Annotated in this window: 36 protein-coding genes and 4 pseudogenes (1 of these 40 only partly in view); 23 read left to right on the plus strand and 17 right to left on the minus strand. The window is 71.9% G+C overall.

What is annotated here, in order from left to right:
* From D0Z67_RS28820 to D0Z67_RS28840, 5 genes are all read right to left on the minus strand, one after another.
* Positions 1 to 212, minus strand: partial view of an anti-sigma factor gene (locus D0Z67_RS28820; RefSeq protein WP_031179551.1) — the 5' portion only. The gene continues 532 nt to the left of window position 1, outside the view; 212 of the gene's 744 nt are visible here — the first part of the coding sequence; it begins with the start codon at positions 210 to 212; the stop codon falls past the left edge of the window.
* Positions 209 to 793, minus strand: a complete 585-nt coding sequence (locus D0Z67_RS28825) for a sigma-70 family RNA polymerase sigma factor (RefSeq protein WP_031179552.1) — start codon at positions 791 to 793, stop codon at positions 209 to 211. The genes D0Z67_RS28820 and D0Z67_RS28825 overlap by 4 nt, the downstream gene beginning before the upstream one ends.
* A gap of 130 nt (positions 794 to 923) precedes the next feature.
* On the minus strand, positions 924 to 1,274 hold the full coding sequence (locus tag D0Z67_RS28830; protein WP_031179553.1) for a hypothetical protein: 351 nt from the start codon (positions 1,272 to 1,274) through the stop codon (positions 924 to 926).
* Positions 1,267 to 1,893 carry an Asp23/Gls24 family envelope stress response protein gene (locus D0Z67_RS28835; RefSeq protein WP_031179554.1) on the minus strand — a complete coding sequence of 209 codons (627 nt, stop codon included), beginning with the start codon at positions 1,891 to 1,893 and terminating at the stop codon, positions 1,267 to 1,269. The genes D0Z67_RS28830 and D0Z67_RS28835 overlap by 8 nt, the downstream gene beginning before the upstream one ends.
* The gene (locus tag D0Z67_RS28840; protein WP_031179555.1) at positions 1,890 to 2,501 is read right to left on the minus strand and encodes an RNA polymerase sigma factor; all 612 of its coding nucleotides are present in this window, start codon (positions 2,499 to 2,501) and stop codon (positions 1,890 to 1,892) included. The genes D0Z67_RS28835 and D0Z67_RS28840 overlap by 4 nt, the downstream gene beginning before the upstream one ends.
* A gap of 263 nt (positions 2,502 to 2,764) precedes the next feature.
* On the opposite strand from D0Z67_RS28840, the gene D0Z67_RS28845 reads away from it, so the two are divergent.
* The 5 genes from D0Z67_RS28845 (at position 2,765) to D0Z67_RS28865 (ending at position 5,964) form a co-directional block, all read left to right on the plus strand.
* On the plus strand, positions 2,765 to 3,268 hold the full coding sequence (locus D0Z67_RS28845; RefSeq protein WP_031179556.1) for an Asp23/Gls24 family envelope stress response protein: 504 nt from the start codon (positions 2,765 to 2,767) through the stop codon (positions 3,266 to 3,268).
* A 99-nt stretch (positions 3,269 to 3,367) separates the two neighbouring features.
* Positions 3,368 to 3,553, plus strand: coding sequence for a hypothetical protein (locus D0Z67_RS28850; RefSeq protein ID WP_031179557.1), 186 nt, complete (start codon positions 3,368 to 3,370; stop codon positions 3,551 to 3,553).
* Complete coding sequence (locus D0Z67_RS28855) at positions 3,550 to 4,506, plus strand: DUF6286 domain-containing Asp23/Gls24 family envelope stress response protein (RefSeq protein WP_031179558.1); 957 nt, start codon at positions 3,550 to 3,552, stop codon at positions 4,504 to 4,506. Before D0Z67_RS28850 ends, D0Z67_RS28855 begins: the two co-directional genes overlap by 4 nt.
* Positions 4,506 to 5,078, plus strand: a complete 573-nt coding sequence (locus D0Z67_RS28860) for a hypothetical protein (protein WP_031179559.1) — start codon at positions 4,506 to 4,508, stop codon at positions 5,076 to 5,078. The genes D0Z67_RS28855 and D0Z67_RS28860 overlap by 1 nt, the downstream gene beginning before the upstream one ends.
* Positions 5,068 to 5,964, plus strand: a complete 897-nt coding sequence (locus D0Z67_RS28865; RefSeq protein ID WP_031179560.1) for a YihY/virulence factor BrkB family protein — start codon at positions 5,068 to 5,070, stop codon at positions 5,962 to 5,964. The genes D0Z67_RS28860 and D0Z67_RS28865 overlap by 11 nt, the downstream gene beginning before the upstream one ends.
* 36 nt (positions 5,965 to 6,000) lie before the next feature.
* On the opposite strand, the pseudogene D0Z67_RS28870 reads toward D0Z67_RS28865, so the two are convergent.
* A pseudogene (locus D0Z67_RS28870) lies at positions 6,001 to 6,279 on the minus strand (cation:proton antiporter domain-containing protein); the annotation flags it as partial.
* A 306-nt stretch (positions 6,280 to 6,585) separates the two neighbouring features.
* Here D0Z67_RS28870 and D0Z67_RS28875 point away from each other — a divergent pair.
* Positions 6,586 to 6,894 (plus strand): hypothetical protein, encoded by a 309-nt coding sequence (locus tag D0Z67_RS28875; RefSeq protein ID WP_030813481.1) that lies wholly within the window; start codon positions 6,586 to 6,588, stop codon positions 6,892 to 6,894.
* A 19-nt stretch (positions 6,895 to 6,913) separates the two neighbouring features.
* Here D0Z67_RS28875 and D0Z67_RS28880 read toward each other — a convergent pair whose 3' ends face one another.
* Complete coding sequence (locus D0Z67_RS28880; protein WP_031179561.1) at positions 6,914 to 9,298, minus strand: RICIN domain-containing protein; 2,385 nt, start codon at positions 9,296 to 9,298, stop codon at positions 6,914 to 6,916.
* A 77-nt stretch (positions 9,299 to 9,375) separates the two neighbouring features.
* Positions 9,376 to 11,961, minus strand: a complete 2,586-nt coding sequence (locus D0Z67_RS28885; RefSeq protein ID WP_051887490.1) for a glycoside hydrolase family 2 — start codon at positions 11,959 to 11,961, stop codon at positions 9,376 to 9,378.
* Between the two features lie 214 nt (positions 11,962 to 12,175).
* Between D0Z67_RS28885 and D0Z67_RS28890 the strand changes: the two genes are divergently transcribed.
* The 5 genes from D0Z67_RS28890 to D0Z67_RS28910 all read left to right on the plus strand — a co-directional run bounded on the left by D0Z67_RS28890 (position 12,176) and on the right by D0Z67_RS28910 (position 18,070).
* The gene (locus D0Z67_RS28890) at positions 12,176 to 13,213 is read left to right on the plus strand and encodes a LacI family DNA-binding transcriptional regulator (RefSeq protein WP_031179563.1); all 1,038 of its coding nucleotides are present in this window, start codon (positions 12,176 to 12,178) and stop codon (positions 13,211 to 13,213) included.
* 158 nt (positions 13,214 to 13,371) lie between these two features.
* The gene (locus D0Z67_RS28895; protein ID WP_031179564.1) at positions 13,372 to 14,457 is read left to right on the plus strand and encodes an ABC transporter substrate-binding protein; all 1,086 of its coding nucleotides are present in this window, start codon (positions 13,372 to 13,374) and stop codon (positions 14,455 to 14,457) included.
* Between the two features lie 67 nt (positions 14,458 to 14,524).
* On the plus strand, positions 14,525 to 16,090 hold the full coding sequence (locus D0Z67_RS28900) for a sugar ABC transporter ATP-binding protein (protein WP_037774341.1): 1,566 nt from the start codon (positions 14,525 to 14,527) through the stop codon (positions 16,088 to 16,090).
* Positions 16,083 to 17,048 (plus strand): ABC transporter permease, encoded by a 966-nt coding sequence (locus D0Z67_RS28905; protein WP_031179566.1) that lies wholly within the window; start codon positions 16,083 to 16,085, stop codon positions 17,046 to 17,048. Before D0Z67_RS28900 ends, D0Z67_RS28905 begins: the two co-directional genes overlap by 8 nt.
* A complete protein-coding gene (locus D0Z67_RS28910; RefSeq protein WP_031179567.1) occupies positions 17,048 to 18,070 on the plus strand; it encodes an ABC transporter permease in 1,023 nt (340 codons plus the stop codon). The genes D0Z67_RS28905 and D0Z67_RS28910 overlap by 1 nt, the downstream gene beginning before the upstream one ends.
* 16 nt (positions 18,071 to 18,086) lie before the next feature.
* On the opposite strand, the gene D0Z67_RS28915 is transcribed toward D0Z67_RS28910, so the two are convergent.
* A complete protein-coding gene (locus D0Z67_RS28915) occupies positions 18,087 to 19,931 on the minus strand; it encodes a glycoside hydrolase family 76 protein (protein WP_031179568.1) in 1,845 nt (614 codons plus the stop codon).
* 300 nt (positions 19,932 to 20,231) lie between these two features.
* Between D0Z67_RS28915 and D0Z67_RS28920 the strand changes: the two genes are divergently transcribed.
* Positions 20,232 to 23,513 carry a TIM-barrel domain-containing protein gene (locus D0Z67_RS28920; protein ID WP_234312613.1) on the plus strand — a complete coding sequence of 1,094 codons (3,282 nt, stop codon included), beginning with the start codon at positions 20,232 to 20,234 and terminating at the stop codon, positions 23,511 to 23,513.
* Positions 23,514 to 23,602: 89 nt separating this feature from the next.
* Positions 23,603 to 23,881, plus strand: a complete 279-nt coding sequence (locus D0Z67_RS28925; RefSeq protein ID WP_031179570.1) for a glutaredoxin domain-containing protein — start codon at positions 23,603 to 23,605, stop codon at positions 23,879 to 23,881.
* Here the strand turns inward: D0Z67_RS28925 and D0Z67_RS28930 are convergent.
* From D0Z67_RS28930 to D0Z67_RS28945, 4 genes are all read right to left on the minus strand, one after another.
* Complete coding sequence (locus D0Z67_RS28930; protein ID WP_031179571.1) at positions 23,865 to 24,890, minus strand: LacI family DNA-binding transcriptional regulator; 1,026 nt, start codon at positions 24,888 to 24,890, stop codon at positions 23,865 to 23,867. The two genes, D0Z67_RS28925 and D0Z67_RS28930, sit on opposite strands and share 17 nt — an antisense overlap.
* Before the next feature lie 57 nt (positions 24,891 to 24,947).
* Positions 24,948 to 25,784, minus strand: coding sequence for an ATP-binding cassette domain-containing protein (locus D0Z67_RS28935; protein WP_031179572.1), 837 nt, complete (start codon positions 25,782 to 25,784; stop codon positions 24,948 to 24,950).
* Positions 25,781 to 26,776 carry an ABC transporter permease gene (locus D0Z67_RS28940; protein ID WP_031179573.1) on the minus strand — a complete coding sequence of 332 codons (996 nt, stop codon included), beginning with the start codon at positions 26,774 to 26,776 and terminating at the stop codon, positions 25,781 to 25,783. Before D0Z67_RS28940 ends, D0Z67_RS28935 begins: the two co-directional genes overlap by 4 nt.
* A 117-nt stretch (positions 26,777 to 26,893) precedes the next feature.
* On the minus strand, positions 26,894 to 27,916 hold the full coding sequence (locus D0Z67_RS28945; RefSeq protein WP_031179574.1) for a sugar ABC transporter substrate-binding protein: 1,023 nt from the start codon (positions 27,914 to 27,916) through the stop codon (positions 26,894 to 26,896).
* Between the two features lie 405 nt (positions 27,917 to 28,321).
* On the opposite strand from D0Z67_RS28945, the gene D0Z67_RS28950 reads away from it, so the two are divergent.
* The gene (locus tag D0Z67_RS28950) at positions 28,322 to 30,871 is read left to right on the plus strand and encodes a GH32 C-terminal domain-containing protein (RefSeq protein WP_031179575.1); all 2,550 of its coding nucleotides are present in this window, start codon (positions 28,322 to 28,324) and stop codon (positions 30,869 to 30,871) included.
* Positions 30,872 to 30,967: 96 nt separating this feature from the next.
* On the opposite strand, the gene D0Z67_RS28955 is transcribed toward D0Z67_RS28950, so the two are convergent.
* The gene (locus tag D0Z67_RS28955; protein WP_382851243.1) at positions 30,968 to 31,525 is read right to left on the minus strand and encodes a DinB family protein; all 558 of its coding nucleotides are present in this window, start codon (positions 31,523 to 31,525) and stop codon (positions 30,968 to 30,970) included.
* Positions 31,526 to 31,733: 208 nt separating this feature from the next.
* Between D0Z67_RS28955 and D0Z67_RS28960 the strand changes: the two genes are divergently transcribed.
* Complete coding sequence (locus tag D0Z67_RS28960; RefSeq protein WP_037774409.1) at positions 31,734 to 32,612, plus strand: oxygenase MpaB family protein; 879 nt, start codon at positions 31,734 to 31,736, stop codon at positions 32,610 to 32,612.
* A gap of 96 nt (positions 32,613 to 32,708) precedes the next feature.
* On the opposite strand, the gene D0Z67_RS28965 is transcribed toward D0Z67_RS28960, so the two are convergent.
* The 3 genes and pseudogenes from D0Z67_RS28965 to D0Z67_RS28975 form a co-directional block, all read right to left on the minus strand.
* On the minus strand, positions 32,709 to 33,680 hold the full coding sequence (locus D0Z67_RS28965; RefSeq protein WP_031179578.1) for an SDR family NAD(P)-dependent oxidoreductase: 972 nt from the start codon (positions 33,678 to 33,680) through the stop codon (positions 32,709 to 32,711).
* Positions 33,681 to 33,768: 88 nt separating this feature from the next.
* Entirely contained in the window at positions 33,769 to 35,286 is a 1,518-nt protein-coding gene (locus D0Z67_RS28970; protein ID WP_031179579.1) for a catalase, read from the minus strand.
* A gap of 149 nt (positions 35,287 to 35,435) precedes the next feature.
* Positions 35,436 to 35,975, minus strand: a pseudogene (locus D0Z67_RS28975) (MFS transporter); the annotation flags it as partial.
* Here D0Z67_RS28975 and D0Z67_RS28980 point away from each other — a divergent pair.
* The 8 genes and pseudogenes from D0Z67_RS28980 to D0Z67_RS29020 form a co-directional block, all read left to right on the plus strand.
* Positions 35,908 to 36,129, plus strand: a pseudogene (locus D0Z67_RS28980) (hypothetical protein); the annotation flags it as partial. The pseudogenes D0Z67_RS28975 and D0Z67_RS28980 sit on opposite strands and share 68 nt — an antisense overlap.
* A pseudogene (locus D0Z67_RS30340) lies at positions 36,126 to 36,278 on the plus strand (ArsR family transcriptional regulator); the annotation flags it as partial. The pseudogenes D0Z67_RS28980 and D0Z67_RS30340, both read left to right, overlap by 4 nt.
* Positions 36,279 to 38,474: 2,196 nt before the next feature.
* Complete coding sequence (locus D0Z67_RS29825) at positions 38,475 to 38,666, plus strand: hypothetical protein (protein WP_158713913.1); 192 nt, start codon at positions 38,475 to 38,477, stop codon at positions 38,664 to 38,666.
* Between the two features lie 2,215 nt (positions 38,667 to 40,881).
* Positions 40,882 to 41,550, plus strand: a complete 669-nt coding sequence (locus D0Z67_RS29005) for a JmjC domain-containing protein (protein WP_165507364.1) — start codon at positions 40,882 to 40,884, stop codon at positions 41,548 to 41,550.
* Positions 41,526 to 42,062 carry a hypothetical protein gene (locus D0Z67_RS29010; RefSeq protein ID WP_131589727.1) on the plus strand — a complete coding sequence of 179 codons (537 nt, stop codon included), beginning with the start codon at positions 41,526 to 41,528 and terminating at the stop codon, positions 42,060 to 42,062. The genes D0Z67_RS29005 and D0Z67_RS29010 overlap by 25 nt, the downstream gene beginning before the upstream one ends.
* A 1,015-nt stretch (positions 42,063 to 43,077) precedes the next feature.
* Positions 43,078 to 44,241, plus strand: a complete 1,164-nt coding sequence (locus D0Z67_RS29830; protein WP_165507365.1) for a JmjC domain-containing protein — start codon at positions 43,078 to 43,080, stop codon at positions 44,239 to 44,241.
* Positions 44,242 to 44,295: 54 nt separating this feature from the next.
* Positions 44,296 to 44,595 (plus strand): hypothetical protein, encoded by a 300-nt coding sequence (locus tag D0Z67_RS30350; RefSeq protein WP_244942376.1) that lies wholly within the window; start codon positions 44,296 to 44,298, stop codon positions 44,593 to 44,595.
* Positions 44,499 to 44,864 carry an MFS transporter gene (locus D0Z67_RS29020; RefSeq protein WP_244942382.1) on the plus strand — a complete coding sequence of 122 codons (366 nt, stop codon included), beginning with the start codon at positions 44,499 to 44,501 and terminating at the stop codon, positions 44,862 to 44,864. The genes D0Z67_RS30350 and D0Z67_RS29020 overlap by 97 nt, the downstream gene beginning before the upstream one ends.
* Positions 44,865 to 44,955 lie beyond the last annotated feature (91 nt).

Genomic DNA, 44,955 nt, shown 5'->3' on the forward strand with positions numbered 1-44,955 from the left:
CCGACGCGGTGCAGCACCTCCTCCCGCATCGCCGGGCGCACCGGCACGGACGCGGCCAGCGCCAGCCGGGCCGCGGCCGCCTCGAACTCCGCCACCTCGCGGGCGCAGGACGGGCAGCCGGAGAGGTGACGCTCGAAGTCGGCACGCTCGTCGTCGGGCAGCGCGTGCAGCGCGTAGGCACCCGTCAGCGTGTGCGGATCGGTCATGGTCACGCGGTCACCCCCAGGCAGTCGCGCAGCCGGATGAGGCCGTCGCGCAGTCGAGTCTTGACGGTGCCGAGCGGCAGGGCGAGCGCCTCCGCGACTTCCCGGTAGGTCAGCCCCCGGTAGTAGGCGAGCGTCACCGACTGCCGCTGGAGGTCGGTCAGCGTGCGCAGACAGCGCCGCACCTGCTCCTGCTCCAGCCGGGACTCCACCTGTTCGGTCACCTCGTCGTACTCCGGCGTACGGTCCAGCAGCGCCGCCTTGGTGTCACGGGCGGCGGCCGCCTCCACCGAGCGGACGCGGTCCACCGCGCGCCGGTGCGCGAGCGTCAGAATCCAGTTGATCGCGGTACCCCGGTCGGCCCGGTAGCGCGGAGCGGTGCGCCAGACCTCCACCAGGACGTCCTGGGCCACCTCCTCCGACTGGGCGACGTCGCGCAGCACCGCCCGGACGACCCCGAGCACCGGACCGGCCACGGTGTCGTAGACCGAGGCGAACGCCTCCTGATCACCGAGGGCCACCTCGTGCAGCAACTGCTGCAAGTCCGGTTCCGCTGCCGGGTTCCTGCCGATGTAGACGGCTTCCTTCACAACTGTCCTCTCCAACGTTGCGCCGGGACGGGGCTCCCGCATGGTGTCGTGGGAGCCGTCCCCGCGTAATCCGGGGCCACGGCGGCCGCGGATTGGTCACCCGGACGAACAACGACGCCAGCTACCGGTATCAGACCAGCCCGGTGACGGTCACGGTGACCTTCGGCGCCTCCTGACCGGGCAGCAGCCCGGCCAGCCGTACCTGCACGGCCCGCACGACGTCACGGGCCACGTCCAGCGTGCGGACCTGCCCGCGCGCCACGACATGGATCTCCACCCGCCACGGCCCGGCCTCGTCCGGGCGGCTCAGCCGCACCCCGGAGGGCACCGCCCGGCCGCCGTTCGCCGCGCCCGCGCCGCGCGGCAGCGCCGAGCGCAGCCGCCCGCCGAGGCCCGGCCGCAGGAACGCCACCCCCGGCACCGACCCGACGGCCGAGGCGATCTCCTCGGTGAGCGTGGTGCGCAGCGCGCGGTCAGTCATCGCCCGGCCCTTCCTCGAATCCGGCCGGATCGTCCACCAGGTCGACGATCCGGATGTCCACCGACGCGGGCCGCAGCCCCAGCCGCAGCCGGGCCGCACCGGCCACCCGGTGCCGCACCTCCTCGGCCACCTCCTCCAGCGGCACGCCCAGCGGGGCGTGCACCTCCAGGCGTACCGTCACCTCGCCCCGGCCCGCGTCCGGCGGGGTGACCCGGCAGGAACCCGCGCGGACCCCGGCGACCGTCTCGGCGGCGGCCCGCAGGGTGCGCGCGGCGACCGCCTCCATCACCCACAGATCCTCGTCGTCGTCCCCGAGCGGCACCGGGCGGCCGGGCCGCAGCTCCATCCGGACCACGTCCATCACGCGCCGGGTCAGCGCCGAGGGGTCGTAGCCGGCCTCCGCCGGATCGGTCTCCTCGCGCAGCTCCCGTACGGTCGACTCCAGCAGCGTCAGTTCCCGTACCGCGTCCTTGCAGTACGGGCAGGTGGCCCGGTGCGGGTCGGGGTCGGCCTGCTCCCAGCCGTCCCAGACCCCGGACAGCAGCCGCCCGCAGGCGAGGCGCTCGTCGTCGCCGTCGGGCCCGGTGTACCGGTCGGGCGGGTCGGTGTGCGTGGTCATCGCCAGGCCCCCAGTGCTCGTGTCAGACAGCGTCGTGCGCGGAAGACGCGGGCGCGCACCGCCTCCTGGCTGATGCCGACCGTATCCGCGATGAACTCGTAGGAATGTCCGTCCAGTTCGCGCAGCACCCAGCAGGCCCGCTGCTCCGCCGAAAGGTCGTCCAGCGCCCGGCGCATCCCGCGCACCGCGTCCCGCGCCTCGGTGACCCGCTCGGGGGAGTCGTGCTCCGGTGCCGCGAACTCCCCGGCCGCCTCCAGCGACGTCACCGGCCGGCGGGCCCTCAGGACGTTCAGGCAGCGGTTGGTGACGATGCGGTACATCCAGGTGCCGAAGGACGACTGGCGCCGGAACTCCGGCAGCCGGCGCCAGGCGCTGATGAAGGCGTCCTGCACCGCGTCCTCCGCCTCGGCGCTGTCGCCCAGCAGCCGGGTGGCGAGGCCGACCAGCGCCGGGGCGTGCTCGCGCACCAGCACGGCGAACGCCTCCTCGTCGCCCTCGGCCGCGCGCACGGACAGCAGGCCGTCGTCCGGGGGCGCCGGTCGTGGCGGACTGTCGTCGGGCGCGCGTTCCGCTTCCGGATACGCGAACTGTCTGCGGACCCCCGGCACCGGGCGGCTCCTCTCCGTCGTCCTGCCCCCTTCGACACCTCGGAGGGGGCTGTGTGACGCGGAATCCGCCGCGTCCCATTCCTGCCGTGCCCCCCATCGGCTACTTCAGGCGCGAAAACCCAGGTGGATGCAGGTCGCGGGGCGCGTCAGCCGGGGCCGGAGAGGCTTCAGCGGAGAAAATCCGGGAATCCGCGTCACATTCGTGGACCGGCCGGGTCCAACGGAACGACAACAGCAGTACGGCCCATCGAGAGGACCTGGTCATGAGCGTCCAGAACGCGTCCGACACCGGTATCGCCCCCACGGCCCCCACCACCAAGCAGCCCCCGGCCACCACGGCCCTCGCGGGCGGCACCAGCGGAGCCGGTGAGCCCGCCGCCACGCGCGGCCGGACCTCCATCGCCGATGTCGTCGTCGTCAAGGTCGCCGGAGTGGCCGCGCGCGAGATCCCCGGGGTGCACGCCATGGGCGGTGGCCTCTCCCGCACCATCGGCGCCGTCCGCGACCGCGTCCCCGGCGGCCGCTCCAACGTCGGCCGGGGCGTCAAGGTCGAGGTGGGCGAGCGGCAGACCGCCATCGACCTCGACCTCGTCGTGGAGTACGGCGTCCCGATCGCCGACCTCGCCCGCGACGTCCGGGAGAACGTCATCGACGCGGTCGAGCGGATCACCGGCCTGGAGGTCGTCGAGGTCAACGTCACCATCAACGACGTCCACCTGCCCGACGACGAGGACAGCGCCCCGGAGACCACCTCCCGCGTCGCCTGACACCGGGGGGCGGCCCGCCGCGTGCGGGAGCCGTGCGGCGGGGCCGTGCGGCGGAGCAGGAAAAAGCAGGAAAGACGCAGGGAAGAAGGGGACGGAGAGATGGACAGAGCGCTGGTAGGGCTCATCGCCGGCATCGCGCTGGCGTTCGCCGGCTGGTTCGGCGGTTTCGGTGCGTTCCTGCTCGTGGCCGCGCTCGGCGCGGTGGGCTACGCGGTCGGGTACTGGTTCGACCGGGGCGGGCGTCCCGAGGACCTGCGGCACGCCTTCGATCGGGGCCGCCGATGACCACCCCCGAACGGCGCGGCACCACCACGGTCTCCGACCGTGCCGTCCGCCGGATCGCGGGCCGCGCTGTCATCGAGGCGCTGCCCGACGGCGCCGCGCGGGCGACCGGCTCCTCGGCCGCCGTGCGCGGCGGCCGGGCCGAGGTCGCCGTCGACGTCGCCCTGCCCTACCCGGCGCCGCTCACCCCCACCGTGCGCCGCGTCCAGGACCATGTCACCGCCCGCACCGGCGAGCTGACCGGCCTGGACGTCCGCACGGCCCGCGTCGGCGTCACCGCGCTCACCCCGGCCCGCACACCGGAACCGGAGGGGGCCACGGAAACCACCCCCGCGCCCTCCCGCACCCGCGTCCCGCGCCGCTGGTGGTCCCAGCGCCGGCTGCCCCTCGGCGTGCTCACCCTGCTCGCCACCCTGACCTGCGGCGCCCTCGCCACCGACCTGATCCTGGTGCACACCGGCCACCGCCCGGCCGCCCTCTGGCGCACCGGCGCCCTGCACTGGCTCTATGTGCACGGCCCCGGCGAACCCCCGGTCACCGCCGCCGCCCTCGGCTGCGCCCTGCTCGGCGTCTGGCTGATCGTCCTCTCCGTCACCCCCGGCCGGCGCGGCCTGCTCACCGCCCACTCCCCGGCGCCGGCCACCCGGGTCGCCGTCGACCGTGGGGCCGTCGCCGCGCTTCTGCGGGACACGGCCGCCGGGACCGAGGGCGTCGACACCGTGGCCGTACGGGTCCGGCGCCGCCGCGCCACCGTCCGCGCCGCCCTCGCCTTCGGGGACCGCGCCGCCGCCCGGGACCAGATCACCGACGCCGCGCGCCGCGCCCTCGCCGAGTGCGGACTGCGCCGCCCGCTGCGGCTGCGGGTCGCCGTACGCCCCCTGCCGGTGTGGACCCCGCCCCCGGCCGAGACCGCACCGGTGCCCCTCGGGGCCGTGGCACCCGCCGGAGGGAGCTGATGCGCACCGCACTCAACCGCTGCGTCCTCGCCGCCACCGGGCTCGCCCTGCTGGCCGCCGGCACCTGGCTGGCCACCGCCGACCCCGCCCTCGGCACCCGGATGCCCGCCTGGTGGCCGGAACTCCCCGGCGACGTCACCTTCCTGAGCCCCGCCCGCGTCCTCGACCTGCGCAGCCGGGCCTGGTGGACGCCCACCGTGCTGGCCGCCTCCGTCGCCGCCACCGCGCTCGGTGCCCTGTGGTGCGCCCGCCAGTTCCACGGCGGCGGACGCTCCCTGATCGCCCTCCCCGCACCCGGCTCCACCGTGCGCGCCCGCGCCCTGGAAGAGGCGGTCGCCCGGGACGCGGCCGCCCTGGACGGCGTCGCCCGCTGCCGCGCCCGCGTCCTCCCCCGACGCGGCCGGATCACCGTACGATTGCACCTCTGGCTCCAGCCCGACACCACCCCCGACGCCGTGCTGCCCGGCGTCACCCGGCTCCTCGGCCGGGCCGAATCGGCCGCCGCCCCCTGTCCCGTCCACGGCCGGGTGCGTCTGAGCGCCCGACCCCACCAGGTACCGCATGTCCGCTGAACCACACGTCCCCGCCGCCACCCGGCCGCCCACGCCCCGTCCCGCCGACTGGGGCCCGGCGCTGCGCCGCACGCCGCTGTCCATGTGGCGCGACGACGTCTCCGACGACGCCGCCGCCCTCACCTACTACTCCATCCTCACCGTGCTGCCCGCCCTCCTGGTCACCGTCATCGCCTTCGCGCTGATCAGCCCCGGCACGGCGGAACGGTTCATCACCCAGGTCACCGCCTACGCCCCGGCCGAGTCCGGCGGCGAACTCCACGACGTACTGGCCCGCATGCTGCGCCCCGGCGCCGCGATCTGGCCGCTGCTGGTCGCCGGGACGGCCAGCGCGATCTGGTCCGCCTCCAGCTATCTCGCGGTCTTCCGCCGCTCTCTGCACCGCATGCACCGCGTCGAGGACCACCGCTCGCCGCTGCGCAAGGCCCACCGGATCGTGCTCACCGCGCTGGGACTGCTCGGCCTGCTGGTGGTCAGCGCCCTGGTGCTGCTGCTCACCGGGCCGGTCGCCGAGGCCGCCGGACGCTTCTTCGGCCTGGATGCCACCGTCGCCTGGGTGTGGCGCCTGCTGCGGTGGCCCCTGCTGCTGGGCCTCGCGGTCGTGCTGATCGTGGTCGTCTTCCGCACCGGCCCGGCGCAGGCCAAGCGGCGAGGTCACAGCCTGCCCGGCGGGGTGCTCGCCGCCACCCTGTGGATCATGGTCTCGGGCGGCTTCGCGCTCTACACCTCGGTGCTCGGCGGCTACAGCAGGCTCTACGGATCGCTCGCGGGCTCGGTCGTCTTCCTGATCTGGCTCTGGCTGTCCAACCTCGCGCTGCTCACCGGCGCGCAGTTCACCGCCGAGCTGACCGGGAAGCCGGCCGAACCGCGCCCGCCGGCCCGCTGAGCGGGGGCGGGCCGGGTCCAGGAGCTGGGCCGCGATCCCGCTGAGCACCAGGCCCGTGGCGATCAGCTGGAGGTCGTCCAGCTTGAACTCCAGGCCCGGGTAGAACAGCAGCAGCACCAGCCCCAGCGCGGAGAGCATCTCGAAGTCGTGCGGGTCCGAGACCAGCACCAGACCGGTGGTGTGCGGGCCGAGCAGCAGACCGGCCAGCATGAACAGCGGGATCGTCGGCACCCCGAAACGGGCGCCCAGCCGGGCGAGGAAGGCGGCGGCCAGGAAGGCGCCGCCCATGGCGAGCAGCGTGTCGGCATGTCCCACGGGCCACCTTCGCCTTCGTATGAGGACGCGCGAAGGGCCATGGCACCGGAGAAGCGGGTCCGGGCGGCCCCGTGCCGTCGGCGGTCTCGGTCCGGATCGCGGGGGCCCTGACACCCTCGCATGCGCCGCCCCCGCGCCACCATCGGTGCTGACCCCCGTACCGGGAGGGGTCCGACACCCACGCACGGCCGGGCGCCCGGTACGGCGAACGCACCGCGACGAATTGCCGACCTCCGCCGGCCGTGTTTCGTTGGGTGCTGAGCCGTCCCCGCCCCGGTGGCGGCGCCCTGGCCGGCTGGAGGAACCGTGGCCGAGAAGTTCGTGCAGATCATCGCCTTCGAGACCGACCGCATCGACGAGATGCGCACTCTGGCGATGGACATCGACCGGCGCTTCGGGGGCATGCAGCACGGCCCCACCTACCAGGCCGTCCTCAAGGACAAGAGCAAGGACGACCGCTACTACGAGGTGCTGGAGTTCGCCTCCCTGGAGGCGGCCGGACGCAGCCGCCACGACCCCGAGGCCCGTGCCTTCGCCGAGCGCATGGCGGCCCTGTGCACCAGCCCGCCCAGCTTCATCGAGTGCGACCTGCTGGAGTCGTCCCGGCCGAGCTGACCGGGACGACCCGGATCGGTCAGCCGATCCGCCACAGGTGATCGTCGGTGCCGTTGTCCGCGAACTGCACGACCTGCGCGCTGTTCGCCGTGGACATCCGGTCCACGCCGAGCACCTTGCCGCTGTGCTTGTTCTGGAGCCGGAACCAGCCGTCACCGCTGTCCAGACGGCGCCAGAGATGGTCGTCCGTGCCGTTGTCCTCGTACTGGACGACCAGCGCGCTGTCGGCCGTCGACATGCCGTCCACGCCCAGCACCTTGCCGCTGTGACCGTTGCGGACCAGGAACCAGCCGTCCCCCCGGTCGAGCAGCTGCCAGGCGTGGTCGCCGGTCGGCGTGTCGTCGTACTGCACCACCCGGGCGCTGTTGGCCGTGGACATGTTGTCCACGGCGAGCACCTTGCCGCTGTTCCTGTTCCGTATCCGCCGGAACGGCGGCTCCGGAATCCACGGGCGGCCGTCCGGCGCGGCGGTCGGGAAGCTGCTGATCCGCAGCCGCGCCGCCCCCATCGGGACCAGCGTCACCGTCTCGACGGGGGCGGTGGACCGGGCCGGGCTCGGCTGGAGCGGGGCGACCACGTGCTCGTCGTCCGCGACCCACTCGGGGATACGACGGGCCCGCGCCGTCAGCCGTACGGGCGTGCCCTCCAGGGTGAACGGGTTGGCCGGGACCGCGCCCCCCGCCCGGACGAACTCCGGCACCGCGCCCGGCACCAGCCCGTAGTTCCACGGGGTGGTGGCGTGCACTTCGTACTCGGGAAAGGTGTCGTCGCCCGCGTACCGGACGTACTGCTCACCGATCTTGAGCGCGTACGTCAGGGGGCCGTGCGCCACGCTGACCGCGTTCCTGCCGCCCGTCCAGGTGCGGATCGTCGTGCGCTGGGGGAGCCTCAGGGCGACGACGTCGCCGTTCGCCCAGGTGCGGTCCATGGTGACGAAGGCGGGGCCCGGACGCGCGGCCACCGCCTGGCCGTTCACCGTGAGGACCGGGTCCGCGCACCAGCCCGGCACCCGCAGGCGCAGCGGGAAGCGGACCGGGCGGGGCGTGGAGAGTGTGAGCCGGACCGTCTCGCCGAAGGGGTAGTCGGTCTCCTCGGTGACGGTGACCTTCGTGCCCCCGGCCACGGTGGCCGTCACCCGGCAGGGCGCGTAGAGGGCGGCCGCCAGACCCTGGTCCGGGGTGGCGAGCCACAGCTCCTCGGTGAAGTTGGGCCAGCCCATGCCGTAGTTGTGCGGACAGCACCGGTACTGGTCGACGCCGGGCTGGAACGACTGCATGGCGAAGCCGTTCTGGAACTGCCCCTGCGTCTTCACCGCGTCGTCCAGGTCGACGCTGTTCGCGCTGGTGATGTAGTGCACCGCCCTGCCCTGCGGGTCGAGCGCGGCGGGGAGCATGTTGAACGCCAGCTCCTCGCAGCGGTCCGCCCACACCGGGTCCCCGGTGACCCGGGTGAGCAACTCGTGGCTGGCCATGAACTCGACGATCCCGCACGTCTCGAACCCCTGCCGGGGATCACCGAACCCGGGCCGCAGATTCTCGTCCCCGGCGAACCCGCCACCGGGGAACTGCCCGTAGGTACCGAGCACTTGGTCGTACGTCCGGTACGTGGCACCCGTGTCCGAGGCCGACCCGGAACGCCGGGCGTACTGGGCCGGTTCCCGGAAGCCCTGGGCGATGTTGACGTTGTGCGGGGTGGGCAGCGGGCCGGTCCAGTCGGCGCCCCAGGTGTGCATCTTGTCGGCGAGGTCCAGCAGGAAGGCGTCGCCGGTACGGTCGTGCAGCCACAGCGCGACATCGAGACCGTCGCCCCAGCGGGTGGCGATCCAGCTGTGGTCGAAGGCACCCTTGCCCTGGGCGTTCATGAAGGTCAGGAAGCGGGTCAGGAACGGGATGATCCGCTGGTCGCCCGCGTACTCCTGCCAGGTGCGCAGCGCCATCAGCAGTGGCAGGAACGGCCAGAAGTCGGGGCCGCCGTCCAGCGAGGTGCGCAAGGAGCGTGGGCCGAAGAACCCGTCGGACTGCTGGGTGGCCAGCACCGCGTCGATCCAGCGGCGGGCTCTGGCCAGCGCGTCGGTGTCCCCGGTGGCGATGGCGAGCGGGACGAAACCTCTCAGCCAGTACGGCAGTTCCTCCCAGCCGGGCTTCTCGGGGTGCACCCAGCCGGAGGTGTCGAAGTCCAGGAAGTGCGAGCGCTGGTCGTAGCGCCCGCACAACCCGTCGAGCTGAAGCCTGAGTTGGCCGGCCAGCCAGCCGCGTGCGGTGATGCTGCCCGGCGTGAGCCGGGTGAAGGCGGCCGGGGCGAGCGAACGGGCGGCCGGGGCGGCGTAGGCCAGGGGGCCGGAGAGGGCGGCCGCACCCAGCGCCAGCGCGCCGCCGGCCAGGAAATGACGTCGGTCGAGGGACATGCGGGCGCTCCTGGGGGTGAGTCCGGCATGGGGACACGCGGCCCGCTCCCGGCGGGGGAGCGGGCCGCGCGGTGATTTCAGGAGGTGCAGGTGAGCGTGCCGTTCTCGGCGCCCTTGATCAGCGCCTCGTGCGCGGCGTGCAGCCGCTTGGTGTCGGCCTTGAGGACCTTGCGGTCGTAGGTGAGCAGGCCGTTCAACTCGCCCTCGACGTCCGTGATCTGGGTGTACACGGCGCCGTTGCTGCCCTTGCAGGCGGCGAGCTGCTCGACCTCCTTCAGGCGGTCGAGGTAGACGTCGGTGTAAGTCTCCGGGGTCACGCCGACATACGTCATCTGGACCGGGAAGGCGTGTCCGGGGACGCCCAGACCGAGACCGCCGTACTCGCCGCTGACCAGGGCCCTGCGGCCGTCGGCCTGCGGTACCTGGGGGCTCGGGTAGCCGTGGGCGTCGGCGATGTCGCCGTTGCCGCCGTCCACCGCGCCGCAGCAGTTCAGGCCGCTCATGTTGTTGACCAGCCGGGTCGGGTCGAGGGACTTGGCGTAGTCCGCGATCCGCGCCTGGTCGTACTGGCCCCAGCCCTCGTTGAAGGTGACCCACATGACCACCGAGGGGTGGCTGTCGTGCTGGAGGATCATCTGCTTCAGCTCGTGCTCGTACTCGGTACGGGCCGCCGCCGAGGGGTTGACCGTGTTCATCGCCGGCATGTCCTGCCAGACCATGAGGCCCAGCTTGTCCGCCCAGTAGTACCAGCGGTCCGGCTCCACCTTGATGTGCTTGCGCACCGAGTTGTAGCCGAGCTGCTTGTGCACCTTCAGGTCGTAGGCGAGCGCGTCGTCGGTCGGCGCGGTGTGCAGGCCGTCGGGCCAGAAGCCCTGGTCGAGCGTGGCCATCAGGAACTCCGGCTTGCCGTTCAGCAGGACGCGCTGCCTGCCGTCGACCGTCTTGACCTCGACCGAGCGCATACCGAAGTAACTGCCCACCCGGTCCGTGTCGTTGCCCCGGCCGACGGTGACCTTGAGCTGGTACAGGTGCGGGTCGTCCGGGGTCCACAGGTGCGGGCGGGGGACCGGCACCGAGAACGCCTTGCCGCCGGTGCCGCTCGCCCGGCCGACCTCACGCCTGCCGTCGTAGGCGACGGCCGTGACCGGCACGCCGTCCCGCACCCCGCGCACGTTCACCGAGACCGAGCGGTTCGCGAGGTCCGGGGTGGTCTTCACGTCCTCGGCGCGGTCCCGGCCGACCGGCTCCATCCACACCGTCTGCCAGATGCCGGAGCTGGGCGTGTACCAGATGCCGCTGGGGTCGAGGCGCTGCTTGCCCATCGGCGGGTTCTCGCCGTTCGCCGAGTCGGTCGGGTCGTAGACGCCGACGATCAGCTCCTGGAGGCCGCCGTTCTTCCTGAGCGCGTCGGTGACGTCCAGGCTGAACCGGTCGTAACCGCCCTTGTGTTCACCGACCTTCTTGCCGTTGACGTACACCACGGCCTGCCAGTCCACGGCGTCGAAGTTGAGCTGGAGCCGCCGCGTGCCGTGCACCTGCCAGTCGGCGGGCACGGTGAAGGTCCGCTTGTACCACATGCGGTCCTCGTGCCGTTCGATCCCGGAGAGCTGGGACTCGACGGGGTAGGGCACCAGGATCTTCTCGCCCAGCTTCTTCTTGCCGGTGGGCGGCTGCTCGCCGGCCTTGGCGCCCGCGAACTCCCAGGTGCCGTTGAGGTTCTTCCACTTGTCGCGGGTCAACTGCGGACGCGGGTACTCCGGATGGGCGTTGGCGGGGCTCACCTTGTCGGCCCAGGGGGTGCGGAGCTGGTACGTGGAGTGGTTGCTGCCCGTGCTCCAGAAGTCGGAGACCGCCACGCCGTCGGTGCCGGTCAGGCCGCCCTTGCCGTCGTAGCGCAGGTCCGCGTAGCCGCCGTGGCCGCCGACCACCGGCTCCTTCAGCGGGACGATCAGCCGGCTCGGGTCGGACGGGTCGAGCTTGGCGGTGCCGCGCGGCCAGGCGGAGCCGCCGACATCGATGTCGAGATGGTCGTCGAACCCGGCCGGGGGAGCCTTGAGCTGCTGGGCGAAGTCCAGCACCAGGGTCTTGCCGTCCGGCTGGATCGCCGAGTCCAGCGGGCCGTTGTAGGTGAACCCGTCCGGCAGGCTGAACGCCGACTGCGGGATCGCCTCCTTGGCACCGCCGGGCGGCGTCCAGCGCACATGCAGGTTGGAGCCGCCGTAGTGCTCGAAGTACTCCACCTTGATGTCGTAGGCGTGACCCGCCTCAAGGGTGACGGGCGCCGAGTTCTGCTCACGGTCCCAGTCGTCCACCCAGTGGTCGATGACCTCCTTGCCGTCGACCCACAGCCTGAAGCCGTTGTCGCCGGTGATCGAGAAGGTGTGCGCGCCGGACTTCTCCGGGGTGAGCCGGCCGGTCCAGCGCACGCTCACGTCGTCCTGCTGCCCGGTGCGGGCCTGCAGACGGGGTTCGAGGTCGGGGAAGTCCAGCGAGGGGTCGAAGGCGGTCGCCTTCAGCGTGGCGAAGTCGAAGGCTCCGGACGCCGACTGGGTGTAGTACTCACCCTTGAGACCGTGGGCCTCGGCCGGGCCGTCGGCCTTCGGTGCGGCCGGTGACGCCGGGGACGCCTGGGAGGCGGCGGCGCCCGAGACCACGAGCGTCAGGGCGGTGAACGCGGAGGCCAGCCAGCGGTGCGGGCGGGACCTGCGGAGAGGGGATGGTGGCACGAGTACCTCCGGGGGGAACGGAGTTGCGGGTGCGTGCTCTGCCCGTGCTCCAGCACATCTTGTATAACGTTGGAAACAAGGGCAGTTGGCATGAGAACACGCCTCCTGCGCTCTGTCCAGGTGTCTGACACGAGGCGTGGGAGGACTGAGGATGCGCGTGAGTCTGAAGGACGTGGCCGAACGTGCGGGGGTCTCCGTGAAGACCGTCTCGAACGTGGTCAACGACTATCCGCACGTCACCCCGGCCATGCGGGCCCGTGTCCAGTCGGCCATCGACGAGCTGGGCTACCGGCCGAATCTGACCGCTCGTCACCTTCGCAAGGGCCGCACCGGGATCATCGGTCTGGCCGTACCGGAACTCGGCAACTCCTATTTCGCGGAGCTGGCCGGCGCCGTCATCGACGCCGCCGCCCAGCACGAGTACACCGTGCTGCTCGACCACACACAGGGCCAGCGCGAACAGGAGATCCTGGTCTGCCAGGGCTTCCGCGCCCGGGTCATGGACGGCCTGATCCTCAGCCCGCTGGAGCTGGAGACCGAGGACCTCGCCGCCCGCCGCGACGACGCCCCCCTGGTCCTGCTCGGCGAGCGGCGCTACGACCTGCCCTACGACCACATCGTGATCGACAACATCGCCGCCGCCCGCGCCGCCGTACGCCATCTGCTCGCCCTCGGCCGGCGCCGGATCGCCTTCCTCGGCGCCCGCCGGGACCACTCGCACCAGCCCGCTCACCTGCGGTTCATCGGCTGGCAGGCCGAACTCGCCGCCTCCGGCGTGGCGGTGGACGACCGATTGGTCGCCACCACCAGCGGCTGGGGCCACGAGGACGGCGCCCGCGCCATGGCCGAACTGCTGGACTCCGGCGAGCGCCCCGACGGGGTCTTCGCCTACAACGACCTGGTCGCGCTGGGCGCGATGCGGGTGATGTTCGAGCGGGGCCTGAGGGTGCCCGAGGACATCGCGGTGGTGGGCTTCGACGACGTCACCGAGTCCCGGTACGCCGCCGTCACCCTGACCACCGTCTCGCCCGACAAGGAGGCCATCGCCCGGCTCGCCGTCGAGTCCGTCGTCGGCCGGCTCAAGGGCGACCAGAACCATGAGGCTCCCCGGGCCGCCCGGCTGCTCCAGCCCGGCTTCACCCTGGTGGAGCGCGAGAGCACCCTCGGACGGCGCCCGCACTCGTTCTGACCAGCGCAAATCCCGTAATACAAAGCCCATTTGGGGCTGGTATCGGTTCGGTGTCGCCCGGCACAAGGTGTTTACACGGCACTTCCAACGATGTAAAAAGCATCCTGATCTGGTCACGGCCGGACGGCCTTCCGCAGTCCCGAAGTGGGGTAATCCGTATGAAGCCGCACTCCCGCACCACCACCAGAAACATCCTCGCCATGGGGCTCGTCGCCGGGCTGGCGCTCGTCACCGGCTGCACCAAGTCCGAGAGCGACAACTCCGCGCCCACGCGGTCCTCCAGCGCGGGCGACGACGCGGGCAAGCAGGTCGCCGAGAGCGGCGGCGGCAAGACCTGCGCGATCGGCGACTACGGCGCCGACAAGCTCGACCTGAAGAACGCCGTGGTCGGCTTCTCCCAGTCGGAGAAGGAGGCCAACCCGTTCCGCATCGCGGAGACGGCCTCCATCAAGGCCGAGGCGTCCAAGCGCGGCATCAAGCTGCTCACCGCCAACGCGCAGTCGCAGTTCTCCAAGCAGATCAGCGATGTGCAGGACCTCATCGCCAAGGGCGCCAAGCTCCTCGTCATCGCCCCGCTGAACTCCGACGGCTGGGAGCCGGTGCTCCGGTCCGCCCAGGCCAAGAAGATCCCGATCATCACCATCGACCGGCAGATCAACGCGGCCCCCTGCAAGGACTACGTCAGCTTCATCGGCTCCGACTTCGTCGCCCAGGGGCGCCGCGCGGCCGACCAGCTGATCGCGGCCACCGGCGGCAAGGGCGAGATCGCCATCCTGCTCGGCGCGGCCGGCAACAACGTCACCACCGAGCGGACCAAGGGCTTCGAGGAGCGCGTCAAGGCCAAGGCCCCCGGACTCAAGATCGTCTTCAAGCAGACCGGCGAGTTCACCCGCGAGAAGGGCCAGTCGGTCACCGAGCAGCTCATCCAGTCCAAGCCCGGCATCAAGGCGATCTACGCCGAGAACGACGAGATGGGCCTCGGCGCGGTCAACGCCCTCAAGGGCGCCGGCAAGAAGCCCGGCGCCGTGAAGATCGTGACCATCGACGGCACCCGCAACGCCGTGCAGGGCATCGCGGACGGCTGGATCAGCGCCGTCATCGAGTCCAACCCGCGCTTCGGGCCGCTGGCCTTCGCCACCCTGGACTCCTTCACCCAGGGCAAGCCGGTCGGCGAGGACATCGTCATCCAGGACAGCCAGTACACCGAGGCGAACGCCAAGGCCGACCTCGACAAGGCTTTCTGAGCGCCCACTTCGACCGGGCGCCGAGAGCCCTCCCCGGTTCTCGGCGCCCCGAGCAGGCACGTCGCCCATGACCCCATGGAGAGCAGCCGTGACCGCACCACCCGACGAAGTCCTCGCCGTCACCGGCCTGACCAAGCGCTTCCCCGGTGTACTGGCCCTGGACGACGTGACGTTCACCCTGCGGGCGGGCCAGACCCACGCCCTGGTCGGTGAGAACGGCGCGGGCAAGTCCACCCTGATCAAGGTACTCACCGGGGTGTACCGCCCCGACGAGGGCGAACTGCGCCACCAGGGCGAGGCGGTGGCCTTCCCGACCCCGCTCGCCGCGCAGCACGCCGGGATCTCCACGATCTACCAGGAGGTCAACCTCATCCCCCTGATGAGCGTGGCCCGCAACCTCTTCCTCGGCCGCGAGCCCCGCACCCGCCTCGGTCTGATCGACTTCGCCCGTATGCACCGCGAGGCGCAGGAGACCATGGCCGAGTACGGCGTCCATGTCGACGTACGCCGTCCCTTGCGCGAACTCGGCGTCGGCGCCCAGCAGATGGTCGCCCTCGCCCGTGCCGTCTCGGTCGACGCCCGCGTGGTCGTCATGGACGAGCCCACCTCCTCGCTCGAACCCCGCGAGGTGGAGACCCTGTTCGGCGTCATCCGACGGCTGCGCGAACAGGGCATCGCCGTGCTGTACGTCAGCCACCGCATGGACGAGCTGTACGCCATCTGCGACACGGTCACCGTGCTCCGCGACGGACGCCTGGTGCACACCGGCCCGCTCGCCGAGACCGGACGCCTCCAGCTGGTCTCCCTGATGCTGGGCCGCGAGACCAGCGAGGTCCGCGCCGAGGGCGTCACCAAGTTCACCGGCGGCCACGACGCGGGGTCCCAACCCGTTCTGAGCGCCCGTCACTTGGACCGGCGTCACCAGCTGCACGACGTCTCGCTCGACATCCGCCCCGGTGAGGTCGTCGGCCTCGGCGGGCTGCTCGGCTCCGGGCGTACCGAGACCGCCAAGGCCATCGCCGGCGCCCTTCCGGTCGGCGGGGGAGAGGTCACCGTGGACGGGCGCCCGGTGCGCACCGGGTCGGCGGCCGCCGCGATCCGGGCCGGGATCAGCCTGCTGCCCGAGGACCGCAAGTCCGAGGGGATCGTGCCGGGCCTCTCCGTACGGGAGAACATCGCGCTGGCCGCGCTGCCCCGCATGTCCCGCTTCGGGCTCGTCTCCGAGGCCAAGGTCGACGCCGTGGTCGACACCTTCATGAAGCGGCTGCGGATCAAGGCCGCGAGCCCGCACCAGAAGGTCGGCGAACTCTCCGGCGGCAACCAGCAGAAGGTGCTGCTGGCCCGCTGGCTGGCCATGCACCCCAAGGTGCTGCTGCTCGACGAGCCGACGCGCGGCATCGACATCGGCGCCAAGGCCGAGGTGCAGAAACTGATCGACGAACTCGCCGAGAACGGCCTCGGCGTGCTGCTGATCTCCTCCGACGTGGAGGAACTCATCGAAGGGTCCGACCGGGTGGTGGTGCTCCGGGACGGCTCGGTCGTCGGCGAGCTGACCGGGGACGAGGTCGGCGCCGACCAGCTCCTGCGGGCCATCGCCGAGGCCGCCGAGGAGGAGGCGCCCCGCCATGACTGAACTCGCCCTGGACAAAAGGACGCTGCCCGACCGGTCCACGGTCGTCGGCTGGCTCCAGAACTACGGCGTCTACCTCGGCCTCGCCGTCCTGCTGCTGTTCAACGTGTTCTTCACTGACCACTTCGTCTCCGGCGAGAACTTCCGCACCCAGGCCGTCCAGGTCTCCCCGGTGCTGATCGTCGCCCTCGGCATGGCGCTGGCCATCGGCACCGAGGGCATCGACCTCTCCGTGGGCGCCGTGATGGCCCTGGCCACCTCCATCACCTCCCTCTACCTCGGCTACGGACCCTGGCTCGCCCTGGTGGCCGCGCTGGTCGGCGGCGCCGTCATCGGCCTGGCGGGCGGCTCGCTCATCGCGTTCGTCGGGGTCCAGCCCATCGTCGCCACCCTCGCGCTCATGGTCGGCGGCCGGGGCATCGCCCTGGTGCTGCTGCCCCAGCTCAAGGACGTACGCGACCCCGCCATGGCCACCCTCGGCTCCGGCAGCGTGGCGGGCGTCCCCTACCTCGCGCTGATCGCGGCCACCCTCGCCCTGATCGTCGGCTTCGTGGTCCGCCGGACCACCTTCGGCCGCCGCCTCCTCGCCATCGGCGACAGCCGCCCCGCCGCCCAGCTCGCCGGGCTGCCCGTGCACCGGGTCCTGATCACGGTCTACGTCTGCTCGGGCGTGCTCGCCGCCGTCGCCGGGTTCCTCGCCACGGCCCGGCTCCAGGCCAGCGACCCCAGCTCGCTGGGCAACCTGATGGAACTGTCCGCCATCACCGCCGTCGTCGTCGGCGGCACCCCGCTCACCGGCGGACGCGTACGCATCGGCGGCACGGTGGCCGGCGCCGTCCTCATCCAGCTCCTGACGGCCACCCTCATCAAACACGACCTGCCCTCGTCCTGGACCCAGATCGCCCAGGCCGTGGTGATCGTGCTCGCGGTGTACGCGGCACGGGAGAGGGGGAAGCGGTGATGCCCAGCACCAAGGAACACCCCGCGGCCGCCGGACGGACCGCGCCCGCCCCCGGCGACCCCGCCCGGCGCGGGGACCGGGTGGCAGCGCTCGCCCAGCGGCACGGCGCCCTGGCCGCGCTCGTCGTCCTCGCCGCCGTGGCCTCGCTGTCCTTCGACTCCTTCGCCACCGGCGACAACCTCGGCAACATCGCCATCTCCTCGTCGTTCCTCGCCACCGTCGCCCTCGGCATGACCTTCGTCATCGTCAGCGGCGGCATCGACCTCTCCGTCGGCTCCGTCTTCGTCCTCGGCGGCGTCCTCGCCGCCTGGGGCTCCCAGTACGGCACGGTCGTCGCGCTGCTGCTGCCGCTGGTGGTGTGCGCGGCGATCGGGCTGGTCAACGGGCTGCTGGTGGCCCGTACCGGGCTCGCACCGTTCATCGTCACCCTCGCCTCGATGCTGGCGGCGCGCGGGCTCATGCTCGCCATCACCGACGAGGGCGCCGACACCTTCCTCGTCAACCCCGACTCGGTCTTCGCCTCGCTCGGCCAGGGCAAGCTGCTCGGCATCGGAACTCCCGTGTGGATCACGGCGGTTCTGTTCGTCGGCGGTGCCGTGCTGCTGCGGAGCACCCGGTTCGGGCAGCGGGTGTACGCCGTCGGGGGCAACGAACAGGCGGCGGCGCTGATGGGCGCCCCGGTCGCCCGCACCAAGGTCAGCGTGTACACCCTGTCCGGGCTGCTGGCCGGCCTCGCCGGGGCGCTGAACGCGGCCTACCTCGCCTCCGGTGTCACCATCCTCGGCTACGGCATGGAGCTGGACGCCATCGCCGCCGTCGTCATCGGCGGCACCCTCCTCACCGGCGGCCTCGGCTACGTCAGCGGCTCCCTCGTCGGCGTGCTGCTGCTGAAGGTCATCCAGAACGTCATCAACCAGATCGGCTCCCTCGACTCCGCCTACCAACAGGTGGTCAGCGGGGCGTTCCTCGTCCTGGTCGTCGTCGCCCAGACCTGGCTGGCCAGGCGGCGCCGGGTCGGCTGAACGCCCCGCCGCCCGCTCACCCGGCCGAGGTCAGCGCCGCCAGCGCGCTCGCCTGGGTCCGCCAGTCCACCTGGTTCGGACTCCCGCCGGCCCAGCGCTCGCCGAGCCGGTTCAGCGGGTCCCGGTCCTTGGCCCACACCGAGTCGGCCTGCCGCACCAGATACGCGCGGTAGGCCGACGAACCGGTGGCGGACGCCAGATCGGCCAGCTGACGGACGAACACGCCCTTGAACTGCTTCTGGTTGTCGTCACAGCTCGCGCCGCCCACGTCGCACGACTCGGTCAGCACCCCGTCCCGGGTCAGCGCGGACGAGGACAGCGCCGCGTCCGCCAGCCGCTTCGCGGCGTCCAGATAGCGGGTGTTCCCGGTCGAGCGCCACAGTTCGGTGAAGCCGCCGATCGCCAGTCCCTGGTTGTAACTCCACACCGTCTGACCGTTGTTGGCACACCCCGAGGTCAGCCCGTCGTTCACCAGCCCCGAGCCGTTGATCAGCCCGCTGCCCAGGTACCAGTCCCCGGCCGTCACCGCCCGCGCACCCCACACCGTGTCCCCGCTGAGCCGCTGGTGCAGCGCCGAGGTCAGCCACAGGTACAGGCCGCTGGTCACCGCGTTCTTGTACGTGCGCTCCCGGTTCCACCACACCCCGCCCCCGCAGCTGCCCGTGTCCCAGAACCCGCGCACATAGTCGGTGATGGTCACCGCCTCGTCCAGATACCGCCGCTCGTGCGTGAGGTCGTACGCCGCCACCCACGCGACCCCCCACCACGCCGCGTCGTCCACCGCCCGGCTGATGAAATGCCCCTCCACCGGGTCCGAACTGCGCCCGCCCGCCGGGAACACCCCCTGGTTCTGCTCGAAGGTACGTGCCACCGCCCAGTCGTAGTCGTGCGTCCCGGTGGCCCGCGCGAAGTCGACGACCGAGGTCAGCGCCACCGCCGAGTTCCACCAACTGCTGCGCCACCAGCCCTCGTCGGTCCGGTACGACGCCATCAGCGCGTCCGCCGCGCCCCGCGCCCTCGTCGGCGCCGGACGCGCCCAAGCGGTGCAACTCCCGTCCTGGTGCGCGGACTCACGGCCGCAGGCGCGCACGGCACCGCCGTACAGCAGCCCGCGCGGGTCCCGGGTGGCGAACATCGCCGTACGCGTCGAGGACGACCCCGACGGCACGCTGGTCCGGCCGAGCGAGGAGCCCTCCGGCCAGCTCGCGCCCTCGTCCCAGGAGCGGTCCAGCCAGACCTCGTCGCCCGCGCCGCCGTTCTCCACCACGCCCCAGGCCAGGCCGTTCGCCTGGTCCATGTGCAGGCTGACGGTGCGCCCGTACAGGGTGGTCGCCGGCACCGGGCGCTCGTCGCGGGCCGCCGTGGCCGGGTCGGCGCCGTCGCAGGAGGTGCCGTCGCACACCCGGGGGCGGAACCAGTCCGTGCAGGTCACCCCGACCGCGTCCGCGCAGGCCCGGACCCAGCCGCGCCGGTGGCCCACCGGATCGGTGACGTTGTACATCAGCGTCCGGGTGCCGGTCCACGAGGCGGGGATGCTCGCCTTCCCCAACAGCCCGTCCCAGCTCGCGCCCCGGTCCCAGGAGCGGTCCAGCCACACCGCGTCGCCCTGCTTGCCCTGGTCGACGCTGGCCCAGGCCATGCTGTCCGGCTCGGAGACATGCAGCCTGAGGAGACGGCCGTTGACGGTACGGTCCGGCACCGGGAACGACTCCTGGCGCGCCTTGGAGGGATCGAGGGTGTCGCAGGAGAGCGCGCACACGGCCGACGCGGCAGGGGCGGGGGAGGGGAGCGCGAGCACTCCGCCGAGCGCGAGAGCGAGGGCCAGCAGCGCGCCGAGGAAGCGGGGTCTGTGAACCGGCATGGCAAGTCCTCCAACGTTGAACAGGCCCGGTCAGTTGCACGACAGCACCGTGGGGAAGGGCTGTACAGCATCAAAAACAGCCACAGGCGGAACCGGACGGAACATCTGTCGCGCGCGCTTCACGCCAACTACCCTGACAACGCTGTCCGTTCCGGATCTGGACACCGGAAAGCGGAGCGTGGTCTCATGCCGGGGAGCCATTTTTACAACGTTGTACCGCTGTATCGCACCTGTGCTGCACCCGTCGTCTCCGCATGTCCGTCGCGCTCGCGAGAGCGCCACCGCCCCCTGGAGCGTGCCGTGCGACCACCCTTCCCCCGTACCCTCCGCCCGCCGCGCGGACCGGTCATCGCCCTCGTCCTGGCCTGCGCGGGCGTCGCGCTCGCACCCGTCGGCGCCGACGCCGCCACCCCGGCCGCCAAGGCCCGCTCGGCCACCGTGACCGTGCCCGGCGCCCGGTTCCAGGTGCTGTCCCCGACCCTGATCCGTACCGAGTACGCCGGGGACGACAGATTCGAGGACAGCGCCACCTTCAACGCCATCGGCCGGGGCGGCTTCACCCCGCCCGCCTACACCTCCGCCGTCAAGGACGGCGTCCTCACCGTCACCACCAGCGCCCTGACCCTGCGCTACAAGGTGGGCTCCGGACCCTTCACCGCCGACAACCTGACCGTGCGCCTGAAGGCCGGGCAGAAACAGGTGCAGGCGAGCCCCTGGCAGCGCCCCGACTGCGCGGTGGGCACCCTCTGCGAGGCCGAGGGCCAGCTCCACGACGGCCCCGGCGTCGCCGTCGACCACGCCGGCTACACCGGCAAGGGCTTCCTCGCGGGCTTCGATGTCACGAACAACTCCCTGACCACGGAAGTGCGTTCACCCGAAGCCGGCACCTACGACTACGCCGTCCGCTACGCCAACGCGGTGGGCTCGGACGGCCGCCGCGAGACCCGTACGCTCAGCCTCAGCGTGGACGGCGGCGCGACCCGGACCCTCAGCCTCCCGGCCACCGCCGACTGGAACACCTGGGGCGTGGCCCGGCTGCCCCTGACCCTCGGCGCCGGCCCCCACACCGTACGGCTCCAGCGCGGCGCCACCGACTCCGGCAACGTCAACATCGACAGCGCGGCCCTGCTGAAGCCCGGCGCCGACTACCCGGCGCGGGACCGCACCGCCGTCCCCGCCTGCGCGTTCGGCACGAGCTGCGAGGCCGAGGACGGTCTCCTCGCGGGCTCCGCCGTCATCGCCACCGACCACCGGGGGAACTCCGGCGACGGCTTCGCCGCCGAGCTGAACAAGGACGCCTCCCTCACCCGCCGCGTCGTGGACGTCCCGCGCGACGGCACCTACCGCCTCCACCTGCGCTACGCCAACGGCACCGGGGGCGACGGCCGCCACGAGAAGCGCACCGTGCAGGTCCGCACCGGCACCGGCACCCCGGCGACCCTCACCCTCGATCCCACCGACAACTGGGACACCTGGCAGACCGCCTCCACCACCGTCGACCTGAAGGCCGGCGCCAACGACGTCACCCTCGCCTGCCCCGACGCCACGAGCTGCCACGTCAACGTCGACACCCTGGGCGTCACCGCCACGGCCGACCCCGCCCCCGAGCCGCACCTCGCGCTCGGCGGCTACCGCCGCAGCCTCGACGGACTCGACGGCGACAACGACCCCAGCCCCCGCACCACCCCCGGCCTGCTGCACCGCGACGGCTGGCACCTGCTGGACGACACCCCCTCCGCCGTCTACGACGCCCGCACGGGCAAGGCCACCCCGCGCGCCGGACACGCCGGGAAGCCCTACCAGGACGGCTACCTCTTCGGCTTCGGCCACGACTACAAGCAGGGTCTGACCGACCTCGCCACCCTGACCGGGCCGCCCGCACTGCTGCCCCGCTGGGCCTACGGCGTCTGGTACTCCGAGTACATCGACCGGACCGCCAAGGACTACCAGGACACCATCCTGCCCGCCTTCCGCGCGGCCGGGGTCCCGCTGGACGTGCTCGTCACCGACACCGACTTCAAGTCGCCCAACACCTGGAGCGGCTGGAACTTCGACCCGGCCAAGTACCCCGACCCCAAGGGCTTCTTCGACTGGTCCACCGCGCAGGGACTGCACAACACCCTGAACGTGCACCCCAGCATCCTGGAGTCCGACCCGCAGTACGCGAAGGCCCAGGAGACCGCCAAGGGCAAGCTGAGCAAGGGCGGTTGCGCGGGGTCGGCCGGCTCGACGTGCCGTACGTTCGACTTCGGCGACCCCGACCAGCTGAAGGCGTACCTCGATCTGCACCGGCCCTTCGACCGCGCCGGGAACGACTTCTGGTGGCTGGACTGGTGCTGCGACGCCTCCCGCTCCTCGCAGGCCGGTGTCACCCCGGACGCCTGGATCAACCAGAAGTACGCCGGCCTCAACGCCGAGACCGCCGAACGGCCCTTCGTCCTCTCCCGCGCCTACGGCTCCCTCCAGGCGGGCGGCTACAGCGGCGGCGTCGGCCTGCCCACCGGGCCCTGGGCCGACAAGCGCTCCACGCTGCACTTCTCCGGCGACACCGCCTCCACCTGGGGCACCCTGAGCGCCGAGGTCGGCTACACCCCGGGTGAGTCCGCCGCCACCGGCATGGCCGCCATCAGCCACGACATCGGCGGCCACAACGACGGACACGGCATCCCCGGCGCCGAGACCTACACCACCGACGACGGCCGCACCCACCGCACCACCAAGCTGCCCGACGACCTGTACGCCCGCTGGGTGCAGTTCGGCACCTTCCAGCCCATCGACCGCCTGCACAGCAACCACAGCGACCGGCTGCCCTGGCAGTACGGCGACGCGGCCCGCGACTCCGCCGCCAAGTTCCTCCGGCTGCGCGAGTCCCTCGTCCCGTACACGTACACCCTCGCCCAGCAGGCCGCCACCACCGGCGTCCCCCTCGTCCGCCCGCTCTACCTGGACCACCCCGAGGACGAGGCCGCCTACACCAGGGCGGGCAGCGAGTACCTGTACGGGCCCGACATGCTGGTGGCCCCGGTCACCACTCCCGGTACCAGCACCACCACCTCCGTGTGGTTCCCCGAGGGCACCTGGACCGACTACTTCACCGGCCGCACCTACACGGCGGGCAGCGGCGGCACCTCGTACGACGTGACGACCACCCTGGACACCATGCCGGTGTTCGTCCGCGCGGGCGGCATCATCGCCACCCGCGCCGGAGACGCCGCACACGACTCCGGGACCCCGCTGGACCGGGTCGGCCTCACCGTGGCCACCGGAGCGCCGGGCGCCTTCACCCTCTACGAGGACGACGGCGTCAGCACCCCGGCTCGCCACCGCTCGGCCACCACCCGCACCAGCTACACCGGGCACACCCTGCGCATCGCCCCCACCCGGGGCACCTACAAGGGGCTGCCCAGCCGCCGTACTTGGACGGTCACCTTCCAGGGCCTCACCGAGCCCCCGGCCCACGTCACCTCCAACGGCACCACACTCGCCCCCTCCGCCTGGCAGTGGGACGCCACGGCACACACCCTGAAGATCACCACCCCGAGGACCAGCGTCCGTCAACCGGTGACCGTGAGCTTCAACTAGCCGTACCCGAAAGGCAGGAGGGCCCGCGCGACGTCCGCGCGGGCCCTCCACTACGCTCGGACCGAACGACGCCGACCGAGGGGAAGACCGTGACCGACTACCGGGACGGCGTGGTCGTCTACTGGCGGCCGCTGTGCCCGTTCTGCATCAAGCTCCGGCTCCGGCTGCGGCTCGCCCGGCTGCCGCGTACCGAGGTCAACATCTGGCGCGATCCCGACGCGGCCGCGTACGTCCGGCTGGTGGCGGACGGCAACGAGACGGTCCCGACGGTGACCGTGGCGGGGAACGCGATGGTCAACCCGTCGATGGGGCAGATCCGCGAGGCCGTACGCCGGGACGCCCCGCATCTGCTCAAGCGGGCGCGCTGACCCGCTGTTCGCCCGACCCCCGCACGATCAGCCGGGTCGGCACGGTGACCGTACGGGCGCGGGAGCGGTCGCCGTCGAGGCGGGCCAGGGCCGTGGTGGCCGCCGTACGGCCGATCTCCTCCGGGTTCTGGGCCACCACCGTCAGCGCCGGCTCCAGCGCCTCCGCGAGCGCCACGTCGTCGAACGCGACCACCGCCACGTCCTTGCGGCCGCTGCGGGCCAGCTCCGCGACCACACCGAGGGCCACGATGTTGTTGCCCGCGAACAGCGCGGTCGGCGGATCGGGCAGGGCCAGCAGCCGGGCTGTCGCCTCGCCCGCGTCGTGCTGGTCGTGGGCGCTGGCGACCAGCGGCCGGTCGTCGGGCAGACCCGCGTCCCGCAGCGCCTCCCGGTAGCCGGCCAGCCGCTCCCGGCGGGTGTAGAGCCGCGTCGGCAGGTCACCGACGAACCCGATCCGGCGATGCCCGTACCCGACCAGATGCGTCACCCCGGCACGGGCGCCCTCGCGGTTGGAGCTGACCACGCAGTCCGTCACCAGCCCCGCCCCCGGCCGGTCCACGAACACCACCGGCAGCCCCACCGCCCGGTGCTGCCGCAGATGCGCGTGGTCGGCGCCCACCGACGGCACCACCATCAGGATGCTGACCCGGCGCGCCAGGAACTTGTCCGTCAACGCCCGCTCCCGGCCCGGGTCGTCGGCGGAGGACCCCATCAGCAGCGTCAGCCCCCGCTCGCGCACCCGGTCCTCGATGCTGCCCGCCACCGCGCCGAAGAACGGGTTGCCGAGGTCCGGCACGACCAGCCCGATCGTGGTGTCCGGGCCCCCCACCCGGATGTTGCGGGCCATCAGGTTCGGCTGGAAGCCGAGCCGCGCCACGGCCGCGAGCACCTGCTCCCGGGTTTGCGCCGAGGCGGGCCCGTCCTCGTTGAGGACACGGGAGACCGTCTTGGCGCTCACCCCGACCTCGCGGGCGACATCGGCCAGGGTGGGGCGGCGGTTCGCGGCCATGCGGGACACGTCTCCTGTGCTCGTCGGCTCCGGCCGGGAACCCCCGGGCCGTGGAAGTCAGGTGGCCTGGACCCCGGCGGCCTTCGCGGCCTCGGAGTCCGCGACGACCGTACCTCCGCTCCCGTCCACCGTGAGCGCCCCGGTCATGATGGCGACCACCTCGGCCATCGAGTACTCCGACGGCTTGATCACCGCCGCCCGGCGGCCCAGCCGGTGTACGTGGACGTGGTCCGCGATCTCGAAGACATGCGGCATGTTGTGGCTGATCAGCACCACCGGCAGCCCCCTGTCCCGGACCCGCCGGATCAGGTCGAGCACCTGGCCGGACTCCTTCACCCCGAGCGCGGCCGTCGGCTCGTCCATCACCACGACACTGCGCGCCCAGGCAACCGACCGCGCCACCGCGACCGCCTGCCGCTGCCCGCCGGAGAGCGTCTCCACGGCCTGGGTCAGCGAGCGCAGCCCGATCTTCAGACCGGCCATGTGCTCGGCGGCCTCCTGCCGCATCCGCTTCTTGTCCAGCATCCGGAAGACACTGCCCAGCACACCGGGCCGGCGCAGCTCCCGGCCCAGGAACATGTTGGACGCGATGTCCATCGAGGCGGCGACCGCGAGATCCTGATGGACCGTCTCGATGCCGTGCGCGCGGGCGCTCTGCGGCCCGGTGAACCGGATCGGCTCGCCGTTCAGCCGGATCTCGCCCGCGTCCGGCACGATCGCCCCGGTCAGCGCCTTGATGAGGCTGGTCTTCCCGGCGCCGTTGTCCCCGATCACCGCCAGCACCTCACCGGGCAGCAGATCGAAGTCGGCGCCGTCGATGGCGGTCACCTGGCCGTAGCGCTTGACCAGACCGCGGGCCTGGAGGACGGGCGTGGGGGAGTCGGCGGCGGTCATCGGGCCCTCTTCCGGGAGATCTGGTCGACGGTCACCGCGAGGATCACCAGGACCCCGGTGATCAGTGTCTGGTAGATGGACGCGACCCCCATCAACTGGAGGCCGTTGCGGAACACCCCGACGATGAGCACACCGATGAACGTGCCCAGCACCGAACCGCGCCCGCCGAACAGGGAGGTCCCGCCGATGACCACGGCGGTGATGCTGTCCAGGTTGTCCGTCTGCCCCGCCTGCGGATCACCGACGCCGGTACGGGAGACGAGCAGCAGCGCGGCCACCCCGTAGAGCAGCCCGGCGACCGTGTACACGCCGATGGTGAGCCGGGAGGTGCGGACGCCGTTCAGCCGGGCCGCCTCCACGCTGTTGCCGAGCGCGTACACGTGCCGGCCCCAGCCGGTGCCGCTCAGCGCGTAGGCGAACAGCAGGAACAGGGCGATGGTGACCAGCGACCCGTAGGTGATGTCGGTGTGGCCGAGCGGGAAGGTGCCGCCGAGCGCGGTGAGCGGTCCGGGCAGCTCGGTGACCGTCTGCTCCTTGGAGTAGATGTGGGTCAGCGCGAACGCCACGTTCAGCATGCCGAGGGTGACGATGAACGGCGGCAGCGGGATCTTCTCCGTCAACACCCCGTTCAGCAGCCCGAATCCGGCGCACACCAGCAGCCCCAGGCCGATGGCGAGCAGCGGCGGCAGCGTACCCTCGGCCGCCATCCGCGCCATCATGATGCTGCCGAACGCCATCACCGCCCCGCACGACAGGTCGATCCCCGCCGTCAGGATGATCAGGGTCTGCCCGATGGCGAGCGTCCCCACGACCATGACCTGCTGCACGATCAGCGAGAAGTTCCCGCCGGTGAGGAACTGGTCGGTGGAGAAGGAGAAGAAGACACAGGCGATCAGGAGGGCGGCCAGGGGACCGGCGGTGGGTGCCGTGAGCAGTCGGCGCGCCGTGCTCGGCGCCGTGAGCCCGGCGTACGGCGTGGTCGTGGCGGTCATACGACGTCCTTGTCGAAGGGCTTGACGGAGGTCGGGGGACTCGAAGGGGAGGAGCGGGGGCGGCCGGACCGGCGGGGGAGTGGCCGGGCCGGCCGCCCGGTGGAGGGAGCCGGAGGCTCAGCCCCAGCAGTTGTCCAGGCCGTACGCGGTGTCCTTCGCGTCCACCCCGGACTGCGCCTTGTCGGTGATCAGGGTGACGCCGGTGTCGGTGTAACCGGACGCCTTCTTCCCGTCCTTGGCGTACGACACCACAGCCTTCACGCCCTCGGCGGCCATCTTGAGCGGGTACTGCTGCGAAGTCGCCGCGATCTTCCCGTCCTTGACCGCCTTGGTGCCGGTGCAGCCGCCGTCCACGGAGACGATCAGTACGTCCTTCTCGCGGCCCTTGGCCTTCAGCGCGGTGTAAGCGCCCAGCGCCGCGGGCTCGTTGATCGTGTAGACGACGTTGATGCCCGGTTCCTTCTGGAGGCAGTTCTCCATCGCCGTCTGCCCCTTGGTCTGGTCACCGGCGGTGTCCTGGGAGCAGACCACGGAGGGGTCCTTGGCGCCGACCCCGAAGCCCTTGAGGAACCCGTCGTGCCGCTGCACGCCCACCGAGACGCCCGGCGCCAGGTCCAGCGTGGCGATCTTCGCCTTCTTGCCCTTCATCGCCGCCTTGGCGTACTCACCGATCAGCTCGCCCGCCTTCAGGTTGTCCGTGGCGAACAGCGCGTCCACCGCGCTCTGCGGCTCGGTCGGGGTGTCCAGCGCGATCACCAGCACGCCCTTGGCGCGGGCCTTGGCCAGCGCGGGCACGATCGCTTTGGAGTCGCTCGGCGTGATCAGGATGCCCTTCACCCCGGACGCCACCATGTTCTCGATCGCGGTCACCTGACCGGCGTTGTCCCCGTCGAACTTGCCTGCCGCCGTGAGGAGTTGGGCGCCGTTCTCCTTGGCCGACCGCTCCGCGCCCTCCTTCATCTTCACGAAGAACGGGTTGGTGTCGGTCTTGGTGATCAGCCCGACCTTGACCCCGCCCGAACCGGACTTGGACGACCCCGCGCCGGAGCCGGAGCCGCACGCCGTGAGGGCCAGGGCCAGGGCGCCCGTACACGCGGCGACTCTCAGCAGGGACAGGTGCGGACGAGGATTGCGAGACATGAACGACTCCTGCGGGATTGCGAGCGGCGCGGCCGGCATCGGAGCATGCCGTCCCGAGGTGTCATCGTTGACTTATGTCATCGTTGACACGGCATGGCGAGGACTATGGACGGCCCCTCGGGGCGCCGTCAATGCCCTGGGCCTGTCACAAATCGGCAACGCAAACGGCTTCTGCCCTACGTCGTGAATCGGCCAACGGACGCCTGCGCGCGAACCGTTGACGCGCCCCTGTCCCTGCCGCATCATCGACGCACCCGCTCGCTGTCATCGATGACATGAGTCAACGATGACATCTCCCGCCGACGCCAGGGACGACGGCACCGGCGGCCTGCCCACTCCTTCCCGGACCCGTGCGCCCCGCGCGTCACGCTCCGCCGCGGGGCCGACCGCAGCACAGGAGATGTCATGAGCTCCGTACGTGGAGCGCGGCACGCCCGCGCCTGGCTGATCGCGGCGTCACTGGCCGCCTGCGCCCTGGCGGCCACTTCGCTCACCCCGCCGGCGGCCGCCGCCGACACACCGCCGTACACCGAGACCTACCGGCCGCAATTCCACTTCACCCCCGAGAAGAACTGGATGAACGACCCCAACGGTCTCGTGTACTACCAGGGTGAATACCACCTCTTCTACCAGTACAACCCGAACGGCAGCTCCTGGGGCGACATGTCCTGGGGCCACGCGGTGAGCACCGACCTCGTGCACTGGAAGCAGCTCCCGCTCGCGCTGTCCCACGACGACAAGGAGATGGTGTTCTCCGGCAGCGCGGTGGTCGACCGGAACAACACCAGCGGCTTCGGCACCCCGGGCAATCCGCCGATGGTCGCCGCGTACACCAGCGCCTACAAGAGCGGCGGCAAGCAGGCCCAGTCCCTCGCCTACAGCACCGACCGCGGCCGCACCTGGACCAAGTACCAGGGCAACCCCGTACTGGACATCGGCTCCACCGAGTTCCGCGACCCCAAGGTCCAGTGGTACGCGCCCACCAAGAGCTGGCTGATGACGGTCGCGCTGCCCACCGAGCACAAGGTCCGCTTCTACACCTCCAAGAACCTCAAGGACTGGAAGCTGCTGAGCGACTTCGGCCCGGCGGGCGCGACCGGCGGCGTCTGGGAATGCCCGGACCTCTTCCCCCTCGCCGTCGACGGTACCCCGGGCAAGGTCAAATGGGTGCTGGTCACCAACGTCAACCCCGGTGCGGTGGCGGGCGGTTCGGGCACCCAGTACTTCACCGGCGACTTCGACGGCACCCGGTTCACCCCGGACGACGACGGCAGCTACACCCCGCCGTCCGGCACGCCGGTCCAGGACTTCGAGGGGGCCGGCTTCGGCGACTGGAGCGCCACCGGCACCGCCTTCGGTGCCGGCCCCGCGTCCGGCGCGGTGGACGGCCAGCAGACGGTCACCGGGTTCGACGGCAAGGGCCTCGCCAACAGCTTCCACGGCGGCGACCCGAGCACCGGCACCCTTACCTCACCCGGCTTCACGGTGAGCACCCCGTACCTCAACTTCAAGGTCGGCGGCGGCCGACACCCGCACCGACCCGGCACCTCCGTGGACCGGGGCCCCACCCCCGAGGGCACCCTCGTCGCCGACTTCGAGGGCGGCACGTACGGCGGCTGGACCGCGACCGGCGACGCCTTCGGCACCGCACCGGCCACCGGCACCCTCCCCGACCAGCAGCAGGTCTCCGGCTGGCTCGGCGACGGCCTGGTCAACACCTACCTCGGCGGCGACACCGCCACCGGTACGCTCACCTCACCCGAGTTCACCCTCGACAAGGACTACCTCGACTTCCTCGTGGGCGGCGGCAACCACCCCGCCACCTCGGCGAACCGCACCGCCGTCGAACTCCTCGTGGACGGCCGCACCGTCCGCACCACCACCGGCCGCGACGCCGAGGCGCTCGACTGGGCCTCCTGGGACGTGCGCGACCTCAGAGGAAAGCGGGCCCGCGTCCGGATCACCGACGACAACACCGGCCGCTGGGGCCACCTCAACGTCGACCACCTCGTCCTCTCCGACACCCGCGCCCAGGGCCCCACCGACGAGACGGCGGTGAACCTCCTGGTCGACGGACAGGTGGTCCGCAGCGTCACCGGCTCCGACAGCGAGGCGATGGACTGGGCCTCCTTCGACCTGCGCCCCTACCAGGGCCGAACCGCCCGCATCCAGCTGGTCGACCGCAACACCGGCGGCTGGGGCCACATCATGGCCGACAGCTTCACGGCGGCCCAGGCCCCCGCCCGCTCCGCCGTCGACCGCGCCTCCTGGGTCGACTACGGCAAGGACCACTACGCGGCCGTGACCTGGAACGACGCCCCCGACGGCCAGCGGTACATGATCGGCTGGATGGCCGGCCTCGACTACGCGGGCACCACCCCCACCACCCCCTGGCGCAGCGCCCAGACCGTCCCCCGCCGCCTCACCCTGCGCACCGTCGACGGCCGCGCCCGCCTGATCAGCGAGCCGGTACCCGCGCTCTCCACCCTGTGGCGGCAGCCCACCACGACGACGGGCCTCACCGTCACCAGCACCTCCCGCTCCCTGGCCGCCAAGGGCAAGGCCCTCGACATCGACGCCACGTTCTCCGTCCGCGACGCCACCCGCTTCGGCCTCAAGGTCCGCACGGGCAGCGGGGGAGAGGAGACGGTCGTCGGCTACGACCGCACGACCGGCGAGATGTACGTCGACCGCACCCGCTCCGGGTTGACGGACTTCAGCCCGTCGTTCCCCGGAGTACAGCGCGCCCCGCTGAAGCCCCGCGACGGCAAGATCCGGCTCCGGATACTCATCGACTGGTCCTCGGTCGAGGTGTACGGCGGCGACGGCGAGGCGACCATCACCGACCTGGTGTTCCCCGACCCCGCATCCGACGGGGTCCAGGCGTTCGCCGAGGAGGGCTCCGTGAAGCTGGACCGGGTGACGGTACGGCAGATGGGCTCGTACCGGCAGTGAGGCTGTGCGGCCGGGCACTCCTGAGGGTGCCCGGCCGGGCGGCTCGCTACAGGTACGGCCGGGCACCCCCAAGGGGGACGTCGCAAGGCGCGGGCCTCACTGGCCCACCCTCCCGTCAATACGCTCCCGCAGCAGATCGGCGTGGCCGCAGTGCCGTGCGTACTCCTCGACGCGGTGCACCATCAACTCCCGCACGGCGATCTCCTCCCGGCCGATACGTGCCCCGAGGTCGGCAGAGTGCCCGACCAACACAGCATCGGTCGCGGCCTGTTCACGCTCCAGGTCAAGGAACGCCCGCTCGACTGCGTCCTGTTCGCCGACGGCATCCTCGAAGTCCGCGTCCCGCACCCCGTACAGCTTCGGCAGCGGCTCACCCTCGCTGATCCAGTTCCGCCAGTCCCGCTCCACCTCGGCGAGATGCCGGACGAGTCCGAGGAGCGACATGGTCGAGGGGGGTACCGACCGGAGCGCGAGCTGCGCCGGGTCCAGGCCCTCGCACTTCATCCGGAGGGTGAGGCGGTAATTGGTCAGGTAGTCCATCAGGGTGGCCAACTCACCCTCCGGACTGGGCCCTTCACGCGGGTCGACATCCGGATCGGACCACATGTCGGGGTAGACGGTCGCCTCGGTCCATCGCGCGGGCTGCTCAGTCATGGCCCGCATGCTCGCGGATGACCGTCCTTCGGCGCCACCGAGTATCGGCACCCCTCCGGCTGGCAGGGCACGACCGGGAAGCGATGCAGTAACGATGCGACTGGCACCGCACGCTCCGCCGATGTTCACTTACGTACAGTCGAGGGATAGGGGCAGGGCGATGGTCGACCACACCCCACCCACGCGCACGCGCCCGTATTCGAGCCGCGTGACCACGGCCGCCACGGCCCCCCGCCCCGGCCTGCGCGGACGCCTCGGCGACGCCCTCTTCCGCGGAGTGGCGGGCCCCGACGGCCCCGAAAGCCGGCGCCACGTCCACGGCACACCCGGCCCCCGCTGGTTCGCCCCCGACCGCCCGATCCGCGTGGTCCACGGCGACGCGTCCATGTTCCCCGGCGGTCTGGCCGCCCTGCTGCTCCAGTCCCTGCACCCCCTGGCGATGACCGCGGTGGCCGACCACTCCGACTACCGCAACGACCCCTGGGGCCGCCTCGCCCGCACCAGCACCTTCCTCGCCTACACCACCTACGGCGCGGCGGACGACGCCCAGCGAGCCGTCGACCGCGTACGAGCCGTCCACGAGCACATCCGGGGCCGCACGCCGGACGGCGAGCCGTACCACGCCTCCGACCCCCACCTCCTGGCCTGGGTCCACTGCGCCGAGGCGTACTGCTTCCTCACGGCCCACCAGCGCTACGGCAGACACCCGCTGAACGCGGCGGGCCAGGACGCGTACGTGGCCGACATGGCGCGAGTGGCCACCGCGATGGGCGTCGAGCACCCCCCGACATCGCTCCGCGAACTCCGCACCCGCCTGAACTCGTACCGCCCCGAACTACGCCTGACCCCCCAGACCCGCGAAGCAGTCCACTACATCCTCCTCCGCCCACCCCTCCCCAAACCCGTCCTCCCCCCGTACCTCCTCCTCGGCGCCGCAGCCGCCTCCCTCCTCCCCGCCTGGTCCCGCACCCAACTCGGCCTCCCGGTCCTCCCCCGCACAGAACGCTGGTGCGTAGCCCCGGCCGGCGCAGCGGTGACAGCCTTGATCAGATACCTACTCCCACCACCACCGCAGCGCCGCGCCTAGGAAGGCGCGACCGTGCCCCATCCTTCGACCAGCGCCCCCCCGAACGGCAGCCGCCCCTCTCCTCACCCTGCGGACCCGCGTCCGCCGCACATGCCCTCAGGCACGCTCCCCATGCGCAAGAGACGACACGTACTCCCACAGCTCCCCCCGGACCTCCTCCGAGTCCACCCCCGCCCCGATCGGATACGTCGTCGGCCGGGGCCGGCGGTCGTGCCAGAAGAGGCCGTCGGTTTCGGTGGCCTCAGGGGCCGTGCCGAGCCAGACGATCGTGTCGGCGCCCTGGGCAGGGGTGCGGATGATGGGCCGGGTCACCGCGCGGAAGACCGGCATCCACTGCTGGACCCCCTTCGTGTCGGCCCACCCCGGATGCATCGAGTGCACATGCACACCCTGGTCGTGCAGCCGCTCCGCCCACTTCTCGGTCACCACGACCTGGGCCCGCTTGCTCCGGGCGTAGAACTTCTTCGGGCTGTACGACGTCTCCTCGGACTCAGGGTCACCGGCGGAGAGCTGCTGGCTGTACTGCCCTCCCGAGGTCACGTTGATCACCACCGACGGCGCGGAGCGCACGAGCAGCGGCGTCAGCTCCTCGATCAGCACGTAGGGCGCGAGCACATGCGTGGCGAACGTCAGCTCCACCCCGTCCACACTGTGCTGCCGCTCGTCCGGCATCACGCCCGCGTTGTTGACCAGCACGTCCAGCCGGTCCTCCGTCTCCAGGAACCGCGCGGTGAAGTCCCGCAACGCGGCCAGACTGCTGACATCGCACGCGACGGGCCGTACGTCCACGTCGTCGCCCGCCTGCTCCCGCGTGAGCGCCGCGGCCTCCTCGGCGCGCTGCTCGTTGCGGCCGAGCACCCGCACCGAGGCCCCCAGCCTGGCGAAGCCGACGGCGGCCGCGAGACCGACGCCGGACCCTGCGCCGGTGACGAGGACGACCTTGCCGTCCATCCGTTCGGGCTCGTCGGGCCAGTCCGGCAGCGCCTTGCGCAGCAGCAGTCCCGGCCAGCCGTAGCCGAGAACGACGGAACGGTCGAGGGCGGTGTCGATCAGGGAGGTGACACTCATGGCATCCGCAGTACCCGCACCCGCCGTCCTCACACAGCCGAGCGCCCCTCGCCCCACGGATGGGGGAGGGGCGCTCGGCGGGTGGTGATCAGGCCTTGTGCTGCATGCTGCTGCGGGCCGGATTGCCCTGGTCGGCGGCCTTCGGGTCCTTCGCGTCGGCCTTGGCACGCACGCCCTCGGCGATCCGCGCGCCGATCTTGGGGTCGATGTTGGTCCAGTACTCGAAGGCACGCTCGAGCACGGGCTCGGTGACGCCGTTGAGCAGATGCCCCACGACGTTGTCCACGAGCCGGTCGCGGGCGTCGTCGTCCAGCACCTCGCGGACGAGGGCGCCGGCCTGCCCCCAGTCGTCGTCCTCAGCGTGCGTGGCATACGCCGTACGGGTGATGTCACCGTCGGTGTGCCAGGTCGGCGGCTTGCCGAACTCGGCGGTGTCGGCCGCCGGGCCGCCCTTGGAGTTCGGGGCGTAGACCGGGTCGCTGGTCTTCCGGTACGCCATCGCCCCGTCCTTGGAGTACGTGTGGACGTCGGTGATGGGCGCGTTCACCGGGAGCTGCGCGTAGTTCGCACCGATGCGGTACCGGTGCGCGTCGGCGTACGAGAACAGCCGGGCCAGCAGCATGCGGTCGGGGCTCGGACCGATGCCCGGCACGAAGTTGTTCGGCTGGAACGCCAGCTGCTCGATCTCCGCGTGGTTGTCCGTCGGATTCCGGTCCAGCGTCATCTTGCCGACCTCGATCAGCGGGTAGTCGCCGTGCGGCCACACCTTGGTCAGGTCGAACGGGTTGAAGCGGTACTCGGCGGCGTCCGCGTACGGCATGATCTGCACGTACAGCGTCCAGCTCGGGTGCTCCCCGTCCCGGATGTGCTCGAACAGATCACGCGTGTGGTAGTCGGTGTCGGCTGAGGCCATCTGGTCGGCCTCGTCCTGGGTGAAGAACTCGATGCCCTGGTCGGTCTTGAAGTGGTACTTGACCCAGAACTCCTCACCGGCCTCGTTGATCCACATGTACGTGTGCGAGGTGTAGCCGTTCATGTGCCGCCAGGTGCGCGGCACGCCCCGGTCGCCCATGAGCCAGGTGACCTGGTGGGCCGACTCGGGGGAGAGGGTCCAGAAGTCCCACTGCATGTCATGGTCACGCAGGTTGTTGTCGGCGCGGCGCTTCTGGGACCGGATGAAGTGCTGGAACTTCATCGGGTCCTTGACGAAGAACACCGGCGTGTTGTTGCCGACCATGTCGTAGTTGCCTTCGCTGGTGTAGAACTTCACCGCGAAGCCGCGCGGGTCACGCCAGGTGTCCGGGCTCCCGCGCTCCCCGGCCACGGTGGAGAACCGGGCGACCAGATCCGTACGGGTCCCCGGCTGGAACACGGCCGCCTTGGTGTACGGGGTGACATCCCCCGTCACCTCGAAGTGCCCGAAGGCCCCGCTGCCCTTGGCATGCGGCTGCCGCTCGGGAATGCGCTCCCGGTTGAACTGGGCCATCTGCTCGATCAGGTACGCGTCCTGGAGCAGGATCGGACCGGCGGGGCCGACGGTGAGCGAATGCTCGTCGCTCTCCACCGGGGCGCCGGAGTCGGTGGTGGTGCGGGGGATGTCGGTCATGGTTCCTTCCCAAAACGCCGGACCGACGGTCACGGAATGCGCCGCGTGCCGGATCGGCGGTTACATGGACTCAGGGGTATCGGGTGACCGGCGTCGGGGGGTGGCAAACGTGCGCGGGGTCGGGATGCCCTGGGTGGGTGCAGTTTCTGTCAGATGGGGTCGGTCAGGTGGGGCCTGCTCGTGCGGACCACGAGTGCGCCGGCGACGGTGAGGGCTGCCAGGACGCTGCCGAAGAGGATGGTGGCGCGGGTGAGGCCGGTGGTGTCGCTGAGGTGGCCGGTCAGGACGGGCAGGAGGCCGGCGGGGAGGTAGCCGCCGATGTTGAGCGCGGCGTTGGCCTCGGCGAGGCGGCGTGGCGGGACGACGGTGTTGAGCAGCGACAGGCCGCCGAGCTGTCCCATGCCCTGGCCGGTGCCGGCGAGCAGCGCGGAGATGATCAGGGCGGGCGCCGAGGTGGTGTGGACCCCAGAGAGCAGCGGGCCGAGTCCGGCGCCGAGCACCATCGCGCAGGAGGCGAGCAGGGCGGCGGTCCGCTTCCGTTCGGCCCCGGCGACATCGCTCACGGCGGCCATCCCGGCCGAGACGGCGGCGCCGACCGCGATCCCGGTGAACAGCCGGGCGATGATCAGCGCGGGCACGCTGGTGGCGGTGGCGAAGACCAGGCAGGCGGCCAGGGCGGCAACCCCGCCGTACGTGCTGTGGCAGCACGACATCGGGTTCTCCAGCGGCCTGCTGACCGTCTTGTTCGCCTTCTACATCGTCGGCCTGACCGGTTCGCTGCTGGTCTGCAGCGTGGTCTCCGACCGGCTCGGCCGTAAGTCCGTCCTGCTGCCCGCCCTGGCACGCTCAGCGACCCGCTGCGTCTGAGTATCGTCCGTCAACTCCTGCTGGAGTCAGAGGAGTTCGACCACTCCTGCGGCTGGTTCGGCCTGGACCGTCCGAAGTCTTCGCTCATGCACCAATTCAAGGCTCTGCGCGAGGCGGGGTCGACGGCTGGCGTCGATGTGGGGGGCTGCTGGGTTGTTCGGTCTGTGGGTGTGGTTGGCGTGTGCGAAGTTGTTGCAGGGGGTCGGCGAGAGCGGGTTGTTCGTTCGGCGCCGTGCGTGGGTCAGGGTGGTCGTGCCGTTGGCCGTGGGGGGGGGCGACGGGAGTGCTGTGCCTGGGGTGGGGCGGGGGCGCTGATGCCTTTCTGGGGGGCTTGAGCAGGGGCAGTGGGCGGGCGCAGCCGCTTGAACGAGGGCACTTGTCCCTGTGCTGCTGCTGGCTTCTGGTTGTGGCCTGTGTAGGTCAGGGCCGGTTTGGCTGGGGGGTGGGGTGTTGGGTGGGTGGGGTGGGTTGGGGAGGGTGGTGGGTGTTGGTGTTGGTTGGTTGGGGAGGGGTTGTGGGGATGTTGGGTGGCTGGGTTGTGCGGGTGGTTGTGGTGGGTGTGGTCGTGGTGGTGGGGGCTGGTTTGGCGGGGGGTGGGGCTTCGGCTGGTGTGGGTTCGGTTTTGGGTGGTTCTTCGCTGGTGGGGGGTGTGGCGGCGGGTTCTGCTGTGGTGGGTTCTGTGGGTTCTGTGGGTGTTCGGGTGGGTTTGGATGATTCGGGGTGGCAGGGGGTCAGGGTGTGAGGGGTGGGGGCCTGGTGGGGGTGTGAGCGGGGTGGTGGGTGTGGGGTTGGTGTCGGTGGTGGGAGGGGTTTCTGTGGTGGGTCAGGGGTCTGTGTCGGTGGTGGCGGGTGTGGGGTCTGATCGGGTGGGGTCGGGTGTGGGGCCGGTGGTGGGGGTTGATTCCGTGGTGGTGGGTGTGGGTGAGGGGTCTGTGGCGGGTGTGGGTTCTGTGGGGTCGGGTGTGGGTCAGGGGTCTGTGTCGGGTGTGGTGGGTGGGGTGGTGGCGGGTGTGGGTTCTGGTGGGCCGGTGGTGGAGGGTTGGGATTATGTGAGGTTGTTGCGGGATGGGGTGGGTGGGGGGCCGGTGGTGTGGGTGGGGGTGGATGAGGTGGGGGTGGGGTTTTCGGCGCGGGGTGGTGGGGTGGATGAGGGTTTTGTGGCGGAGCTTGTGGAGTCGGTGCCGGTGACGGACCCGGGGCCGGCTGGTGGGCCGGGTTTGGTGTCGGGTGAGTGGGGTGGGCTGGGTTTGGGGTGGGGGTTGGGGTGGTCGGCGATTGTGGTGCATCGGGCGTCGATGCGGGTGGTGGATGGGGTGCATCGGTTGTGTGCGGCGCGGTTGCGGGGTGATGAGCGGATCGCGGTGCGGTTTTTTGATGGGTGTGTGGAGGATGCCGCGTTGTTGGCGGTGGCGGTGAATGTGCGGCATGGGCGGTCGTTGCCGGTGGGGGACCGGGTGGCGGCGGCGGAGCGGATTGTGGTGGGGCGGCCGGGGTGGTCGGATCGTGCGGTGGCGGCGGTGGCGGGGTTGTCGGCGCGGAAGGTGGCGCAGGTGCGTCGGGCGTGTGGGGTGGAGGTGCCGGGGGTTCGGGTGGGGCGTGATGGGCGGGTGCGGGCGGTGGGTTCGGGTTCGGCGCGGGCGCGGGAGGTGGCGTGCCGGTTGTTGAGGGAGGAGCCGGGGGTGTCGTTGCGTGAGGTGGCGCGGCGGGCGGGGTTGTCTCCGGCGACGGTGGCGGATGTGCGGGACCGGTTGCGGCGGGGTGAGGATCCGTTGCCGCCGAGGCAGCGGGCGGCGCAGTCGCGTGCGGTGGGGTGTGCGGGGGGTGGGGAGGGGGTGGCTGTGGCGCGTGTCGCCGGCGTGGACCCCGCCGGTCCGGCCGGGCTGCCCGGCCTGGCGGATGCCGGGGCAGCGTCCGCCGGGCTGGATGGTGGCGCGGGTGCCGGGGATTCTTCTGCCGCGTCTGCGGGGCTGGATGGTGGCGCGGGTGCCGGGGTTTCTTCTTCCGGGTCTGCCGGGTTGTCCGGGGGTGTGGGTGGCGGGGTGTCTTCTGCCGTGTCGGGTGGGCGGTTGGGTGCGGTGGCGGCCGGAGTGGCGGCCGGGTCTGCGGGGCCGGGTGCTGGTGGGGGTTCGGGGGCGCGGGCGGGTGGTGGGGTGTCGGCTGGGGTGACGTCGTTGATACGGGCGCATGCCCAGCCGGGCCGTCCGGCCCGCTCTTCCCGTGCGCGGGCGTCGAAGAGTCCGGCGGAGCTGCTGGCGGTTTTCGATGTGTTGCGGCGGGATCCGTCGTTGCGGCTGAATGACGCGGGCCGTAGTGTGCTGCGGTTGCTGGATGCGTGTGCGGTGGTGGTCCGGGACCGTGGCCGGGTCCTGGACAGTGTTCCGGCGCACTGCCGGGGTCCGCTGGCCGAGCTTGCCGAGGGGTATGGCGAGGTGTGGGCGCGGCTGGCGCAGGAACTGCGCGAGAGGGATCTGCCGGAGGCGGATCTGGCCCAGCCCTCCTCCCTCGGCGCCTGACCCGACCGGTCCTGACCCGACCGGTCCTGGCCTCACCGGCCTCCTGGCCTCACCGGCCCCCGGCCTCACCGGCCCTGGCCTCACCGGCCCCCCCGGCCTCACCGGCCCCCGGGCTCCCTGCCGGCTCCGGTCCTGACCCCTGCCGGCCCAGCCCTCAGCGGCCTCGGCTTCACCGGCTCCGGTCTCCCTCGGCTCCGCCCTCAGTGGCCTCCGGGTGCGGCCCGCCTCGACCGGCCTCCGGCCCGGGCCGCCCCGTAAAGGGCGGCCCGGGCCGGGGGCCGGTCTGCGTGAGGGCTCTGGCGCACCTGTGGGGTGTGTCGGGTTCGGGCCCTGCCGGTCCAGGGGGCCGGCTTTTGCGGTCCGGGGGAGGTCCGTGCCGGGTTTCGTGTGTTCGTCGTGTAGGCCTTTGCCGCGGGTTTTGCCGCTGTCCTCTGCCTGTTCCTGGCAGGTGGGGAGTCGGCTCGCGGGCTGGGGGTTTTGGCGGTGCGGGGGAGGGGGGCTTTCCCTGGCTGCTCGTTCCGCTGTCCGGCTCGGCGGGGGACGCCGCCGCCTGGACCAGAGAGAGTGCCTCGTGCCGCCCGCGAAGAGATGGGGAGCCGGCCTCGGCTGCCGTTTCCCGTCCGGCCACGATCCCGGGGGGTGGTGCGGGCTGTGTTCAACTGCGGTCGTCCGCAGTTGGACCCCTCGTCTCCGCTGTCGGCCGGGCCCGGGTCTGAAGGTCCGTGCCCGCTGTGGCGGAAGGACCGTGTGCCCCGCTGTCGCCCCAGCGGGCGGGATGCCTACTGGGGCTCTGCCGGACGGGGGAGTTTCCCGGATGCCGGTCGGGGGCGTGTGTTCGGCTGGGGCTGGCGGCCGTGGTGCCGCTGCTCCTCGGTGCGCCCGCGTTCGCGGGACCGGGCCGGCCCGCTGTGGTGCTGTTTCTCCTGGGTGCGTCCGCGTTCGCGGGGCTGTGCCGGGCCGCCCGTACGTGGGGCCCCGGGTTTCACGGCGTCGCCCTGTCCCGGTGGGAGGTCTGTGTCTGCGCTGCCGCCGCCCTGGCCCCGGACGGTGGGCGGGTCTACGCGGTCGGCTGGGTCTGTCCGCAGTCGGCCGCAATTGCTTCTTCGGCTTTGGCCGCGCCCGCATACATGGAGCTGCGCTGCGCCGTCGGGAAAGCGGGGTCTGCTTCTTGCTGAAGGAAGAGGGGATGTGTCCCGCTTCCCCGAGCCGGCAGGACGTCCGAATGGGGGCCGGGCCGCTGACTTCGGCCGTGTATGCCCGTGGTTTTCTCCCTTTCTGTTCCAGTCGTATCTGTTTCTGAGGGACTGTGTCCGGTGGCCGTACAAGGTCGCCTGCTCCGCCATCGCGTCTCCTGCCCGGCCGGAAGTCGGGTCCCGCCATCACATTCCGTCCCCGTAGGCCCCGTGCGTGGCGTGCCCGGTCGCGTGTGTTCAGGTGTGCCCGGTTAGGTGTTCAACTGCGGGCGAGCGCAGTTGAACACTCCTTTTCCCTCCGGAGGTGTTCACGGGAAAGCCGTGCGCCTCGCGTATGAGGGGGTGTGCCTCCGGCGGGTTGGAGGGGGCCGTCTGCCGCTGTGGAGAGATCCCCTCGCCGCCCCGGTTGCGCTGTCCGCCCGGTAAAGGGGATGTGCCCCGCTACCGTCTCCCACCTGGGATTACCCGGGCTCCCGGCCCCGTCTCCTCGCCGTTCACGGCCCGGCCGGGGCCGGCCTGTGCCCGGTGTCCAACTGCGCCTGTCCGCAGTTGACCCCCCTCGTCCCGGCCCCCCTGCGCCCGGCGGGCCCTCACCTCTCGCCTCCGGGACAGTCGCCCTCGCTCACCCCACCCACCACCCAAGGGTTCCTGGTCTTCGCCGGGGTTGCCGGTCTTCTCTTCGTCCGTCCCCGTGTCCGGGTTTTCGTATATCCCGGCCGCCGTGCTGTTCAGGTTTTTGTTCCGTTGACGTTCCTGCCCGTTCGGGGTGAGTATTTGGTCATCGCCGGGACAGCCCGGCGGAAATTCCGGGAAACAAGAGGGAGTGAACAGCATGGAGAACACCGTGGCGTTCGACGACATCGAGTTCATCGAGACCTCCGCCGAGCTGCTGGCGACGTCGTACTACGTCAACATCCAGTAATTCTGATGCGGCCGGAGGGGCGGCCCGAATGTACAGGCTGCCGCCCCTCCGCCGCATAAAAGCTTTTCGTTCCACGCCATCGGGCATTGAAAGGAATGCAATGTACGACTTCACATTCGAAGATCTGGTGGGGGACGAAAAGGTCTTCTTTGCCGAGTACTTCGACAAGAAGCCCCTGCTGCGGAAGAACGCGATGCCGGGCGATGTCCGGGACATCCTGTCGGTCCGCAAGCTCGACGAGCTGCTGCACATGGAGTCGATCCGGCCGCCGTACATCAAGGTCAACCACAACGGTTCCGGTGTCCCTGAGAAGGGCTACACGCGCAGTGTGGTCGTGCAGGGTGTGAACATCACCGACACGGTGGTGCCGGAGAAGATCTACGAGCTGTTCCGGGCCGGTGCGACGGTCACCTGGTGCTCGCTGAACCAGATCGTGCCCGAGCTGCGGGACTTCACCCGTGTCATCAGCGACAAGATGGCCGTGCGTACCGACGTGGTGGGGTTCATGACGCCCACCAAGAAGCGCGGTTACCTCCCGCACCACGACCCGGTCGACCTGTTCATCGTGCAGCTGGAGGGCACCAAGCGGTGGAAGCTGTGGGACCTGCCCGCCCAGCGTGAGGGTGACAACGCCTCCTACACCGACGAGGAGCTCGGCGAGCCGGCCATCGAGGTCCTGCTGGAGCCGGGTGACGTCCTGTACCTGCCGTACAACACCCGCACGCGGCGGCCGCCGAGGACCAGGTGTCGCTGCATCTGTCGATCATGATGCGGCCGCGGATGTGGAAGGACCTGCTGCGCGAGACGTTCGAACAGGCCGCTTCCGGGCCGGAGTTCAACCAGTACCCGCACATCGGGGCCCTGCGGGACGCCGGTACCGAGGCCCTGTTCCGGCAGAAGATCGCCGCGCTGGCCGCCCGCATGGACGCCCTGGACAGCGGCGCGGAGCTGGACCGGCTGGCCGAGCTGGGCCGTACGATGCCGGGCAGTTCGCACGGCACGACCTTCCAGACGATCGCCGAGACCGACCGCATCACCCCCTCGGTGCTGCTGCGGCGTACGGCGGCGGTGGTGGAGTTCGGCGCGAACGACGGCGGGCGCACGCAGATGACGGTCAACGGTCACAAGATCGCCGTTCCCACCCCGGTCGCGGAGACCCTCGCCGGTCTGGAAGCGGACGTCCCGGCCGGTGACATCTTCCCCGGCGTCGACCCCGAGCGCGCCACGAAGGCCGCCCAGGGCCTGACCCGCCTGGGCGTCCTCGAAGTCGCCCCTCACTGAAACGGGCCCCCTTCGGCAGGGGGACCCGGCCGCGCCCCGCAGCGAGGCCACCGGTCACGGCCCCCCGGCAGCAGGCGGTTCGCGCCGGCCGCTGCCGGGGGGGCCAGGCCCCCGCACCCAGGAAGGCCCCGCGCACAGCCCCGGCACGCAACACCTGCTACCGCCCGGGCAGTTGAACACCCGGCCGGCACCGGCCCGCGACACCCGGGTACCGCCTGACACACCCAGCCCCGCCCGGGGCCCGTAACACCCGGCCGTACTGGGGAAGTTGAACCCCGGCGCCGCCCCCGGGCAGGGGAGTGCCCCGGGTGTGACGCCACCTGGTGACACCGCAGTCCCGAACCCCGGGGACCGAAAACCCGCCCCTCGCCCCGGCAGTTGGACCCCGGGCCCCGGCGCGCCGGCCGGGGAGGCGCCCCGCCCCGCCCGGCGGGCCTCGCCCCGCCCCGGCCACCCGCCCGTCCCGCCCCGGCCACCCGCCCGGCCCGTCCCGCCCGGCGAGCCTCGTCCTACCGGGGCCACCTGCCCCCGCCCCACCCGTCGACCCCGCCCCGCCCGCCCGGCGGGCCTCGTCCCACCCGGGCCACCTGCCCCCGCCCCACCCGTCGACCCCGCCCCGCCCCACCCGGCGGGCCTCGCCCCGCGCCGGCCACCCGCCGGCCCGGCGAGCCTCGTCCTACCGGGGCCCCCGGCCCCGGCCACCCGCCGACGCCGTCCCGCCCGGCGGCCCTCCTTCCGCGCCGGCCACCCGCCGACCCGCCCCGCGGGCCTCGTCCCACCCGAGCCACCTGCCCCCGCCCCACCCGCCGATCCCGCCCCGCCCGCCCGGCGGGCCTCGCCCCGCCCGCCCGGCGGGCCTCGCCCGCCCGCCCGGCGGGAGGCGCTCCAAGCCCCACCCCGCCATCTGCAATCCCGCCCCGCCCGGCGGGCCCCCTCTGGGCCCGCCCCCTCATTCCCCGCACCGGCACCACCGTTCCCACCCCTGGCCCTATCCCGTCCGCTGGAGGCGAAGAGCGTGGACACATCCACGACCCCCCAAGGCTTCGAAGACCTCGTCGGAGACCGGCAGGTCTTCTTCCAGGAGTACTTCAACCGCAAGCCGCTGCTGCGCAGGGGCGCCCTGGACGGCCGGGCCCGGGATCTGGTGTCGGTGCGGCAGCTCGACGACATCGTGGCGATGCAGACCGTCTCACCCGCCTACCTGCGGATCGCCAAGGACGGCCGCGGTGTGCCCGGCAAGGCGTACACCCGCACCGTCTCCGACCGCGGGGCGGGACTGACCGAGGCGGTCGTCGCCGGGCAGGTGTACGAGCTGTTCCGCTCCGGCGGCACCGTCACCTGGAACGCGCTGAACCACTTCCTGCCCTCCGCCCGCCGCCTGGCCGAGATGTTCGCCGCCACCTTCGCCTGCGAGAGCGAGGTCGTCGCCTTCCTCACCCCCGCCGGCCGCGACGGCTACGCCCCTCACCACGACCCGGTCGACGTCTACGTCATCCAGATCGAGGGCACCAAGGACTGGCGGATCTGGGAGCCGCCGGCCGGCCGCCGCGCCGGCAAGGTCTCCTACCGGCCCGAGGACCTGGGGGCGCCGGCCATCGAGACGACGCTGCGTGCGGGTGACGTCCTGTACCTGCCCTATGGAACCCCGCACGCAGCGGCCGCAAAGGACCAGGTGTCCCTGCACCTGTCGGTCACCGTCGAGCCGCGCCGCTGGCGCGACCTGCTGGCCGACACCGTCCAGCACCTCCTGGCCGACCCCGCCTTCGACGGCTTCCCGTACCTGGCCGAGCCCGCCGCCCCCGACACCGCCGCCACGCTCGGTGCCCTGTCCGCCCGCCTCGCCGGACTCCTGACCGGCCTGGACACGGATGCGGAGGCGGTCCGGCTGCGCGAGATGGGCGCTGCCCGCGCGGGTGCCGGCCGGCCCCGGGAGTTCGAACGCCTGGCGTCCGCGGACGTCCTGGCCCCGCCGCCCTGCTGCGCCGCAGCCCGGTACCGCTGGAGATCGGCCCGAGCGACGGCGCCCGCAGCGCCCTGCTCGTCAACGGCCACCGGCTGGCCGTGCCCGACGCCGTCGCCGAGGCCCTGCGCGCCCTGGCCGACGGCCGCGCGGTGGCAGCCGCCCGTTTCTTCCCGGGCGTGGACGAAGCCCGGTCCGTGCACGTCGCCCAGGGGCTGACCCGTCTCGGGGTACTGGAAACCGCCGACCGCAACTAGGAGCTGACCTCCCGTCATGACCGCCATCACCCCACCGCCCCCCACCGCCACGGCTGCTCCCGCGTGGCGGGACGTCTACGTCCTGGCCGGCATGCGGGGACTGTCCTTCGCCGGTGACATCGCCGCCGCCACCGCCCTGACCCTGCTGCTCCAGGCCAACGGCGCCGGATCGTACGCGGTCATGGCCCTGCTGCTGGCCGCGGCCGTCCCCCGGCGCTGCTGGCCCCGCTCACCGGCCGGTTCGCCGACCGCTTCGACAGCCGCCGCCTCATCGTCACGGTCGCCTCGCTGCAGATCCTGGCCTGCCTGGCGATGACCCAGACCACCACCCCGGCCCTGCTGATCGTGCTCGCGGTACTGCTCTCCACCGGACTGGCCTTCACCCACCCGGTGTTCGCCGGGCTGCCCGCGGCGATGGTCGGCAAGGACAACATCCCGCGCGCCTCGGCGATCTCCCAGACCACCGCGATGGCGGCATGGTCATCGCCCCGGGCATCGCCGGTTTCCTCACCGCCCACTTCGGCGTCCGTATCTCCCTGCTCCTGGACGCCGCCTCCTTCGCCGTGGTCGTCGCCGGCGCCCTGACCATCCGCACCCGCCTGCACCACACCGCCCCGCCGCCCAGAGCCCCGCGGACACGGGCAAGCAGACGGGTCCGGCCTACCGGGTGAGCGGG

It is taken from the genome of Streptomyces seoulensis (assembly GCF_004328625.1).
In the GTDB taxonomy this organism is placed as follows: Bacteria; Actinomycetota; Actinomycetes; order Streptomycetales; family Streptomycetaceae; genus Streptomyces; species Streptomyces seoulensis.

Excerpts from the sequence above, each read along its gene's own strand:
- D0Z67_RS28830 (WP_031179553.1), bottom strand. The coding sequence starts at position 1,274 with ATGACTGACCGCGCGCTGCGCACCACGCTCACCGAGGAGATCGCCTCG.
- D0Z67_RS28835 (WP_031179554.1), bottom strand. The coding sequence starts at position 1,893 with ATGACCACGCACACCGACCCGCCCGACCGGTACACCGGGCCCGACGGC.
- D0Z67_RS28845 (WP_031179556.1), top strand. The coding sequence starts at position 2,765 with ATGAGCGTCCAGAACGCGTCCGACACCGGTATCGCCCCCACGGCCCCC.
- D0Z67_RS28850 (WP_031179557.1), top strand. The coding sequence starts at position 3,368 with ATGGACAGAGCGCTGGTAGGGCTCATCGCCGGCATCGCGCTGGCGTTC.
- D0Z67_RS28855 (WP_031179558.1), top strand. The coding sequence starts at position 3,550 with ATGACCACCCCCGAACGGCGCGGCACCACCACGGTCTCCGACCGTGCC.
- D0Z67_RS28860 (WP_031179559.1), top strand. The coding sequence starts at position 4,506 with ATGCGCACCGCACTCAACCGCTGCGTCCTCGCCGCCACCGGGCTCGCC.
- D0Z67_RS28865 (WP_031179560.1), top strand. The coding sequence starts at position 5,068 with ATGTCCGCTGAACCACACGTCCCCGCCGCCACCCGGCCGCCCACGCCC.
- D0Z67_RS28880 (WP_031179561.1), bottom strand. The coding sequence starts at position 9,298 with ATGTCCCTCGACCGACGTCATTTCCTGGCCGGCGGCGCGCTGGCGCTG.
- D0Z67_RS28890 (WP_031179563.1), top strand. The coding sequence starts at position 12,176 with ATGCGCGTGAGTCTGAAGGACGTGGCCGAACGTGCGGGGGTCTCCGTG.
- D0Z67_RS28895 (WP_031179564.1), top strand. The coding sequence starts at position 13,372 with ATGAAGCCGCACTCCCGCACCACCACCAGAAACATCCTCGCCATGGGG.
- D0Z67_RS28900 (WP_037774341.1), top strand. The coding sequence starts at position 14,525 with ATGACCCCATGGAGAGCAGCCGTGACCGCACCACCCGACGAAGTCCTC.
- D0Z67_RS28905 (WP_031179566.1), top strand. The coding sequence starts at position 16,083 with ATGACTGAACTCGCCCTGGACAAAAGGACGCTGCCCGACCGGTCCACG.
- D0Z67_RS28910 (WP_031179567.1), top strand. The coding sequence starts at position 17,048 with ATGCCCAGCACCAAGGAACACCCCGCGGCCGCCGGACGGACCGCGCCC.
- D0Z67_RS28915 (WP_031179568.1), bottom strand. The coding sequence starts at position 19,931 with ATGCCGGTTCACAGACCCCGCTTCCTCGGCGCGCTGCTGGCCCTCGCT.
- D0Z67_RS28930 (WP_031179571.1), bottom strand. The coding sequence starts at position 24,890 with ATGGCCGCGAACCGCCGCCCCACCCTGGCCGATGTCGCCCGCGAGGTC.
- D0Z67_RS28935 (WP_031179572.1), bottom strand. The coding sequence starts at position 25,784 with ATGACCGCCGCCGACTCCCCCACGCCCGTCCTCCAGGCCCGCGGTCTG.
- D0Z67_RS28940 (WP_031179573.1), bottom strand. The coding sequence starts at position 26,776 with ATGACCGCCACGACCACGCCGTACGCCGGGCTCACGGCGCCGAGCACG.
- D0Z67_RS28945 (WP_031179574.1), bottom strand. The coding sequence starts at position 27,916 with ATGTCTCGCAATCCTCGTCCGCACCTGTCCCTGCTGAGAGTCGCCGCG.
- D0Z67_RS28950 (WP_031179575.1), top strand. The coding sequence starts at position 28,322 with ATGAGCTCCGTACGTGGAGCGCGGCACGCCCGCGCCTGGCTGATCGCG.
- D0Z67_RS28955 (WP_382851243.1), bottom strand. The coding sequence starts at position 31,525 with ATGACTGAGCAGCCCGCGCGATGGACCGAGGCGACCGTCTACCCCGAC.
- D0Z67_RS28965 (WP_031179578.1), bottom strand. The coding sequence starts at position 33,680 with ATGAGTGTCACCTCCCTGATCGACACCGCCCTCGACCGTTCCGTCGTT.
- D0Z67_RS28970 (WP_031179579.1), bottom strand. The coding sequence starts at position 35,286 with ATGACCGACATCCCCCGCACCACCACCGACTCCGGCGCCCCGGTGGAG.
- D0Z67_RS29005 (WP_165507364.1), top strand. The coding sequence starts at position 40,882 with ATGTACGACTTCACATTCGAAGATCTGGTGGGGGACGAAAAGGTCTTC.
- D0Z67_RS30350 (WP_244942376.1), top strand. The coding sequence starts at position 44,296 with ATGACCGCCATCACCCCACCGCCCCCCACCGCCACGGCTGCTCCCGCG.